Annotated in this window: 49 protein-coding genes and 2 pseudogenes (2 of these 51 running past the window's edge); 24 read left to right on the top strand and 27 right to left on the bottom strand. The window is 64.1% G+C overall.

Annotated elements, in window-relative coordinates; translation table 11 throughout:
* Window positions 1–785, bottom strand: partial view of a formate dehydrogenase subunit alpha gene (gene fdhF, locus B0G57_RS10585; RefSeq protein ID WP_018442594.1) — the beginning only. 2,197 nt of this gene lie to the left of the window's left edge; the window shows 785 of its 2,982 coding nt (coding positions 1–785); it begins with the start codon at window positions 783–785; the stop codon falls past the left edge of the window.
* Window positions 786–951: 166 nt separating this feature from the next.
* Between fdhF and B0G57_RS10580 the strand changes: the two genes are divergently transcribed.
* The 3 genes and pseudogenes from B0G57_RS10580 to B0G57_RS10570 form a co-directional block, all read left to right on the top strand.
* Window positions 952–1,476 carry a hypothetical protein gene (locus tag B0G57_RS10580; RefSeq protein WP_223258777.1) on the top strand — a complete coding sequence of 175 codons (525 nt, stop codon included), beginning with the start codon at window positions 952–954 and terminating at the stop codon, window positions 1,474–1,476.
* Between the two features lie 111 nt (window positions 1,477–1,587).
* A complete protein-coding gene (locus B0G57_RS10575; RefSeq protein ID WP_018442592.1) occupies window positions 1,588–2,448 on the top strand; it encodes an MBL fold metallo-hydrolase in 861 nt (286 codons plus the stop codon).
* A 198-nt stretch (window positions 2,449–2,646) separates the two neighbouring features.
* Window positions 2,647–3,400 (top strand): annotated as a pseudogene (locus B0G57_RS10570) (heavy metal sensor histidine kinase); the annotation flags it as partial.
* An 18-nt stretch (window positions 3,401–3,418) separates the two neighbouring features.
* Here the strand turns inward: B0G57_RS10570 and B0G57_RS10565 are convergent.
* The 3 genes and pseudogenes from B0G57_RS10565 to B0G57_RS10555 form a co-directional block, all read right to left on the bottom strand.
* Window positions 3,419–3,913, bottom strand: a complete 495-nt coding sequence (locus B0G57_RS10565; protein WP_035469210.1) for a Dps family protein — start codon at window positions 3,911–3,913, stop codon at window positions 3,419–3,421.
* 113 nt (window positions 3,914–4,026) lie between these two features.
* Window positions 4,027–4,383 (bottom strand): annotated as a pseudogene (locus tag B0G57_RS31335) (RND transporter); the annotation flags it as partial.
* A gap of 199 nt (window positions 4,384–4,582) precedes the next feature.
* Window positions 4,583–5,287 (bottom strand): FadR/GntR family transcriptional regulator, encoded by a 705-nt coding sequence (locus B0G57_RS10555; protein ID WP_018442589.1) that lies wholly within the window; start codon window positions 5,285–5,287, stop codon window positions 4,583–4,585.
* 250 nt (window positions 5,288–5,537) lie between these two features.
* Here B0G57_RS10555 and B0G57_RS10550 point away from each other — a divergent pair, with 250 nt between their 5' ends.
* From B0G57_RS10550 to B0G57_RS10540, 3 genes are all read left to right on the top strand, one after another.
* A complete protein-coding gene (locus B0G57_RS10550) occupies window positions 5,538–6,866 on the top strand; it encodes a C4-dicarboxylate transporter DctA (protein ID WP_018442588.1) in 1,329 nt (442 codons plus the stop codon).
* A 66-nt stretch (window positions 6,867–6,932) separates the two neighbouring features.
* Window positions 6,933–7,946 (top strand): allantoicase, encoded by a 1,014-nt coding sequence (gene alc, locus B0G57_RS10545; RefSeq protein ID WP_018442587.1) that lies wholly within the window; start codon window positions 6,933–6,935, stop codon window positions 7,944–7,946.
* The gene (locus B0G57_RS10540; protein WP_018442586.1) at window positions 7,943–8,440 is read left to right on the top strand and encodes an ureidoglycolate lyase; all 498 of its coding nucleotides are present in this window, start codon (window positions 7,943–7,945) and stop codon (window positions 8,438–8,440) included. The genes alc and B0G57_RS10540 overlap by 4 nt, the downstream gene beginning before the upstream one ends.
* Before the next feature lie 93 nt (window positions 8,441–8,533).
* Here the strand turns inward: B0G57_RS10540 and B0G57_RS31330 are convergent, their stop codons facing one another.
* Together B0G57_RS31330 and B0G57_RS10535 are read right to left on the bottom strand one after the other, a co-directional pair.
* On the bottom strand, window positions 8,534–8,671 hold the full coding sequence (locus B0G57_RS31330) for a hypothetical protein (RefSeq protein WP_181321783.1): 138 nt from the start codon (window positions 8,669–8,671) through the stop codon (window positions 8,534–8,536).
* A 92-nt stretch (window positions 8,672–8,763) separates the two neighbouring features.
* Window positions 8,764–10,008 (bottom strand): multidrug effflux MFS transporter, encoded by a 1,245-nt coding sequence (locus tag B0G57_RS10535; RefSeq protein WP_018442584.1) that lies wholly within the window; start codon window positions 10,006–10,008, stop codon window positions 8,764–8,766.
* A gap of 173 nt (window positions 10,009–10,181) precedes the next feature.
* Between B0G57_RS10535 and B0G57_RS10530 the strand changes: the two genes are divergently transcribed.
* Entirely contained in the window at window positions 10,182–11,096 is a 915-nt protein-coding gene (locus tag B0G57_RS10530) for a LysR substrate-binding domain-containing protein (RefSeq protein ID WP_018442583.1), read from the top strand.
* On the opposite strand, the gene B0G57_RS10525 is transcribed toward B0G57_RS10530, so the two are convergent.
* From B0G57_RS10525 to B0G57_RS10485, 9 genes are all read right to left on the bottom strand, one after another.
* The gene (locus tag B0G57_RS10525; RefSeq protein WP_018442582.1) at window positions 11,089–11,823 is read right to left on the bottom strand and encodes an amino acid ABC transporter permease; all 735 of its coding nucleotides are present in this window, start codon (window positions 11,821–11,823) and stop codon (window positions 11,089–11,091) included. The two genes, B0G57_RS10530 and B0G57_RS10525, sit on opposite strands and share 8 nt — an antisense overlap.
* Window positions 11,820–12,554, bottom strand: a complete 735-nt coding sequence (locus B0G57_RS10520; protein WP_026230025.1) for an amino acid ABC transporter permease — start codon at window positions 12,552–12,554, stop codon at window positions 11,820–11,822. Before B0G57_RS10520 ends, B0G57_RS10525 begins: the two co-directional genes overlap by 4 nt.
* Window positions 12,555–12,624: 70 nt before the next feature.
* A complete protein-coding gene (locus B0G57_RS10515) occupies window positions 12,625–13,446 on the bottom strand; it encodes an ABC transporter substrate-binding protein (protein ID WP_223258693.1) in 822 nt (273 codons plus the stop codon).
* 214 nt (window positions 13,447–13,660) lie between these two features.
* Entirely contained in the window at window positions 13,661–14,185 is a 525-nt protein-coding gene (locus B0G57_RS10510; RefSeq protein ID WP_018442579.1) for a c-type cytochrome, read from the bottom strand.
* Window positions 14,178–15,509: a sulfite dehydrogenase gene (soxC, locus tag B0G57_RS10505; RefSeq protein WP_018442578.1), complete on the bottom strand. Its 1,332-nt coding sequence runs from the start codon at window positions 15,507–15,509 to the stop codon at window positions 14,178–14,180. Before soxC ends, B0G57_RS10510 begins: the two co-directional genes overlap by 8 nt.
* A 35-nt stretch (window positions 15,510–15,544) precedes the next feature.
* Window positions 15,545–16,465: an ABC transporter permease gene (locus tag B0G57_RS10500; RefSeq protein ID WP_018442577.1), complete on the bottom strand. Its 921-nt coding sequence runs from the start codon at window positions 16,463–16,465 to the stop codon at window positions 15,545–15,547.
* Window positions 16,462–17,301, bottom strand: coding sequence for an ABC transporter ATP-binding protein (locus B0G57_RS10495; RefSeq protein WP_018442576.1), 840 nt, complete (start codon window positions 17,299–17,301; stop codon window positions 16,462–16,464). Before B0G57_RS10495 ends, B0G57_RS10500 begins: the two co-directional genes overlap by 4 nt.
* 5 nt (window positions 17,302–17,306) lie before the next feature.
* A complete protein-coding gene (locus B0G57_RS10490; RefSeq protein WP_018442575.1) occupies window positions 17,307–18,368 on the bottom strand; it encodes an ABC transporter substrate-binding protein in 1,062 nt (353 codons plus the stop codon).
* Between the two features lie 34 nt (window positions 18,369–18,402).
* Window positions 18,403–19,257 carry a TauD/TfdA dioxygenase family protein gene (locus tag B0G57_RS10485; protein ID WP_035469204.1) on the bottom strand — a complete coding sequence of 285 codons (855 nt, stop codon included), beginning with the start codon at window positions 19,255–19,257 and terminating at the stop codon, window positions 18,403–18,405.
* Window positions 19,258–19,547: 290 nt separating this feature from the next.
* Between B0G57_RS10485 and B0G57_RS10480 the strand changes: the two genes are divergently transcribed.
* Together B0G57_RS10480 and B0G57_RS10475 are read left to right on the top strand one after the other, a co-directional pair.
* Window positions 19,548–20,387 (top strand): DMT family transporter, encoded by an 840-nt coding sequence (locus B0G57_RS10480; RefSeq protein ID WP_018442573.1) that lies wholly within the window; start codon window positions 19,548–19,550, stop codon window positions 20,385–20,387.
* A 185-nt stretch (window positions 20,388–20,572) separates the two neighbouring features.
* The gene (locus tag B0G57_RS10475; protein WP_018442572.1) at window positions 20,573–22,159 is read left to right on the top strand and encodes a methyl-accepting chemotaxis protein; all 1,587 of its coding nucleotides are present in this window, start codon (window positions 20,573–20,575) and stop codon (window positions 22,157–22,159) included.
* Window positions 22,160–22,207: 48 nt separating this feature from the next.
* Here the strand turns inward: B0G57_RS10475 and B0G57_RS10470 are convergent, their stop codons facing one another.
* From B0G57_RS10470 to phnF, 12 genes are all read right to left on the bottom strand, one after another.
* The gene (locus B0G57_RS10470; RefSeq protein ID WP_018442571.1) at window positions 22,208–23,668 is read right to left on the bottom strand and encodes an efflux transporter outer membrane subunit; all 1,461 of its coding nucleotides are present in this window, start codon (window positions 23,666–23,668) and stop codon (window positions 22,208–22,210) included.
* 27 nt (window positions 23,669–23,695) lie between these two features.
* On the bottom strand, window positions 23,696–25,198 hold the full coding sequence (locus B0G57_RS10465; RefSeq protein WP_223258692.1) for a DHA2 family efflux MFS transporter permease subunit: 1,503 nt from the start codon (window positions 25,196–25,198) through the stop codon (window positions 23,696–23,698).
* Window positions 25,199–25,321: 123 nt separating this feature from the next.
* A complete protein-coding gene (locus B0G57_RS10460; protein WP_083925736.1) occupies window positions 25,322–26,425 on the bottom strand; it encodes an HlyD family secretion protein in 1,104 nt (367 codons plus the stop codon).
* Window positions 26,426–26,493: 68 nt separating this feature from the next.
* Window positions 26,494–26,919, bottom strand: a complete 426-nt coding sequence (locus tag B0G57_RS10455; protein WP_026230021.1) for a MarR family winged helix-turn-helix transcriptional regulator — start codon at window positions 26,917–26,919, stop codon at window positions 26,494–26,496.
* 125 nt (window positions 26,920–27,044) lie between these two features.
* Window positions 27,045–28,097, bottom strand: coding sequence for an NADP(H)-dependent aldo-keto reductase (locus tag B0G57_RS10450; RefSeq protein WP_018442567.1), 1,053 nt, complete (start codon window positions 28,095–28,097; stop codon window positions 27,045–27,047).
* Window positions 28,098–28,191: 94 nt separating this feature from the next.
* A complete protein-coding gene (locus B0G57_RS10445; RefSeq protein ID WP_018442566.1) occupies window positions 28,192–28,848 on the bottom strand; it encodes an LbetaH domain-containing protein in 657 nt (218 codons plus the stop codon).
* A 44-nt stretch (window positions 28,849–28,892) separates the two neighbouring features.
* Entirely contained in the window at window positions 28,893–29,693 is an 801-nt protein-coding gene (gene phnE, locus B0G57_RS10440) for a phosphonate ABC transporter, permease protein PhnE (protein ID WP_051090091.1), read from the bottom strand.
* A 2-nt stretch (window positions 29,694–29,695) separates the two neighbouring features.
* Window positions 29,696–30,550: a phosphonate ABC transporter ATP-binding protein gene (gene phnC / locus B0G57_RS10435; protein WP_018442564.1), complete on the bottom strand. Its 855-nt coding sequence runs from the start codon at window positions 30,548–30,550 to the stop codon at window positions 29,696–29,698.
* Entirely contained in the window at window positions 30,547–31,446 is a 900-nt protein-coding gene (locus B0G57_RS10430; RefSeq protein WP_018442563.1) for a phosphate/phosphite/phosphonate ABC transporter substrate-binding protein, read from the bottom strand. Before B0G57_RS10430 ends, phnC begins: the two co-directional genes overlap by 4 nt.
* A gap of 217 nt (window positions 31,447–31,663) precedes the next feature.
* The gene (phnN, locus tag B0G57_RS10425; protein ID WP_018442562.1) at window positions 31,664–32,233 is read right to left on the bottom strand and encodes a phosphonate metabolism protein/1,5-bisphosphokinase (PRPP-forming) PhnN; all 570 of its coding nucleotides are present in this window, start codon (window positions 32,231–32,233) and stop codon (window positions 31,664–31,666) included.
* Window positions 32,230–32,994: a DUF1045 domain-containing protein gene (locus B0G57_RS10420; RefSeq protein WP_018442561.1), complete on the bottom strand. Its 765-nt coding sequence runs from the start codon at window positions 32,992–32,994 to the stop codon at window positions 32,230–32,232. The genes phnN and B0G57_RS10420 overlap by 4 nt, the downstream gene beginning before the upstream one ends.
* Window positions 32,987–33,748: a phosphonate metabolism transcriptional regulator PhnF gene (gene phnF, locus B0G57_RS10415; RefSeq protein WP_026230018.1), complete on the bottom strand. Its 762-nt coding sequence runs from the start codon at window positions 33,746–33,748 to the stop codon at window positions 32,987–32,989. Before phnF ends, B0G57_RS10420 begins: the two co-directional genes overlap by 8 nt.
* Before the next feature lie 321 nt (window positions 33,749–34,069).
* Here phnF and phnG point away from each other — a divergent pair, with 321 nt between their 5' ends.
* From phnG to B0G57_RS10340, 15 genes are all read left to right on the top strand, one after another.
* Entirely contained in the window at window positions 34,070–34,549 is a 480-nt protein-coding gene (phnG, locus tag B0G57_RS10410; protein WP_018442559.1) for a phosphonate C-P lyase system protein PhnG, read from the top strand.
* On the top strand, window positions 34,546–35,166 hold the full coding sequence (gene phnH / locus B0G57_RS10405) for a phosphonate C-P lyase system protein PhnH (RefSeq protein WP_018442558.1): 621 nt from the start codon (window positions 34,546–34,548) through the stop codon (window positions 35,164–35,166). Before phnG ends, phnH begins: the two co-directional genes overlap by 4 nt.
* The gene (locus B0G57_RS10400; protein WP_018442557.1) at window positions 35,166–36,335 is read left to right on the top strand and encodes a carbon-phosphorus lyase complex subunit PhnI; all 1,170 of its coding nucleotides are present in this window, start codon (window positions 35,166–35,168) and stop codon (window positions 36,333–36,335) included. Before phnH ends, B0G57_RS10400 begins: the two co-directional genes overlap by 1 nt.
* A gap of 113 nt (window positions 36,336–36,448) precedes the next feature.
* The gene (locus B0G57_RS10395) at window positions 36,449–37,318 is read left to right on the top strand and encodes an alpha-D-ribose 1-methylphosphonate 5-phosphate C-P-lyase PhnJ (RefSeq protein ID WP_233215974.1); all 870 of its coding nucleotides are present in this window, start codon (window positions 36,449–36,451) and stop codon (window positions 37,316–37,318) included.
* Window positions 37,315–38,085 (top strand): phosphonate C-P lyase system protein PhnK, encoded by a 771-nt coding sequence (gene phnK, locus B0G57_RS10390; RefSeq protein ID WP_018442555.1) that lies wholly within the window; start codon window positions 37,315–37,317, stop codon window positions 38,083–38,085. The genes B0G57_RS10395 and phnK overlap by 4 nt, the downstream gene beginning before the upstream one ends.
* A 40-nt stretch (window positions 38,086–38,125) precedes the next feature.
* Window positions 38,126–38,878 carry a phosphonate C-P lyase system protein PhnL gene (gene phnL, locus B0G57_RS10385; RefSeq protein WP_018442554.1) on the top strand — a complete coding sequence of 251 codons (753 nt, stop codon included), beginning with the start codon at window positions 38,126–38,128 and terminating at the stop codon, window positions 38,876–38,878.
* Window positions 38,879–38,958: 80 nt separating this feature from the next.
* Complete coding sequence (locus B0G57_RS10380; protein ID WP_018442553.1) at window positions 38,959–40,092, top strand: alpha-D-ribose 1-methylphosphonate 5-triphosphate diphosphatase; 1,134 nt, start codon at window positions 38,959–38,961, stop codon at window positions 40,090–40,092.
* Window positions 40,093–40,411: 319 nt separating this feature from the next.
* A complete protein-coding gene (locus B0G57_RS10375) occupies window positions 40,412–41,218 on the top strand; it encodes an enoyl-CoA hydratase/isomerase family protein (RefSeq protein ID WP_104489576.1) in 807 nt (268 codons plus the stop codon).
* A 157-nt stretch (window positions 41,219–41,375) separates the two neighbouring features.
* On the top strand, window positions 41,376–42,251 hold the full coding sequence (locus tag B0G57_RS10370) for an AraC family transcriptional regulator (RefSeq protein ID WP_018442551.1): 876 nt from the start codon (window positions 41,376–41,378) through the stop codon (window positions 42,249–42,251).
* 293 nt (window positions 42,252–42,544) lie between these two features.
* The gene (locus B0G57_RS10365; RefSeq protein WP_035469200.1) at window positions 42,545–45,559 is read left to right on the top strand and encodes a xanthine dehydrogenase family protein molybdopterin-binding subunit; all 3,015 of its coding nucleotides are present in this window, start codon (window positions 42,545–42,547) and stop codon (window positions 45,557–45,559) included.
* Window positions 45,556–46,377 carry an FAD binding domain-containing protein gene (locus B0G57_RS10360; protein WP_018442549.1) on the top strand — a complete coding sequence of 274 codons (822 nt, stop codon included), beginning with the start codon at window positions 45,556–45,558 and terminating at the stop codon, window positions 46,375–46,377. The genes B0G57_RS10365 and B0G57_RS10360 overlap by 4 nt, the downstream gene beginning before the upstream one ends.
* A gap of 62 nt (window positions 46,378–46,439) precedes the next feature.
* A complete protein-coding gene (locus B0G57_RS10355; RefSeq protein ID WP_026230016.1) occupies window positions 46,440–46,973 on the top strand; it encodes a (2Fe-2S)-binding protein in 534 nt (177 codons plus the stop codon).
* Window positions 46,966–48,531, top strand: a complete 1,566-nt coding sequence (locus B0G57_RS10350) for an AMP-binding protein (RefSeq protein ID WP_018442547.1) — start codon at window positions 46,966–46,968, stop codon at window positions 48,529–48,531. Before B0G57_RS10355 ends, B0G57_RS10350 begins: the two co-directional genes overlap by 8 nt.
* A gap of 89 nt (window positions 48,532–48,620) precedes the next feature.
* The gene (locus tag B0G57_RS10345) at window positions 48,621–49,976 is read left to right on the top strand and encodes an MFS transporter (RefSeq protein ID WP_020566420.1); all 1,356 of its coding nucleotides are present in this window, start codon (window positions 48,621–48,623) and stop codon (window positions 49,974–49,976) included.
* Between the two features lie 174 nt (window positions 49,977–50,150).
* Window positions 50,151–57,671, top strand: partial view of a DUF4347 domain-containing protein gene (locus tag B0G57_RS10340; RefSeq protein WP_035469124.1) — the 5' portion only. It continues 1,749 nt past the right edge of the window; 7,521 of the gene's 9,270 nt are visible here — the first part of the coding sequence; its start codon is at window positions 50,151–50,153; its stop codon lies beyond the right edge, outside the window.

Genomic DNA, 57,671 nt, shown 5'->3' with positions numbered 1-57,671 from the left:
ATCTCCGGCTGCCGCCAGTGCATGTCCATCTTCGAGAGCGCGGTGATGGGCGGGGCGCCGACGGTGTTTTCGAGCGTCTTCACGACCTCGATCAGCGGCCGTTTCAGCGATTGCGGCATCGATGTGAAGGGGCCCGCGTCCGGCTGCATCGTCTTTTCCATCAGCGCGTTGCAGGGGCAGACGGTCACGCAATGCCCGCAGCTCACACAGCTCGATTCGTCGATGGGCTTGCCGCCGTCCCAGAGCACGCGCGGATGCTCCGCCGAGAAGTCGATGCTGAGCGTTTCGTTGACTTCGACGTTCTGGCAGGCTTCGACGCAACGGCCGCAGAGAATGCATTGATCGGGGTCGTAGGTATAGAACTGGCTCGATTCGTCCTTTTCGTAGGGCTTGCGCTCGAACGGATAGCGCTGGATCGGCATGTTCATTTGCGCCATCGTGTTGTGCAACGTGCAGTCGCCCGTGTTGTTTTCGCAGACGGTGCAATAGAGTTCGTGCTTGGCCAGCAGCCTGTCCATGCCCTCGCGCTGGGCGGCCATGGCGGCTTCGCTCGCGCTCGAAATAACGAGTCCGTCGGCCGATTTCACCGCGCAGCCGCGTTCGAGCTGACCGTCCATCTCGACCCAGCAGACGTCGCAGGTCTGCAAAGCGCCGAGCGAACGGTGATAGCAGACGTGGGGCAGTGCGATTCCGTGTTCCGCGAGAAAGTCCACCAGCGGCTGGCCCGCTTTGCCGGTCAGCGTCTTACCGTCGAACGTCAGCGTGCATTCGTTTGCTTCGGCCATCGTCTTTCCTCCGAGCGTTTCATGAGCCGTTTTAACGGCGCATCTGGGAAGCAGGCAGCATGGGCCGTACCAGACACTGCGGAGCTCGAAGAGAAGAAAAGCGGGACGCGGAAACGATGAGGCACGTGCGGTGCTGCGCCCAACGTGCACGGTGAAGGAGGATGCGATGACCGACCGGCAGGGAAGTAACGAGACCCGTTCGCGCCCCGGCTCAACGCCGGATGCGTCCGGCGGCGCGCGGTTCTGGCGCCGCTCTTTGACTTCGGGCTCGGCGGCAGGCGCGCTTGCCGCCGCCGTCGCGGCCTGGCGAGCGCGCACCGACGGGACGACGGCGTGTGCCCCGATCAATGCGGTGACGCATTGCCTATGGCCCGAAGCCGCGCCCAGAGCGACGACATGGAGCGTGCGCCACACGGTGACGGGGTTGGCCATCCATCAAGCCGCGGCGGTATTCTGGGGCGTGCTTTTCGAAAAGCTCGTCCCGCGCATGCCCCGCCAACGGCCTGCTCGCACGGCCGGGGCGGCGGCCGCCACCGCGGCGACGGCCTATCTCGTCGACTATCACGTCGTGCCGAAACGACTGACGCCGGGCTTCGAGGCACATTTGTCGCCGCGCTCGATGGCCTGCGTCTACGCCGCGATTGCCACGGGCTTCGCCGTGGCCGCATTGGCGAGGAGGCCGGCGCGTTGAGCCCGCGGCGGCCGCGCTCGCGCATCGGGCACAACTGCCAGGCGCGATAGGTCAAAATACCGGACGCGTCGGGGTATATTGTGACGGTTCCCGATCCCGTCGGAGCCTGTCATGCAGCCGCTCGTGGAATCCTTCTTCGATCCCGTCACGTCGACGTTCACCTACGTCGTGCATGCGGGCGACGGGTCGCCATGCGCGATCGTGGATTCGGTGCTCGACTACAATCCATGCTCGGGGCGCACATCGACGGTCGCGGCCGACCGCGTGGTGGCGTTCGTGCGCGCGCACGGGCTCAGCGTGCAATGGCTGCTCGAAACGCATGCGCATGCCGATCACCTGTCGGCGGCGCAATACCTGAAGCGCGAGCTCGGCGGGAAGACCGCGATCGGCGAGCAGATCCGCGCCGTGCAGCATACGTTCAAGCGTGTCTTCAATCTCGGCGCCGATGTGCCGGCCGACGGCACGCAGTTCGATCATTTGTTCACATCGGACGAAACCTTTTCGATCGGCTCGCTGACGGCTGAGGCGCTGCACGTGCCCGGCCACACCCCGGCCGATATGGCATACAAGGTCGGCGATGCGGTCTTCGTCGGGGACACCCTTTTCATGCCCGATGTGGGGTCCGCGCGCTGCGATTTCCCCGGTGGCGATGCCCATTCGCTCTACCGTTCGGTGACGAAGCTGCTGTCGCTGCCGGCCGAAACGCGGCTTTTCATGTGCCACGACTATCCGCCGCCTACGCGAGAGGCCTGCTGTCAGACGACGGTCGCCGAAGAGCGGCACATGAATATTCATCTGCGCGAGGGCGTGGCGGAGAGCGACTTCGTCGAAATGCGCACGCGCCGCGATCGCACGCTCTCGATGCCGGCGCTGATCATTCCGTCGGTGCAGGTCAATATCCGCGCGGGCGAAATGCCGCCGCCGGAATCGAACGGCGTTCCCTATTTGAAAATCCCCGTCAACGGTTTCTAGTTGCCGGCCGCGTCGTGCGGCGGCCGCGCCCCGTCGCGAGCCCTGGCCGCGAATCCTTTCGGACTGCTGACGAGTACGCCGCGGCGACCTTGAAGCCGCGTTCAGCATAGAATCGTGGCTCCCGGAGGGAGTCATCATCGGACGAACGAGCAGCCGGCGTCGCGAGCACGAATATGCGGATATTGGTCATTGAAGACGACGGTCGAGAAGCTCGACACGCGCATCGATGTCGAAAACGTGCCGACCGAGCTGAGCGCGCTCACGCAGTCGCTCAACGCAATGCTCGATCGCCTCCATCGCGGCTTCGAACGCATTTCGCAATACACGGCCGATCTCGCGCACGATATGCGCACACCGCTCGGCAACCTGCGCGGGTCGGCCGAGGTGGCGCTCGCGCGAACGTACGGTCGAGGAATATCAGGCGGTGCTCGCCTCGAACCTCGAGGAGTGTGAGCGGCTATCGCGGATGATCGAAAGCGTGCTGTTTCTCGCGCGGGCGGAGCACCCGCAATTCGTCACGCAATTGCGCGAGCTCGATGCGGTGGAAGAGCTCACGCGTATTGCGCAGTATTTCGAAGGGGTGGCCGACGATGGGGGCATTCGGCTGAGCGTGAAGGGCGATCCTTCAGTCAAGCTGCAAGCCGACGTCGAGTTGATGAGGCGAGCCATCAACAATCTGCTCGCCAACGCACTCCACTATACGCCGCCGGGCAAGGAAATCGCCCTCGAGGCCGCGCGAGCGGAGGACGGTACACGGATCGTGGTGGCCAACGAAGGCGCCCCCATCGATCCCGCATTGCTCGAGCGCATCCTCGATCGGTTCTACCGAGCGAATCCGGCGTGCAAGAGCGATCCCGGTTCGGTCGGCTCGGCCGGACTCGGCTTCGCGATCGTGCGCACGATCATGGAGCTGCATGGGGGCACCGCGCGCGCCGAGAGCGATGCATCCTGACCTTTCCCGAGGGAACGGCTACCCGCTGATCGTTTCGGCGAGGAACCAGGCGCGCCGCTGCGCTTCGTCGATCCAGTTTTCGAGCAGGCTCGCCGTCGCGACGTCGTCGTGCTTGTCGCAGACCTCGTGCGCTTCCAGCATGAATGCGGCAAGGCGAAGATTGTCGTCGCGCAGCTCAGCAAGCATCGCGAGCGGTGCGACGGAGTCGGCGTCGTTGTCCGAGATGCGCTGCCTGCGCGCGATGTCGCCGATCGAGCGCAGCGTCGATCCGCCGATCTTGCGCACGCGCTCGGCGATGTCGTCGGTGATGGCGAAGAGCTGTTCGCCTTGCTCGTCGAGCAGCAGATGGTAGTCGCGGAAGTGGGGGCCGCGCATATGCCAATGGAAGTTCTTCGTCTTCAGATAGACCGCGAAGACATCGGCCAGCAGCGGATTGAGTTGCTCCGAGATTTCATCGATTGCCTGCTTGCCGAAAGGATTTTGCGCGTTTGCTGAGGTGGCGCGAGTGTTCATGACGACTCCTGTTTCCTGTTGTGTCTGATTGACGGTCAGGGCTTCGAACGGCACGGCGAAACGCTTGCGCACCAGTATAGAAGAGAGCGCAAGCGCATGCATTTTGGCCGACCTCAAGCCCCGGGCTTGCTTGTTCCAGTGCCCGCTTCGTCTGGAACATTTCCTCGGCGGGGCGTCGGCTTGGCGGATTTGTCCGCGCTTGTGGCGCCGGTATCCGCGCCGGCGAGGGCGGTGCGGTCCCAGCCGCCGCCGAGCGCTTTCACGAGCAGGGCCGCCGCGTCGACACGGCGGGCCTGGATCTGGTCTTCGGTACGCTCGTTCGTCAATGCGATGGTCTGCGCCGTGACGACATCGATGTAGCTCACGGCCCCCGCCCGATAGCGATTCATAGTCAGCTTCAGCGACAGTTGCGCCGACTGCGTGGCGATGTGCTGCGTCTGCTCTTCGCTTGCCTGGATGTCAACTGTTGAATGATCGCGAGCGTGGAAGTGCTGCCCGTCTTTTCGATGGTGAGCCCGCGCGCGATGCGCGATTGACCCGCAGTGTGCCGGCGGGGCACTGACCCCGCCGTTACGTCGACATTACAAGTTCGTTATCTGGATGAGCGCTTGAGCCTCGGGGGCTCGGGGCGCTCGAGGGGCTCGAGGGGCTCGAGGGGCTGTGGGACGTTTAGGGCCGAGGAGGGGTGGCAGGCACCGGGAAGTACACGCCCGCGCGCTGTGCCGCCGCGACGATATGCGTTTCGATCGCGCGCCCGGCGCGGTCCGGATCGCGGCTTCGCAATGCCTCGACGATCGCCGCATGCTCACGATGAGTCGATAAAACGAGTTCCCGTTGATAGAACGGCAGGCGCTGGCTTTCCTGCATGATGTCGGCGCTGTTGCGCAGGATCGTTTCGATCGCCGAGTTCCCGGCGAGCGCGACGATCCGCATATGGAAGTCGAAGTCCAGCCGGGCGGCGGTCTCGAATTCGCCGTCCGTGAGCGCGACGCGCAGTGCGTCGAGGTTCTCCTCCAATGGCGCGAGATCGTCTTCGCCGATCGCCACGACCGCGAGGCGCGCGACGAATCCCTCGAGCGCATAACGCATTTGGTAGGTATCGGGCAGCGAAACCTGATCGGCGAAGCGCCACCGTTGAGGATGAGCCGGCCGAGCGCGAGCGACATAGACGCCTTTGCCGGCGCGGATCGTCACGAGCCCGAGCGCCTCGAGCGTCGACAGCGCCTCGCGCAACGAGGCACGGCTGATCTGGAGCTCGTCGGAAAGCTGCCGCTGCGCCGGCAACAGACTGCCGACGGGGTAGACGCCTTGATGAATGCGCTCTTTAATCGTTGCGGCGGCGGCTTCGGTGACGGTTTGGGCGATGCTGCTCATGCGGTCCTCTGCGGTCAGACCGGTAGTTTAGTACCGTCTGGTCGAAATGGGGTGCCAGCGCGCCACCGGCACGGCCGCGCGATCGATTTTTCCGGTGGAATCGGAGCGTCGATAGGCGCGGGTTAACCCCCTCGCGGCTTTGCTTGACGCTGCCATATTGGGTTTCTAATATTCGCCTTAACGAGTGAGGTCTGACCAGTTAGACCAGTCCGGCCAGCCTCGTGAATTCCGCGTCGACAGGAGGCCTGCCGTGTTCAGATTTCTCAATTCGTTATTTGGGCGCGTCATCGTCGCCCTCGTCGCCGGTGTCGTGCTCGGCGCGTTGTTTCCGCATTTCGGCGAATCGCTGCGTCCGTTGGGCGACGGTTTCCTGAAGCTGATCAAGATGGTGGTCGGACCGATCGTTTTTTGCGTCGTGGTAAGCGGTATGGCGAGCACGGGCGATCTGAAGAAGGTGGGCCGCGTGGGCGTCAAGGCGATTGCCTATTTCGAGGTCATGACGACGATCGCGCTCGTGATTGGGGCGCTGCTGGCCTGGTTCGTGCAACCGGGCGCCGGCATGAACGCCGACTTGCGCAACGTCGACGCGGCTTCGCTCTCTACCTACACCGAGCACGCCAAGAGTCTGAAGGACGTCGGCGGCTTCTTGCTGAAGATCATTCCCGATACCGTCGGCGACGCGTTCGCACGCGGGGATATCCTGCAGGTGCTCGTCTTTTCCGTCCTCTTCGGTGCGGCGCTTTCTCTGCTCGGCGATAAAGCGGCCCGCGTCAGCGGCTTTATCGACGAGCTCGCGCAGACGTTCTTTCGCATCATGGGCTTCGTCATCAAGCTCGCCCCCCTCGGCGTGCTCGGTGCCATCGCGTTCACGACCGGCAAGTACGGGGTCACTTCGTTGAAGCAACTCGGCATGCTCGTCGTCGTCTTCTACGCGAGCTGCGTCGTATTCGTCTGTGTCGTGCTCGGGATCGTCATGCGCATCGCGGGCTTCAACATCTTCAAGCTGATCCGCTACTTCAAGGACGAACTCTCAATTGTCCTCGGGACCGCATCGTCGGATGCCGTGTTGCCGCAGGTCATGCGCAAGCTGGAGTGGCTCGGCGTCAAGGATTCGACGGTCGGGCTCGTCATTCCGACCGGCTATTCGTTCAATCTCGACGGCTTCTCCATCTATCTGACGCTTGCCGTCATCTTCATCGCCCAGGCGACCAATACGCCGCTGTCGATGCACGACCTCATCGTCGTCGTGCTCGTCTCGCTCGTCACCTCGAAGGGGGCGCATGGCATTCCGGGATCGGCCATCGTGATTCTCGCGGCCACGCTGTCGACGATTCCTGCCATTCCGGTGCTGGGCCTCGTGTTGATCCTTCCCGCCGATTGGTTCGTCGGCATCGCTCGCGCACTGACGAACCTGATCGGCAATTGCGTCGCGACGATCGTCGTCGCGTCCTGGGAGAACGACATCGATCGCGCCCGTGCCAAGCGTGTGCTCGACGGGGACGCCGATCTTCAGTTCGTGCCCGACACCGTGGCTCCGCTCGGCGCCGAAGCGCCGATCGCCGCGGCGCGTGCGGGCTGATTGCGGCCGCGGCAAGCGATTCTTTCATTCATTCCGTTAACCAGTACTCCGAACTAACCCGACATCATGGCAATTCCGATTCTCGACCCCACGGCCCCCGACTTCACCCGTCGCTATGTCAACCTGGCCGACCCCCGCTTCGGTGCGAAAGCGCTCGAAGCCAGCGACGAGTTCTTCGCACCTAAGGAGCGCATGCTCAACCCGGAGCCGGCCGTCTTCATCCCCGGCAAATACGACGACCACGGCAAGTGGATGGACGGTTGGGAGACGCGCCGCAAGCGCACGTGCGGCTTCGACTGGTGCGTCGTCGAGCTTGCACGGCCCTGCGTCATCAAGGGCTTCGACCTCGATACGAGTCATTTCACCGGCAATTTCCCGCCCGCCGCATCGGTCGAGGCCGCCTATGTCGAAAGCGGTGCGCCGAGCTCAGAAACGCAGTGGGTCGACGTTCTTCCGTCGGTCGCCTTGCAGGGCAATTCGCACCATTACCATGCCATCGACGATGCACGGACCTTCACGCACGTGCGCGTGAATCTGTATCCGGACGGTGGTCTCGCGCGGCTACGCGTGTACGGCGCACCGCAGGTCGACTGGAGCAGAGCCGGGCGCGATACGGTCGTGGACCTTGCCGCGATGGAGCATGGCGCCTACGTGGTGGCGGCGAACAATCAGCATTTCGGTCTGGCGACCAATCTGCTGATGCCGGAGCGCGGCGTCAATATGGGCGACGGCTGGGAAACGCGGCGCAGGCGCGAGCCCGGCAATGACTGGTGCATCGTGGCGCTCGCTCACGCGGGCGAGATCGGCAGGATCGAGGTGGACACGGCGCACTTCAAGGGCAACTATCCGGACCGCTGCTCGCTGCAGGCGGCCTATGTGGCGGGCGGTACCGACGAATCGTTGATCACGCAGTCGATGTTCTGGCCGGTGTTGCTGCCCGAGCAGAAGCTGCAGATGGACCACGTTCACACGTTCGTGGCCGAATTGGCGGCGCTTGGCGCCGTCACCCATGTCCGCTTCAACATCGTTCCCGACGGCGGCGTCTCGCGCCTGCGGTTGTTCGGGACTCCTCAACGATGAAAACGCTGCCCGTCGAGCCGCTCACGCGGCAATCATTTGAACCCTTCGGCGACGTGATCGAACTGAAAGGGGCTCGTCATTTCCCGATCAATCTCGGGACGACCGAGCGGTTCCACGACCTTGCGCGCATCGATGTGGGGGATGAGGGAGGGCGCCCGCTCGTCAGTCTGCTGCGCGGCGAGCCGCGGACTTCGCCCGTCGAGATCCGGATGATGGAGCGGCATCCGCTCGGCTCGCAAGCTTTCATTCCGCTCGCCGATACGCCGTTTCTGGTCGTCGTTGCGCCGGCGGGGCCGCTCGATCCCGCCAAGTTGCGCGCGTTCGTCACTCGCGGTTGGCAGGGTGTCAACTACGCGAAGGGCGTTTGGCATCATCCGCTCCTTGCACTGGAGCGGGTCAGCGATTTTATCGTCATCGACCGTGGCGGCGAAGGGCCGAATTGCGACGAAGCGTGGCTCGACGAAGTTCTGCACCTTTCATCGGCTGCAACGTGAATGCCGCTCACGGCGGGCGATGATGACGAAGATCGCCCGCCGCTGCTGGCGAATGTCGAGCGGCTGCTAGATCGCTTCAGCCGTTCGCGGAGCTCAACGGCAGCGCTTCACCCAATGGTGGTGAACGCGCTCCCGATGGCAAACGCGATGATGATGGTCGTAGGCGAATGCCTGTGAGACGGTGCCGAAAACGACGGTCAGTGCAGCGATTGCGAGGATGGTTTGCTTCATGGCGCTCTTCCAGGAATTCAAAAGTACAGAAGAGCGTGCATGCTAGCAAAGCGCGATTACGGTTCGCTTTCCCTCGGGGCTCTTTCTTCGTATCACTGGGTCGGGCAGGCAACCCGCTCAACCACTCGCGGCTTGCTCGCGAGCCTCAGAAACGCGGGGAACGCCGTACACCCGAGCACCGCCATGCAAACCTCGAATGCGCTCAGTGACGCGACCGTGCCGGGAAGCCAGGCGATGGCCGAGATCGCGAGCGACCCGGCTGTCAGGTGCATCGCTCCCATCAATCCCGATGCCGCGCCCGCGCTGGCGGGAAAGCTCGTGACGCCCCCCGCGAATGAGAGCGGGAGCAGGAAGCCGTTGGCGAGCGTAATGACCGATATGACGAGAATCATCGGCAGCGGCGTCGCCACCCCGTGGATAGCGAGCGCTGCCACGCAAGCGGCGCCGAGCGCGAGCAGAACGAAGCCGACGACAAGCAGCCGGTTCAGCGGATGATGCCGCGCGAAATGGCGGGAGACGAGGTTGCCCGCGATATACGTGACCGAAAGGCTGATGTAGCAATAGCTGATCGACTTCGTCGATAGTCCCATGCTTTCCAGGATCACGGGCGACGCCGCGAGATACGCAAGATAAGCAGCGTAGCCGACGCAAAGGTTCACGGCGTACGCCCAAAACCGCGGTTGCTCGAGCAGCATGGGATAAGTCGCGAATGTCGCAAGCACACTACTGCGCCGCTTCGTGGCCGGCGCTGTCTCGGGAATATAAAAAGCGAGGAGCAGCACTGCCGCCACACCGATGAGCGCCGTGAAGTAAAACGGAGCGCGCCACGAGATGTAGGTCGTGAGGTATCCGCCTACAAGCGGCGCGAGCGCTGGAGAGGCGCCGACGATCGGCATGATCGTCGTGAAGATGCGCGCCGCGGTTTTCGTATCGAAGAGGTCGCTGATGATCGCGCGCCCGATCACCATTCCCGCGCCGGCGCCCAACGCCTGGACGATACGCGCGAGTCCGAAGGCCGTGACGTTCGGCGCGAGCGCGCAGGCGATCGAGGCCGCCGTGTAAAGCGCCATGCCGCCGATCACGAGACGGCGACGTCCGTATGCATCGGAAAGCGGCCCATAAATCGCCTGCGCGATGGCGAGCCCGATGACGTAGACGCTGAAGGTGTGCTGCAACGCCGACATCGGCGCATCGAACGCGCGAGCGGCGAGCGCCATGCCGGGCAGATTGATGTCGGAAGCGAATAAGCCGCTCGCGCTGAGCAGAACGAGCGTGGTTAGCAAGATGCCGTGCGGGATGGCAAATCGCGGTCTGTCGATGACGTGGTCACTTTGCATGTTCGTTTCGTCCGTCTCGCGGACGACCTGAGAATGAGTTGACTGCAATCGCGCGGCACGCTGGTGCAGGGACTCGGGCTGCGACACGAAAGTCGGAAGACGTGAGATTAGTGGCTCGGTATAATGCTGTCCAAGACTTAATTTGTCGCATATCTGCTAAGACAGGTCTCAACATGGAGCTGCAGCAACTTCGCTATTTCATCGCCGTGGCCGAAACGGAGCACGTGGGGCGTGCCGCCGAGCGGCTGCATATCTCGCAGTCTCCGTTGAGCCGGCAGATTCGCCTGCTCGAAGCGCAACTCGGCCTGCAGTTGTTCGAGCGCGTCAAACAACGCGTGCGTCTGACTCCGGCGGGTCGTGAGTTTCTCGTCGAGGCGCGCGACCTGCTGGCGCAGGCGAGCCGAGTCGAGGAGCGCGCACGCGAGGTGGGGCGCGGCGACATGTGCTCGGTATCGATCGGCTATTGCGAAGGTGTCGTTCATAATGGGCGCTTGCCGGCCGCATTGCGGAGGTTTCGGACGGCCTATCCGCGCGCGCGGTTGAAGCTCGCCGCGATGCGTTCGGGCGAACAGGCCGAAGCGCTCGAGCGCTCGGTCATCGACATAGCGTTCGTCTACAACCCGTCGCATCGAAGCGAACTTCTCGCAAGCCGGCTGCTGACGAGCGAGCCGTTCGTGCTCGCCATGGCGGACGATCATCCGCTCGCGAGGAAAAAGGCCGTGACGGCGCGCGATCTCGATAGGGCGCCATGGATCGCGATACCGAAAGAGAACAATCCGGCCGCGCGCGAGCGGTTTCTCGCGGCATGCAAGTCGGCGGGTTTCACGCCCGATATCCAGTTCGAAGTCGCGCAGGTGGCCAACACGCTCGGTCTCGTCAGCGCCGGGCTCGGGTTCGCGGCGATGCAGGCGAGCATGCAGCGAATGAATCCGCCCGGCGTCGTCTTCAAGAAGCTCGACTGGCTACCGCTGACGGTTGATGTTCACGTGATGTGGCGGGCACGCGCGCAAAGCGCGGGCGTGCGGCATTTTCTGGACGCGCTCGAATGGCCCGTGAGCGCCAAAACGGAGGAGACCTTGGCTATCTAAGATTGGGCATGCTGCTCCTATCCAATTCTTTGTCGAGCACGGGCGCCCTTTGCGGCGAGCTCACGGCCCTCGTCAGACGCGTCACGACCCAGTCGAGCAACGTGCAAAGCGCGATGTAGATCAGCGCAACGAACGCAAAGACCTGAGCCGGGTAGACCATCAACCGACTATTTACCTGGTTGGCGAGGAACGACAGTTCCGGCACGCCGACGATGTAGGCGAGCGACGTGTCCTTGACGAGGGACACCCACTGATTGACGAACGAAGGCATCATGATTCGGACCGCCTGCGGCATGACGACGACGCGCAGCGTTTGCCATCGATTCAGGCCGAGCGCGAGACCAGCGTTCCATTGCCCGCTGCCCACGGCTGCGATGCCGGCCTCGACCGCATGCGCGAGATAAGCGCCTCCAATCAGCGCAAGCGACACGAGCACTGTGCCGAGCGCGGGTACCTCGACATGCAGCACCATTGGCAGCAGAAAGAAGGTCCAGAAGATCAGCATCAGCACGGGAATCGCGCGGAAGAATCCGACGATCGCGAGCAGCACGATGTGAGCGGCGCCACGTGTCATGGCAAGCCCCATGCCGCCCGCAACGCCGATTGCCGCGGAGAGCAATGCCGACGAAACGGCGAGCAAGAGCGTCAGCGCAGCGCCTCCTACAGGGCCGTGCGGAAACGCGCCGAAAAGCAGATAGGGCAAGTTGGACCAGAGTGCATCGATCATCGAGCGATTCCTCTTCGACCCGCTACGAGCGAGCCGCGTCGATAGACGATCAATACGGCCTCGATCACGGCGATGGTCACGATATAAAGAATGGTGGCCGAGCCGTACGCTTGGAACGTCTTGAAGGTGGCACTGTCGACTTCCCGCGAGGCGTAGGACAGTTCGGCGACGCCGATCGCCATCGTCAAGGACGAATTCTTCACCACGTTCATGTATTGGCCGACGAGCGCGGGCACGGCGATGCGAATCGCTTGCGGCAATACGACATGGCGAAAGGCTGCGACGCGCGCGAGCCCCAGCGCCGCGGCGGCTTCGCGCTGCGCCTTCGGAACGCCGGAGAGTCCCGCGCGCAGCTCTTCGCCGACGAACGTTGTCGTATAAAGCGTGAGTCCGACGAAGCCGGCCACGACCTCGAATGACGGCCACGCGATGGCAAGCGGCCCGACAGCTAAGCGATGAGGGGCATTGAGCCAGCTCGCAAGCCCGCTCGGCAACAGCATTGCCGCGCCGTAGTACCAGAACAGCAGTTGCACTATGAGCGGCGAATTGCGCACGAGCGTCACATAGGCCGATGCCGTTTGCCTCGCCACTGCTGAGTCTGTGCTGCGGACCAGCGCGAGCACGAACCCGAGGAACGTCGCCGCGACGATGACCGATGCGGCGAGCGCGAGTGTGACTGCATAACCGTGTGCAATCCAGCCGAGATAGGTCGGCGCAAGCCAAGCGCTCATCGGATCGCGCTGATCGCGCCGATGGCGCACGCGTGCCGCGGGGCCGACTTTCTTTTGCTAGCGTGCGTCATCAGCTCTTTTGCGGATCGCCGATCTTGAAAAGCCGCGGCAGCGGCGCCTTGCTCTTAGGCCCGAACCACTTATCGTAGATTTTGGCTGCGGTGCCGTTTGCTTCTAGCGAGACCAGCGTGTCGTTGACGAAGGAGAGCAGTTGAGGCTCGCCTTTCGGCACGCCGACGCCTTCGTAGTCGTTTGAAATCGTGAACGAAGGGATCTCGTAGCGGCCGCGGTCCGAGTCGGGCACGTTGGCAAGCAACGCAACGAGCTTCGGCCCATCTTGAGTGATCGCCTGGACGTTTCCGGCACGCAGGGCGGCGAACGCGAACGGCGTGTCGTCGTAGGCGACGATCGTCGCACCGGGGAACTTCGTTCGCACCTGCTGCTCGTTCGTCGTCCCCTTGTCGGCTCCGATGCGCAGCGAGTTCAGTTGCTGAGGTGACGCGAGCACGCCTTTCTTTGCGAGAAACTGCGTACCCGAAGCGAAATAGGGCGTGCTGAAATCGACTTCCTTTTTGCGCTCATCGGTGATCGTGAAGTTTGCGAGAACGAGATCGACCTTGCTCGACTTCAGGAAGGCGATCCGGTTGGCCGGGTTCGTCGGCTGTATCTCGAGCTTGACGCCGAGCTTGTCGGCGAGGGCGTGCGCATAGTCGACGTCGAGGCCGACGATCTGATTCGTTGCGGGGTCGACGAATCCGAACGGTGGATTGCTGTCGAACGTCGCCACGCGCAGGACGCCGGCGTGGCGGATGTCGTCGAGGCGGTCGGCGTGTGCGGTTCCCGTGAGGGTCAACAACAGGGCGGCGAAAGCGGCGCTCAGAGTTTTTTTCATTTTCATGGAGGTGTCAGCTAAGGCGAGTGGCAACTGCGTGATCGGTGCGGGCGACGACGGAAATGCGGCCCGCTCCATTCTTGTTGAATGAAAAAATGTAACCGCATGGTCGTGCTCGGCAAACCAAGAAAAGCGTCTGTACAAATTCCCTTTCTCGATATAGGGGAGGCCTGGATGTTGTCGGGGCGCATGGCGCCGCGGCAAGGAAAGTGAGTTACATGGCGCCCGGCCGCGGATCGGGCACGAACCCGCCTCGATTCGGCATGCGAACCTTGGGCAGCGACTTAGCATCTAGCCTGGCCTGCTCGGGGACGATCCCGTTCAGATGGAGTAGATAGGCGCTGAGCGCGTAGACCTCGTCGGCCGTGAGCGATTGCGGCGCGTTATAGGGCATCGCGCGACGGATATAGTCGAATAGCGTCGTCGCGTAAGGCCAATAGCTGCCGATGGTCTTCTGCGGCTTAACGTTCGTCAGCGAGCCGGCGCCGCCGACGAGCGGATCGCCGATTCCTCCTTCTCCGGTCTGACCGTGACAGGCCGCGCATTTCGCCGCGAAAACCTGCTTGCCCGCCGCGACGGTGCCCGATCCGGCGGGTAACCCGTGACCGTCGGGGGCGATGTCGATGTCCCACCGCTTCAGGGCCGATGCCGCGATGGGTGCGCCGAGCCCGTACTCCGCGCTAGCTGTCGGCACCTGACAGGCGAGCGCGCTGATGACCAATGCAAGCGCCTTACGCATTCCGCACCTCCCCATTTGCGTCGATGCGCCAGCGTTGGATGCCGTTGTAGTGATAGTAGCTGTTGAGCCCGCGAGCGGCGACGAGTGCCTCGCGCGTCGGCTGGACGTAGCCAGTTTCGTCGATGGTTCGACTTTGCAACGTCGCGGGTCCGCCGTCCCAACGCCAGTCCGCTTCAAAGCGCGTCAGCGCGCGATCGTGCACGGGACCGACGAGCCTGGCCGCAAGCCAGGTCGCACCGCCGTCAGCGGACACCTCGACGGCACGAATCCGGCCGCGCCCGGACCAGGCAAGGCCGCTCACGGCGTAGTAACCTCGTGTGGTGAGGCGATGCCCCGGAGACGGTCGCGTGATCACCGATTTCGCATCCATTTCGAACACGAACTGGCGAGCGCAGCCGTTCGGCAAGAGACTCGTGTATTTCGAGGTTTCCTCTCGCGTCATCTCGGGCGCGTCCATCAGCTTGAGGCGACGCAGCCATTTGACGTTCGTGTTGCCTTCGAATCCCGGCACGATGAGTCGCAGCGGATAGCCGTTTTCCGGCCTGAGCCGTTCGCCATTTTGCGCATAGACGACGAGCGCGCGCTCGGCGATCCGATCAAGCGGTAAGCTGCGCGTCATCGCCGCGCCGTCCGCACCTTCGGCGAGCACCCATTTCGCCGAGGCGTCGAGTCCCGTCTCGTCGAGCAGCGTCGAAAGGCGCACGCCGGTCCACTCGCAGCAAGAAAGCAGGCCGTGCGTGAACTGCACGGGAAGACCGCTCGGCCCCTTCCACTCGCTCGCCGTGTTTCCCGAGCATTCGAGGAAGTAGACATGCGACTCCGAGGGAAAGCGAAGCAGATCGTCGATCGTAAAGATGCGCGGCTCGCGGACGAGGCCGTGGACGACAAGCCGGTGCTGGTCGGGATCGATACGCGGAACGCCCGCATGATGGCGTTCGTAGACGAGTCCGTTAGGCGTGATACTGCCATGAAGATCGGCGAGCGGCGTTTGCGAGGAGCCGGAACCCGGCATCGCCGGGGGACGCGCCGCGCGTCGAATCACGTCCTGTTCGAACGGCCCCGGGAGGCCGTAGGGCGGCGACAAGAGCGGCGAACCGGGCTCGAGCGTCCAGGGATCCGGAGCGAGCGGCGCGTCGGGGGAGCGCGGCGCGATCGGTTCCGATGCGCCGGTAGCCCACGCGCCACATGCAGGCAGCAACGTGGCGGCCAATCCGCTGGCAACGCCGCCGGCCAGCTCGCGGATCATCCGCCGCCGGCGCGGCGACGCGGGAATCGATTCGGACTGCGAATCGATCGGTTCGGACAACGAAGGATCGTCTTTCATTGATGAGGTAGTAGACGCACCAGTGGGACGATGGCTCAGTGCTGAATGCCCCAGCGCCGCACTGTCAGCTGTTCGAAAACGTCGAACACGAGATGCTCGACGATGAGGCCGATGAGGATCACGGCGGCAAGACCGGCGAAGACGCGATCCGTATACAGTTCGTTGCGATTCTGGAAGATGTACCAGCCAAGGCCGCCGCTGCCGGAACTCGTGCCGAACACCAGTTCGGCGGCGATCAAGGTGCGCCACGCAAACGCCCAGCCGACGCGCAGCCCCGCGATGATGGCCGGCAATGCCGCCGGCACGAGGATCAGCACAACCTGGCGCAGGCCTCTGAGCCCGTAGTTACGTCCGGTCATTCGCAGCGTTGCCGGTACTGACTGGAAACCGGCATAGGTGTTGAGCGCGAGCGGCCATAGCACTGCATGCACGAGCACGAACAGCAGGCTACCGGTACCGAGCCCGAACCAGAGCAGGGCGAGCGGCAACAGCGCGATGGACGGCAGCGGATTGAACATCGCCGTCAACATCGTCAACAGGTCGCGGCCAATGCGCGTGGACGCCGCGAGCGAGGTCAGCGCGAAGGCGAGGGCGACGCCGAGCAAATAGCCGCGCAACAGCACCGACATCGAGGCAGCGGTCCTCATGAGCAGTTCGCCGCTGACAATGCCTTGCACGAATGCGAGCAGCGTGGCGCTGAACGTCGGCAGCAGCAGATCGTTCGCCACCACGTGCGCCGCAATTTCCCAAGCGGCGAGGAGCAGCAATGCAATCACGCTTTTTCGCAGCCAAGTCTGCGAAAAAACCCGCTCGGCCAACGGTAGCGGCGCATCGCCGTTCCCGCTTGCGACGGGCGCGAGCGGCACTTCATATTCGGCCCGCACCGGTGGCAGCGGCAACGTCTGCACGGACGCTCCGGCAGAGCTCGTCGACTGTAGCGAGGATTCGCGTGTCATGAGACCTTCGTTTCGTTTTCGAACAAGAGGCGATGAATGCGTGCGACGGCCTCCTGAAAGTCGTCGCGCCCGACGCTTTGCTGAGCGTACTGATGGCTGTTGAGCTCGGCGCGCACGCGCCCGGGGTGCGGCGAGAGCAGCAAAATCCGGTTGCCGACGATCAGCGCTTCCTCGATTGAATGCGTCACGAAGAGCAGCGTGAAATGCACCTCATCCGAGAGCCGTAGCAGTTCTTCCTGCATGCGGCGGCGCGTCAGCGCATCGAGCGCCGCGAACGGCTCGTCCATCAATAGCACGCGCGGCTGCATAGCGAGCGCCCGCGCGATTGCCACGCGTTGCTTCATGCCGCCCGAGAGCGTAAGCGGATAGGCTTTGGCGAAGTCGGCAAGGCCGACTTTCTCGAGGAAGTGTGCGGCGCGCTCTTTCGCTTCGGCGCGCGACAGCTTTTTCGCAACGCGCAGCGGAAACGCGACGTTCTCGAGCACCGTCTTCCAAGGCGGGAGCTGATCGAACTCCTGGAATACGACGACGCGATCGGGGCCTGGCCCGTGAATGGGCTGCGCGTCCAGCTCGATGCTGCCCGACGCGGGCGTCACGAAACCCGCGATCGCCTTCAGCAGCGTCGACTTGCCGCAGCCGGACGGCCCGAGCAGCACGAAGCGGTCGCGCTCGTAGACGTCGAAGCTGACTTGCTGAGTAGCGCGAACGACGCGTTCGCGAACCCGATATTCGAGCGTCAGGCCGGCGACGCGCAGCAGGCGCGCGCTTGCGAGCGACGATCGCGCGCCGTCGTGCCACGCGTGACGCCCCGTTAATGTCGAGGGATTCGCGGCCATGCTCCTCAACTCCCGTTGGCGATGGCCGGATCGTCGAAGAAGTAGTCCTTCCATGATTTGGGCTCGTTGCGGATCGCGCCGACGCGGTGCATGAACTGCGCGAGCGGGAACGTGTTCAGCGGCACGATCGTGAATTGCACTCGAGGGTCGCGGATGATCTTCAGAAGCAACGCCCGGTCCGTCTTCGAATGCGTTACGCGCAGATAGATGTCCGCCGCGTCGTCGGGATGAGCGGCGACGAACTTCGCCGCGTCGGAGAGCGCGGCGACGAATGCGCGATACGTCTTCGGGTTCGACTCGCGGAATTTTTCCGTCGCGTAAAGCACGGTGGCCGAGCTCGGGCCGCCGAGCACGTCATAGGAACTGAGCACGATATGCGCGGACGGATTGCCCGCGAGCTCCTGCTCCTGGAACGGCGGATTGCCGAAATGGCCCGTGATCTCGGTGCCGCCCGCGACGATGGCGGCCGTTGCGTCGGGGTGCGGAATCGCCTGCGTGAGCTTGTCGAGCCGGTCGTAAGCGCCGTCGCCCCAGCGCTTCGCCGCGGCCATCTGCAGAATTCGCGACTGGACGGAAACCGACACCGCGGGCACCGCGATGCGGTCCTTGTCGGTGAAGTCGGCGATGGAGCGTACGCGCGGCTGATTGCTCACCAGGTAGTAGGGCAGATTGCCGAGCGACGCGACGCCTTTCACATTCTGTCTACCGTGCGTGCGATCCCATACTGTCAGGAGCGGCCCGACGCCGGCCGCCGCAATGTCGATCGCGCCGGATAGCAGCGCGTCATTGATGGCTGCGCCGCCGGAGAGCTGAGTCCATTCGACTTTGATGTCGAGCCCTTCTTTACGTCCTTCCTTTTCGATGAGCTGCTGATCGCGCACGACGTTGAGGAGCAGGTAGACCACGCCGTATTGGTCGGCGATGCGCAGCGTCCCTTCGGCGTGAGCACTGATCGGAGCGCCGCACGCGGCAAGGCCGAACGCGATGGCCGCGAAGAAGGTGGTGAAGCGGCCGGTGCGGCGCCGCAGTCCCAAGCGGGCGGCACGCGTGGCGCGGGAAAACGTCATGAAAGGAAGCTCCGGAAAGGCGGGCGATGCGCGCTTAGAACGGCACGTCGCCTTCGATGGTCGTGCGATAGAGTTTTCGCCGCAGGTGATCGGGCGTGCCGGCCGCCAGATGCATCAGCGAGCGGTTGTCCCAGAACACGAGATCGTGCGGTTGCCACCGGTGGCGATAAACCTGCTCGGCTCGCGTGCTGTGTGCGAAGAGTGCTTGCAGGAGGGCGTCGCTCTCGTCTTGCGGCAGGCCGACGATGCGAGTCGTGAAATGCTCGCTGACGAAGAGCGCGCGGCGTCCCGTCTCGGGATGGGTGCGGACGACCGGATGCACCACGGGCTTGACCTGCGCCAATTGATCTTCGGATAGCTTGGGCCGCCACGGGCTGAGGTGGCGCAGCGTCTCGTATTTGGCGAGATAGGTATGCTCGGCGAAGCGGCCTTCGACCGCCTGGCGCAGTGCCTCGGGCAGCGTTTCCCATGCGAGATGCATATTGGCGAAGAGCGTGTCGCCGCCTTCGGTGGGCAACTCTTGCGCGTGCAACATCGAGCCGAGACTCGGCCGCTCCTTGTAAGACAGATCCGAATGCCAATAGTGGCCCGCATCGCCGAGACCGATCGGTCTGCCGTTTTCGACGATGTTCGAGACGATGAGGATCTCCGGATGCCCCTCGAGGTGGAACTGATGCAGCACGTGCACTTGGAGCGGGCCGAAGCGACGGCTGAACGCGATCTGCTGTTCCGGCGTGATCCGTTGATTGCGAAAGACGAGGACGTGATGTTCGAGGTGTGCCCGGCGTAGGCGCGCGAAATCGTCCGCATCGAGGTCGCGGCTAAGGTCGAGGCCGATGACTTCGGCGCCAAGCGGCGCGTCGAATGGACGGATGTCGATACGGTGCATCAGCGCCGCGTCGTCAGCATGGGCGGTGGTCACGGCAGGTCCTTCGGGTGATTGGCTGCAGACGTTCGAGGGATAGAGCCGTTGACTATAGGTGGGCCGACAAGCACAAACAACGAAGCAAATCTGCAACGCTTAGCAGAGACGGTGATAAGAGCGCCAGGCTATGCGTTGAGCGGGCGGCGCTGCTTTTCGCATTCGGGAGAGTTTTTCTGCTTCGAGCGCGCAATTCATCTCGTTTGTCTCGGAGCAACAACATCGTTATTCTGGTCGGAGATCAGGAGAATCGATCGATGCCGACGAACGTCATGCTGTTGGTGCTTTTCGCCGCTTTTCTGCATGCGAGTTGGAACGCAGTGGTGAAGTCCAGCCCGGACAAACTGCTCGACATCGTGCTCGTTACCTGCGGGGCAGCCGTGCTTTGCGCAATCGCGCTCCCGTTTCTTCCGTTTCCGGCGCGGCGCAGTTGGCCCTACATCGCGGCATCGATAGCGATTCATATCGTCTATTTCGTCCTGATCGGCGCGGCGTATCGCAGTGGCGACATGGGCCACGCTTACCCGTTGATGCGCGGAACGCCTCCGCTCGTCATTGCGTTGCTGAGCGGCCCGATCATTGGCGAGCACCTCTCGGCCGGCGAGTGGAGCGGCATTTTGTTGATATGCGCTGGCGTGCTCGGACTATTGCTCGCGAATCCGGGAGGCCGCAGTACGATCGAGACGACTCGCCTCGCCCTTGCCAACGCGCTCGTGATCGCCGTCTATTCGCTTGTCGATGGGACGGGTGCACGACTGTCCGGGCATCCGGTTTCCTACACCATGTATATGTTCCTATTCACCGGACCATCGCTGCTCGCGTGGGCAATCGTCCGCCGCAAAGGCGACGTGCGAGCTTACATCGGCGCACGGTGGTACCTCGCATTGGCCGGTGGCGCTTGCACGCTGAGCGCTTATGTGCTCGTGCTGTGGGCGATGACGCGCGCGCCCATCGCAATGGTCGCCGCCTTGCGCGAGACGGCCATTCTCTTCGGCACGGCGATCTCGACTTTCCTGTTGAAAGAGCGGCCCGGATATGGCCGACCTATTGCTTCCGTCGTTATCTTGCTCGGTGTAATCGCACTCAAATTGACGTGACTGCGCGGTTTGCTTACAAGGGATTCAGGAAATCCTGATCCCGGCCGACCATCAAAAACTTCCCTTTTTTGCCGATATTGCGGGTGCACCTCGTTCGCTGTTCAGTGCCTCTTGTCCCGCGTGCCTATCCTCGCCAAAAGCGGGACGCCGTGTGTCCAGCCTTCTACTCCGATTTCGTTCCCAGCATGCGCATCTCCGCTCTCAAAGTCCGCACACGCCTATCGTTGGGCTTCGGCATCGTATTAACCGCGCTTTTCTTCATTACTGCGATCGGCTTGATGAGGCTTGGCACGATGGACGGCGAAATTACTAACGCCGTCGATTTCAATGCGCCTGAAGTGAATCTTATCGCCGATGCGCAGATATACCTCGATGAGGCGAGGAGCGCGGTGCAAGAATTGATCCTTGCGGGCGACGCCGCGGGTGCGGCCATCGAGAAGCAACGATTGGACGAGAGCCTCGCCAAGTATCAGGCGGCCGAAAAGAAGGTTTCGGAAAAGTTCAATGCGGACCCGGCCACCGACGAGAATGAGCGCGGGTTCGTGCGGCAGCTTGCCGATGCGGAAGCGGCAGGCCTCCCTCTCCTGCAAAAGGTTGCCGCACTAGGCCTCGCGCACGACCCGGCAGCCCTTGCGGCGCTGACGAACGAACTCTCGCCTGCCATGCGCCGCTGGACTTCTTTGCTCAGGCAATTCCGTGACTATGAAGTCAAAGCACTTTCGGACAGTGCGGTGGAGGCGCATCGCGCCTATCGCGCCGGCCGAAACATCGTGCTGAGTCTGTCGGCGCTTGCTGTGGCGCTGTCGATCGCCATGTCGGTCGTGATCGCCGGGAGCGTTTCTAAACAGCTCGGCGGTGAGCCCGATTATGCGGCGCGCGTCGTAGCGCAAATCGCGCAGGGCGATTTGTCGGTCGCTATCGCCTCTGATGGACGCAATGAACGCAGTTTGCTGCACTCGATGCAGCTGATGCGCGAGAAGCTCGAGGCCGCCGTGAGCCAGATCCGTCTGCGCACGGACAGCATTGCAACAGCATCGAATCAGATCGCGAGCGGGAACACCGATCTTTCGGCGAGAACGGAAGAGCAGGCCGCCTCACTCGAAGAAACGGCGTCGAGCATGGTGCAATTGACGGAGACGGTGAAGCAGAACGCCGACAATGCGCGCCAGGCGAACGGGCTCGCGGTTCGCGCCACCGACATGGCCGGCGCCGGCAATGAGTCGATGCAGGCAATGCTCGGAACCATCGAGCGGATAAGCGGCAGTTCCAGCAAGATTTCCGATATTACGGGCGTCATCGAAGGCATAGCGTTCCAGACGAATATTCTTGCGCTAAATGCGGCCGTGGAGGCCGCGCGAGCCGGCGAACAGGGCCGGGGCTTCGCCGTCGTGGCGGGTGAGGTGCGCAGTCTCGCGCAGCGCTCGGCCGCTGCAGCCAAGGAGATTAAGGAGCTGATCAATTCCTCGGTATCGACGATCGAGGAAGGCGCGAAGCAAGCCACCGAGGTCGGCGACGCGATCGGGCAGGTCAAGCAAGCCATTCAGCAGGTCGCGGATATCGTCGGCGAGATCGCCGCGGCGTCCGAGGAACAAAGCCGCGGCATCGAGCAAGTGAATTGTGCCGTCACTCAGATGGACGAAGTCACGCAGCAGAATGCGGCGTTGGTCGAGCAGGCCGCCGCGGCGGCGCAGTCGCTGTCGGAGCAGGCGGCAGGCTTGAGAGAGGCTGTCGCCGTGTTCAAGGTCGCCGATTCCGCTATCTCGCGGGTTTGAGTGCCGCGTAGGCGCCCGGCGTGATGCCGTAAGCGCGCTTGAAGATAGTCAGCGGACGAGGGGCGGCGTCTTGGTCAAAAGTGCTGCGCGGCTGATGTCGGCCTCAGGCGCTTGCGTGCTCCATCCGCCGCCGAGTGCGCGGTAAAGCGTGACGGCCGCGAGCGCATGGGCTCGTTTCGCCGCGTTCAGCGATTGGGCGTCGGCGAGATTGGCTTGTTGGGCGGTCAGCACGTCGAGGAAATTCGCCGCGCCGCCGCGGTAGAGGCGATCCGAAAGTTGCAGCGCGTGATCGGAGGCTTGCACGGCATCGGCCAAGCGTGCGGCCTCGGCATCGTCGCTGACCAGATCGTTGCGCGCATCTTCGATTTGCGTCAACGCTTCGAGCATCGTCTGGTGCAATGCCAGCTCGGATTCCCGCATGCGGCTTTCATTCGCGTCGATACCGGCCTGGATTCGGCCCGCGTCGAAGATCGGGCTCGCCGCGTTGAGCGCGGCGCTGAAAAGATTGTCCGTCAATGTTGGGAGACCCAGGTACGACGAAGCCAGCAGTCCGTCCGTCAGCCTCAGATTGAAGTGCGGATAACGCGCGGCATGCGCCTCCCCGACTTCAGCCGCGCGCTGTTCGATCGTCGCGTAAGCCTCGAGGACGTCGGGTCGGCGCAATAACGCCTGGGAGGGCAGCGTCCCGGGCAGTTGCATTGCGGGGACGGGAATCGGCGTCGGCCTCTCGAGCAGCGCGTCGACGCTTTCGGGAGGGCGTCCCGCCAGCACCGCAATCAAATGCAGTTGCTGCGCGACCCGTGCCTGCGCGCGCGGAATTTGCGCCCGGATGTCTTCGAGTTGACCGCGAGCACGCTCGACGTCGAGCCGCGTCGAGAGCCCATAACGAAGGCGCTCCTCGGTCAATGCGAGCTCGCGGCCTCGGCTGCTCTGCTGATCCGACAAGATTTTCAGCTCGTTTTGTTGCCAGCGCAGATCAATGTAGGCAGCGGCCGTATCGGCTGCGAGCGCGAGACGCAGTGCATCGAGCGCTTGCCGGCTGCCGCTCACGCGAGCTTGGGCAGCGAGCACGGCGAGGCGCTGGCCGCCAAACACATCGGGTTCCCACGTCAACGCGACACCGGCGCCGGCTTCTTTGACGTAGCCGAGCGGCGGCGGTGTGTTCTGTCTGACGTACGCTGCTTGCGCAGTCGCATCGAGCTCGGGCTTGCGCGCGGCATCGACTTGCCGCTCGAGCGCCTCAGCCTGCCGGACGCGCTCGCCGGCCGCCTGCAGATCGAGATTGCCATGCAGCGTCGAGGCTACGAGGTCGTGCATGACAGGATCGCCGAACTGCTGCCACCAGACGTCTGCATCAATGCTTTCAGTTGGCGCCGGCTCGCGCCACGCGTCGGGCGCGACGTTGGCGACCTTCCTGTCGAGATCGGCATGCTGAGCGGGCGGCACCGCGCAGCCGGCGATGCCGAGTGCGGCGAGGCAGGTAATCGTGGCGGCGAGGATCGACTTCATAGTTTCCGGACCTGACATGGGTATGACTCAGTGCGCATCGGGAGGGGGCGCGGTGTTGCCGAACGGCTTCGCGAAAGCGGCCGCGATGAGCGCGACGATGAAGCACAAGGCAAGCGCGAGAAACGTATCGGAGAACGTCAGCGTCAGCGCCTGGCGCATCAGCGTTTCGTGCAGCAGGGCAAGATCCGCCTTCGATGCGTCGATCGTCTGCCCCGTGGCGCCGAGCACGTCTGTCGCGCGTTGCATCAGTCCTTCGACGACGGGCCTGCCGATGCTTGCGTGCTCCGCAAGGCGTTCGTAGTGGAGGTTCAGCCGGTCATTGAGCATCGTGTTCGCGACGGCGATGCCGATGGCGCCACCGAGATTGCGCATCAGATTGAAAAGCCCGCTTGCGGAACGAAGCCGCGGTGGCGGCAGTGAGCCGAGCGCCATCGTCACGATCGGCGGAATGCAAAACTGCTGACCGATCCCGCGCAACGCTTGCGGCAGCAGTAGTTGCTGCCAGCCCCAGTCGCTCGTGAGCGGGACGTAGAGATAGCATCCCACGCCGAAGCAGACGAGTCCGAAGACGAGGAGCATGCGCATGTCGACGATGCGCGCAAGCAGCGAATAGGCGACGAGGCCGAGTACCTGGAAGCAGCCTACCGACAGCAGTGCCAATCCGATCTGCAGCGAATCGAAGCCGCGTACGCGTCCGAGAAAGACGGGCGTCAGAAAGACCGCGCAAAAAATGCCGGTGCCCGTGATAAACGAGAGGAGACTCCCGATGCCGAAATTGCGTAATGCGAGCGCGCGCAAATCGACGATCGGTTCCTTGGCCGTGAGCGCACGGACGATGAAAAGGAAACCGCAGATTGCGGCGATCCATACGCACGCCACGATGAGGTCGTCGCCGAGCCAGTTCTTTCGCGGCCCTTCTTCGAGCACATATTCGAGGCAGCCGAGAAAGCCCGACATCAATGCGATGCCCCAGTAGTCGCCTCGTTTCGCGAGCGTGAGGTCGGGGCGGTCGAAGTCGACGAAGCGCGGCACGAAGAGCGTGACCGCGATGCCGGGCGCAAGATTCAGGTAGAAGAGCCAGTGCCATGACCACTGCGACGTAATCCAGCCGCCGATCACCGGACCGATCGTCGGCGCGAGCGTGGCCAGCGCACCGATCGTCGTGGACGCGATCAGTCGCTGGCGTGGTGGAAACAGCACGAACGCGGTCGTGAACACCGTCGGAATCATCGCCGCGCCGAGTGCGCCTTGCAGCGCGCGGAATGCGATCATCGATTCGATGTTCCAGGCGAGTCCGCAGAGGATGCTCGTCACCGTGAAGCCGAACGAAGAAAAAGTGAAGACCCAACGTGTCGAAAAAACGCGCGTGAGCCATCCGGTCATCGGAATGACGATGATCTCGGCAATCAGGTAGGACGTCTGCACCCACGAGAGTTCGTCCTGGCTCGCGGACAATCCCCCGCCGATGTCGCGCAGCGATGAGGCGACGATCTGGATGTCGAGGGTCGCCATGAAAAAGCCGACACACATCAGCGCGAATGCCAGGACCTTCGTGCGCGCAGGCAAATCGGCGGGGTTCAGCGGGGCGGCGGTGGCCGGCGCCAGCGTGACGGTGCTCATGAGCAGGCTCTTCTCTAACGTAACTCGATCAGGCTACGAAGCAGCCTTCACGTGGGAGGCGCCGACATGGACTTCGACGTTCGCCGAGAGGCCCGGACGCAATGTTCCTTGCATCGGCGGCGGTACGGTAAGGCGGATGCGTACGGGCACGCGCTGAACGATCTTGGTGAAATTGCCGGTCGCGTTCTCGGCCGGCAATACGCTGAACGTCGCGCCCGTCGCCGGCGCGAGGCTTTCGACGACGCCGTGCAGCGTTCCGTTCGACGCATCGAGCGTCACGTCGGCCGCATCGCCAGCCCTCATCTTCTTGAGTTGATCCTCCTTGAAATTGGCATCGACCCAGAGCCCGCTCGCCGGCACTACGGTCAGTAGCGCCGTGCCGGCGCCGGCCAGCATGCCGACGCGGGCGGTGCGGTTGCCGATGTAACCGTCGACGGGCGAGCGGATCGTCGTGTATTCGACGTTGAGCGCGGCGACGCGCCGAGCCGCCTCCGACGTTTCGACGCGCGATCGTGCCGCCGCGATTTGAGCGTCGAGCACGTGCATTTCGCGTTGTGCGGCAACGAGCGCCGCTTCGCCGCTCGCAACGGCGGCGCGCGCTTTGCGCTCGTCGGCGTCGGCGCGCTCGGCCGCCTGGCCGGATACGGCTTCGTCCTTGACGAGTGCGCGGTAGCGCATCCGATCCTGCACGCTGCGCGTGAGCTCGGCTTGCGCGGCCTGCACATCGGCGGCGCGCTGATCGATCGTCGCAACTTGCAGCGATTTCTTCGCCTGCCACTGAACGAGCTCGGCGCGTGCGCTGTCGATGTCGGCATCGGCTTGCGCCAGGCGTGCTTCATAATCGCGCGCATCGAGCCGGATCAACACCTCGTTCTGGTGCACGTATTGGTTGTCCTGTACGAGGACTTCGGCAATAAAGCCGCTGACTCTCGGCGCCATCACCGTGACATCGCCGCCAACGTAGGCATCGTCCGTCGACTCGATCAGGCGGCCGACGAAGTACCAGCGCAGGGCCGCGCCGGCCAGCGCGATCAGGACCACGAGGATGGCAATGCGCATCCACGGAATGGGGCGCGTGCCAGGCCTCGCCAGGCCGGTGCCGCCGGCGGGAGCAGTGGAGGGAGATGTCGACGACATGGGCTTATATGTGCATATGCACTTTACGGGTTAAAAAAATCGCGCGGAACCGTCACTCGCAGGGTGACTCATGTCCCGGTCAGCGCGAACAGTTCGCTGCGCAGCGCCTTTGCTCGCGCCCGGCCGAACTTTGTCTCGAGCTCTTCCTGGGCGGCATGCCAGCCGCGCTTCGCGTGTTCGAGGGTGCGCTGCCCGACCTTCGTCAGACTGAATACATGCGTGCGCGCATCGTGCTCGGACGGCTCCGCCTGGATCAACCCGTCGCGCTGCAGCGGCTTCAGGGCGCGCAGCAGCGTCGTTCGCTCCATCATCATCGCCTCCGCGAGCTCGAGCATCGTTTGATGCGGACGCCGCGCCAGCTTTGCCAGAATCGAGAACTGCGCGGCCGTCACGCCCGCCTCGCTCAAGTGACGCTCGTACAGTTGAGTCACATAGCGCGCGGCCCGCCTGATCGCGAGCAAGTTGCATTCGTCGTAGGAAGTCGGACCTGTCATGATGCGAATCATACCTGTGCATATGCACGTAACAAATCGCGATTCTAGCGGAACTGTTGCTCGGACGCTTGCACAATCGGCAGATCGATGGACCGAGCGGCGCCCGGCCGCCCGGCGTTGCCCGATTACGGCGCGGGATTCGGCTGCGCTTCGTGCAGGGCGTCGATATCGGCCAGTGCCTCGGCTGGCAGCTTCACATCGATGCTTGCGATGTTTTCGCGCAATTGGTCGAGCGACGTCGCGCCGATCAGCGTGCTCGTCGTGAACGGCCGCGTGTTGACGAAGGCGAGTGCGAACTGCGCCGGCGAGAGGCCATATCGTTTCGCCAATGCAACATAAGCGCTCGTCGACTTGACCGCTTGCGGCTTGCTGTAACGCTGAAAACGCTCGAACAACGTGATTCGCGCGCCGGCCGGACGCGCGCCGCCTTCATATTTCCCCGACAGCCAGCCGAACGCGAGCGGCGAGTAGGCGAGCAGGCCGATTTTTTCCCGATGGCTGAATTCGGACAGCCCTGTCTCGAACGTGCGATTGAGGAGGCTGTAAGGATTCTGGATGCTGACGATGCGCGGCAGACCGACGCGCTCGGCCGCCCGCATGAATTGAGCCACGCCCCACGGTGTTTCGTTGGAGACGCCGATATGGCGAACCTTGCCCGCCTTCACGAACTCGGCCAACACCGAAAGCGTTTCCTCGATCGGCACGGTGTAAGCGTCGTCGATCCACGGATAGGTGGAGCGCCCGAACGTCATCGTGCTGCGATCCGGCCAATGCAATTGATAGAGGTCGATGTAGTCCGTCCGCAGACGCTCGAGGCTGCCGTGCAGCGCCTCCGTGAGGTTCTTGCGGTCGAACTGATTCGTGGCGCCACGGATATGCCGGGGATTATGCGGCTGGCGCGCGGGCCCCGTGATCTTCGTGGCAAGCACGATCTTTCCGCGGGCGTCTCGATTGCGCGCGAGCCACGATCCAATGCAGCGCTCCGTTGACCCTTGGGTCTCGGGTCGCGGCGGGACCGGGTACATTTCGGCGGCATCGATGAGATTGACGCCACGATCGAGCGCATAGTCGATCTGCGCGTGCGCTTCGCGCTCGCTGTTCTGCTCGCCCCACGTCATCGTGCCCAGGCCGATCGCGCTCACGCGCACGTCCGAATCGCCGAGTCTGCGATATTCCATGCTTCGTCCACCGGTTGCAAAAATGGAACGCTATCACGAGGGGCGGCAACCTGCAGCGAACTGTGAATAGAGATGTACCGACAGCCCGCGGAACTCAAACGTCGTATTTCTCGGCGAACGCTTGCGCGCCGAGCGTGCGGAAATCGCTCAACGCGGCGTCGATGCGCTCGTGCGGCCAGTCCCACCAGGCGATGCGCTGAAGGCGTTCGGCCGTCTTCGCATCGACGCGCAATCGCAGCACGCGCGCCGGCACGCCGACGACGATCGCGAAGGGCGGGACGTCCTTCGTCACGACGGCGCCCGAGCCGACCGCCGCGCCGTGGCCGATCGTCACGCCCGGCATGACGATCGCGCCATGGCCGAGCCAGACATCGTGACCGATGGCGACGCGGTCTTGCGCGCGCCACTCGAAGATCTCTTCGTCGTCTGCGAGCGAGAGGCCGTATGAGTGCGAACGGTAAGTGAAATGGTGAAGCGTTGCGCGCCAGGTCGGATGATTGGGCGGATTGATGCGCGCGCAAGTCGCGATGTTGACGAACTTGCCGATACTCGCGTGAGCGATCTGATTGTCGCCCATCGCGTAGCTGTAATCGCCGAACGCGGAGTTGGCGATCTGACTGCGCGGGCCGAAGTAGGTATAGCGCCCGAAATCGCTGTTACGGACCACGGCCGTCGGATGGATGTCGGGCGTTTCCGACAACACGCGGCCGAGCGTCCAGGGATCGACGCCGCCGAGCTTATCGATGTGCATGGAGCAATTTTTGTCGACGCGCAAGCAAAAGCGGTGTCCCGCCCTCAGGCCACGAGGCTGCGCAGATAGGCCGAGATCCGCTCGGCGCAGGTGACGAGCACGAAGGTGACGATCAGCAAGAACGCGACCGTCTGGTATTGGAAGAGATTCATCGCGGTCAGCAGCATAAAGCCGATCCCGCCGGCGCCGACGAAGCCAAGTACGAGCGACGAGCGCAGGTTCTCGTCGAAGCGGTAGAGCGCGATGCCCAATAGAGACGGCAACACGCCGGGGACGACGGCATGCGTGAATACTTGCAGACGCCCGGCGCCGGTCAGCGTCAACGCTTCGACCGGGCCCATGTCCATGTCCTCGATCACTTCGGCGAAAAGACGGCCGAGCATGCCGACCGAGTGGACCGCGAGCGCCAAGGCGCCCGGAAACGGCCCGAGTCCAACCGCGGTGACGAAAAGCAGCGCCCATACGAGATCGGGAACGGACCGCGTAATGCCAATAACGGCGCGTGCTCCGTAATAGAACGGTTTTCCAGGCGTCACGTTTCTTGCGGCGAGGATCGACAGCGGAAAGGCAAGCAAGACGCCGATCACGGTTCCAAAAATCGCCAGATCGATCGTTTCCAGGACAGGCATCAACGTCGGTCCGAACTGGTCGAACGCGGGCGGCAGGGAGCGGGAGATGATGTCGGCCATCCCGCGCGCCCCGGTAATCAGATCCTGTGGGCGGGCCTGCACGACAATCCATGCTTGCACGAAGAGCGCGACGGCGACGATCATCGCACCGAACGAGACGACGTTGCGGGCCAACGACGGGCCGCCCGCTATCCGGCCTTTGTAAGGAGTGCTCATCGTCACGCATCCGCCACGTACAGATCGGCGATGTCGCGAGCCGATACGGTCGACGCGGGGCGATCGAATACCGTGCGCCCGCGGCGCAAGCCGAGAAGACGATCCGCATAGCGCGTCGCCAGCTCGGGCTGATGAAGCACGCAGACGACGGCAAGGCCGTCCTCGGTCGCGAGCCGGCGCAATAGACGCATCACCTCGTCGGCGGCCTCCGGGTCGAGACTGGCAACGGGCTCGTCGGCGAGCAGCACCTGAGGAATTTGCGCGAGCGCGCGCGCCACGGCCACGCGCTGCGCTTGTCCGCCGGAGAGTGTTCCCGCGCGCTGATCCGCCAGGTCAACCAGGCCGACTTCCGCGAGGTAGCCGAGCGCCGGTTCGATTTCGTCGCGCGGCACGCGGCCCAGCACCGTGGCGAGCGCGCGATGGCGGCCGAGCGCCCCACAGCAAACATTGGCGAGCACGCTGCGACGGCGCACCAGATTGGCGTGCTGCGAAATCAGGGCGAGCGGCATCCGTGCCTCGCGCAGGGCCTTGCCCGATAGTGACGCCAGGTCACGGCCCGCCACCTCGACGGTGCCGGTAGTCGGCCGATTCAACCCGACCACGCATTTCATGAACGTTGACTTGCCGCTGCCGTTGCTGCCGAGCACGACGACCATTTCGCCGGCCTCGACCGACAGGTTCATGTCCTGAAGGGCGGTGTGGCCGTTCTCGTACCGCATCGTCAGATTACACACGGCAAGCTTCACGCCGGACGCGAGCGCGGCGCCGCGCGCCGCCTCGCGAGCCGCGGCGTGAGACTGCCGGGCTCCCGCCGACTCGAGCGCCGCGGCGCCCGATGTTCCGAAGATCGTGTTCACAGTTTTGCCAGGTCGACGTGCAAGGTCTTGACCAGATCGCGAATCTGGTTGTAGGCGGCATCCGATTGCGCCGTGGTCTTCAGCGCCGGGTTTTCATTCGCCGCGAGGAACTTCTGATCGGCCTCGGGCAGCTCGTGGAGGTCGAGCGAGCTCAGGACCTTCGCCAGACGCGCTTTGAACTCGGCCGGCAGATTGCCGCGCACGGCGAGCGGGTCGAGCGGAATCGGCTCCGATTGCCAGAGCGTGACATAGGCGTTCGGATCGAACTCGTTATGCAGCTTCGCGCTCGCGATTTCCTCGCTGTTCAGCTCGCCCGCCTGCACCTTATGGTTGCGCAGCGCTTCGAACGACGCCGTATGGCTGCCCGCGTAGATCGCCTTCACGCCATTGTCCGGATCGATGCCGCTCTTGCTCAGGCCGTAAGCCGGAAAGAGGTGACCGGACGTCGAGCTCGGGTCCGAGTAGGCGAACGACTGGCCCTTGACGTCGGCGATCGCCTTGACGCCCGATCCGGGCCACGTCACGATGGACGCGGTATAGCTAGCCGGTTTGCCGTCCTCGCCCGCGAACGTCGCGACGGCTTCCGCATGAGCGACTTGATGAGCGAGCACGTAGCCGAGCGGCCCGAATTCGCCGATCTCGAGCTTGTCGTTGCGCATCGCTTCGATTTCGGCGTTGTAGTTGGTGGCGACATAAAGCTCGACCTTGCAGCCGATCTTCTTGCCGATCATCTCCGCCAAATCCTTGTAGACCGGCAGCAATCGCTGCGACGATTCGTACGGCTCGACCCCGAAACGGACCACGCCGTCGTTCGGGCAGGTTCCTTCGGCATGGGCCGCCCCGGCGGCGAAGCCCGCGACGAGCGCGGCGGCAGCGAAAATCCTGGATACCTTCATATGTTCCCTTTCCCCGAGTGGTTGCGCATCGATGGGACGCGGACCGTGCGCGAATGCGCCGTGCCACGTTCAGGGCATTGTCGGACGCGTAGATGATGAATTTATGAACGTGGCGCACGCAGCGCCGAAAGCGCGCCGCAGGGCCGGATGTGCGGACGTCTAGATGTATCGATGTCCGGATAGAAGGCAGAGAGGTGAAGCGTTGAGTGTCCCGCCGTCATTCGGCGGCGAGCACCTCCAGCAGTGCGCGACCGGCTTCTTCGATCTCGCCCGAGTTGTCGATCGTGGCGAGCGCGACCTGCGCAGGAACGGCGAGCGGCACGCGGCGAGCGAGCCGCGCGTGGACTTCGTCGAGCGTCTCGCGTCCGCGCGAAGCGAGGCGGGCGGCGAGGACTTCGGGGCGGGCATCGATATGCACCGCGGCGAGCGTGGGATATCGCGCGACCGCCTGCTGCAGGTATTCGCGCGAGCCGTTGACGACGACCGTAAAGCCGCGGTCCATCCATTCCTCGATCTCTATGCCGATCCCATAGCGCAGCCCGTGGCTCGACCATTGCAGCACGAACAGCCCCAGCTCGGCGCGGATACCGAACTCTTCGTGGCTCAGGTAGATATGGTTTTCGCCGCCGGCGCCGGCTTCGCGCGTGATATACCGGTGCGCAAAAATCACGCGTGAGCCGCTCAGGCGATCGCGTGCGTAGCCGAGCAGCGTATCTTTGCCGGCGCCCGACGGTCCCATGACATAGACGAGCCGTCCTTTCGGCGGCACCTGTGGCGGTAAGTTCATAGCGAGTCTCCGAACGGCAGTCTGGCGGCGAGTGTAAAGGGTTCGCCGGGCCGGGGCTCGATGAAGAGCGCCGCGCCGTCGACGGGCAGCGGGCCGAGTTCAGGCAATCGCGCGCGCCACCAGTCGATCAGAATCTGGCGATGCTCCAAATCGATGGAATCGCTGAGCGTCATATGAAAGCGAAACTCGTCGAACACGTACGGGTAACCCCAACGATCGAGCAGCTCGCGCTGCCGCGCGGTCAGATTCGAATCGAGCCTGCGTCGGCGTTCCGCTTCGCTCGGCATCTCGCGCAACGGGGCGAACTCGCGAACGGCATCGGCCGCGAGCGCGCCGATCGCCGTGGCGCCGTCGGCCGTCGCCGATCGAATCGCAACGAACCGTTCGAGGGCAGCCGCTTCGATGGTGAGATCGAACTGGCGCTGGCGTCGAGCCCATGCGAGCGCCCGCGCCAGAATGTCATCGAAGCGCACACCGGCAGCGGCGCGCGCCGGCGCGACCAAGGTGCCGTGCCATCCGTAGCGCCGCGGCGAGTGCGATAGTGCCGGGACATCCAACCCACGCGCCGCGAGTGCCGGGATCAGCGGCGGCGCGAGCGTATCCGCCGATTCGGGATCGCGCGAGAGCCAGCGGCACCCGGCGCTCCACCACGGCGATCCGCGCGCGGGCGCGTAATAGATCGCGAACCGGCTCTCGGCCAGCCACTCGATCGGTTCGTTGTACTGACCGTCCCGTTGCACGAGTCGTCGCGGCTCAGACATCTTGTTCCACATAAAGCTGGACCCGATCCGCGGCGAAATGCGTGATGCCGTACTTGATCGGTACGCCGTCCGCGTCCACATCGACGTTCTCGACCCAGAGCACGGGCTGCTGACGGTTGATATTGAGTCGGCGCGCGACTTCGGCATCGGGCAGCATGCTGCCGATGCGGCTCCAGCGCCGCGAGTAGTCGACGATGCCATACTCGGCGAGCGCGACCGAGAATCCGCCGTCCGCTCGTTCCAGCGCCTCCGGGAAGCCGGCGAAGCGTGCAGCGGGATACCACGCGTGCGCGTAGGTGAGCGGTACGCCATCCGCCGCGTGAAGCGACTCGATCCGATAGACGAGCGTGCCGGTGCGCAGGCCCAGCGCCTTCGCGACTTTCGGTTCGGCCTTCACGGACGCCGCCGACAATACGATGCCGCGCGCCGAGTGCCCCTGCTCGCGCAAGTTTTCGGTAAACCGCGTGCGGCGCCCGATCGTATAGTCGATCGCCCCCGGTTGAACGAATGTGCCTCTGCCTTGTTCCACACTGACGAGGCCCTGCGCGGCGAGTCCGAGCATGGCGCGGCGCACCGTGTGCCGGTTCACGCCGAAACGCTTCGCCAATTCGCTCTCGCTCGGCAGGCGTCCGTTCTCGCCGAACCCGCTCGCGGCGATCTCCGCGGCGAGCACTTGTTCGATCTGTCGCCATACCGCCACGCCCGCCCCGCGCTCGACGGCACTCGCGGGAATCGGCGATGTGCTGATTTCCATGGCCCGGCCGCCATTACCGCGTTTCATCATCATGTCATTCCGATCGGTCAAATTCGTCGTTTAGCGACCATTGTATGGGCCCCCACGTGATCGGGGCGTGAAAGGTGAAAGCAAATCGTTGCGGAAACACAATGCCGCACGCTGCCGACGACGATATGCTAGCATGTCGAGCATCGATCTAATCGTCTAGACGACTAGATGAAATTGCTGAAGCGGCAACAACGAGAGTCGAGGCGACGCGGCACAAAGGCGGGCAGGGGCCGGTCCGAGCTCGTATCTGCGTACCACAGTGCATTCGCGACAGATCCAGGAACCGCATACATGAACGATTCATCCCCCGATATCGAGCTCGAGCGGCGGCGCTGGCTGGCGCAGCTCGCGCGGGCGCCGCGTGCGACGCTCGAGTGCGCGCTCGAGGCCGTCTGCGACGGCATGCCGTTGCCGGCCTTCGACTGGCTGCGCGCGCCGCAGACCGGGCTTGCGATGGTGCGCGGGCGCATCGGCGGCACCGGCGATCCCTTCAACGTCGGCGAGACGACGGTGACGCGTGCCGTGCTTCGTCTGAAGTCGCGCGACGGCGTCGGCCTCGTCGGCGTGGCTTATCAATTGGGGCGCGACAAGCGGCGCGCTGAACTCGCGGCGCTCGCCGACGCGATGCTGCAGTCGCCGCGCTGGCGCGACGCAGTGCGCGAACGATTGTTGGCGCCGCTCGCGCGAACGCTCGATGAAGCGCGGCGCGAGCGCACCGAGAGCACTGCCTCGACGCGCGTGGATTTCTATACGATGGTCCGAGGCGAATGATGATCGACAACGACAAGCTTTCTTCGCTCGATGCGCTCGTGCGCGGCTTTGACGATCCGGTTCACGATGCCCAAGCCTGCTTTCGCGTGCTGCTCGATGCACTGGCGCGGCCCGGTACGGCGTACTCGATCGACGTGGCGCTCGGCGACGACGCGCAACGGCGATGGCCCGCGGCGGCGTTCGCGGCCCTCCTGACGCTCGTGGACTTCTCCACGCCCGTCTGGCTTCAGCGGCGCGACGAATCGCTCGCGCAGGCGATCCGCTTTCATACAGGTGCGCCGCTCGCCGATGCGCCGGAAGCCGCCGCCTTCGCGTACATCGCCGATGCGGCGAGCCTGCCCGCGCCTGACGCGTTTTCGCTCGGCACGCCCGAGGAGCCGCAGGGCTCGGCCACGTTGCTGATCCGAGTCGACGCGCTCGAAGGAGGGCGGCCGCTGACGCTGTCGGGCCCGGGTATTCGATCGAGCGTTCGCGCCGCGCCGCTCGGCATCGCCGATACGTTCTGGCATGCGCGGGCAGCGCTTGCCACGCAGGCGCCGTGCGGCGTCGATTGTTACCTCGTTTGCGGGCGATCCGTGATCGGCATACCGCGGACGACTCGAGTGGAGCTCAACTGATGTACGTCGCAGTCAAAGGAGGCGAGCGCGCGATCGAGGCATCGTGGCGCTTGCTCGAAGCAGCAAGGCGCGGCGATCGCGCACACCCAGAGCTGACGATCGCACAGATCCGCCAGCAGATGCGCCTCGCTGTCGCACGCGTGATGACCGAAGGCTCGGTCTACGACGAAGATCTCGCGGCGTTGGCCATCAAGCAGGCGGCGGGGGATCTCGTCGAAGCCATCTTCTTGCTGCGCGCCTACCGCACGACGCTGCCGCGCTTCGGCTACACACGCCCGATCGATACCGAGCGGATGGAAGTGCAGCGGCGTATTTCCGCCACGTTCAAGGACGTTCCAGGCGGACAATTGCTGGGGCCGACCTACGACTACACGCAGCGGCTGCTCGACTTTTCGCTGCTCGCCGAGGAGGAATCCGATCGGGATCATGAAGGCGTCGGCGCCGAACACTCGGTGCCGCCTTCCACCGGACTTAACGCCGGGTCCGCGCAATCCGGTCCCGAGGCCGCTGAACCGACGCCGACACCGCGTGTCGTGACGCTGCTCGACGCCGAGGGTCTGATCGAACAGGAGCGTCCCTCGGAGAACTCGGCGGAGCCCGTCGACCTGGCGCTCGAGCCTCTTTTGATGCCGGCGGAGCGCGCCGTGCGGCTGCAGAATCTCGCGCGCGCCGACGAGGGCTTCCTTCTTTCGACGGCGTACTCGACGCAGCGCGGCTATGCGCGCAACCATCCGTTCGCGGGTGAAATCCGGTTTGGCAAGGTGGCCGTCGAGATGGAGATCCCCGAACTCGGTTTTGCCGTCGAACTCGGCGAGATCGAGGTCACCGAATGCCAGATGATCAACCAGTTCGCGGGCAGCAAGAAGACGCCGCCAAGCTTCACGCAGGGATACGGCCTGGCGTTCGGCCATTCGGAGCGAAAGGCGATGGCCATGTCGCTCATCGATCGGGCACTGCGCGCGCAAGAGCTTGGTGAAGCGGTGACCGCGCCGGCGCAAGACCCCGAGTTCATGCTTTATCACAGCGACAACGTGGAGGCTTCGGGGTTCGTGCAGCACCTGAAGCTGCCGCATTACGTCGATTTCCAATCGGAGCTCGAATTGATCCGACGCCTGCGTGCCGCCCACCCGGCGGCGCGCGCGGCCGAGCCAGAGGAGGACGCGGCATGAATGCGCGGCATAGGCAGCAATCGCCCGTATCGAGAGAACAGAACGAATCGACTTCGACGGGCGCGGTCGTCGAGGGCTACAACTTCGCTTATCTCGACGAGCAGACGAAGCGCATGATTCGCCGCGCGTTACTGAAGGCTGTCGCGATACCCGGGCACCAGATACCGTTCGGTTCACGAGAGATGCCGCTGCCGTACGGTTGGGGCACGGGGGGCATTCAGGTGACGGCCGCGATCATCGGCCGCGACGATACGCTGAAAGTCATCGATCAGGGGTCGGACGACACGACCAACGCCGTCAACATCCGGCGCTTCTTCGCGCGAACGGCCGGCGTGCGGACGACGACGCGCACGGTCGAAGCGTCCATCGTGCAGACGCGTCACCGGATTCCGGAGACGCCGCTGACGGAGAAACAAATCCTCGTCTATCAGGTGCCGATGCCGGAGCCGCTTTATCGCCTCGAGCCGAGGCTGGCGGAAAGCCGCAAGCTGCATGCGTTGTCCGAGTATGGGCTCATGAACGTGAAGCTCTACGAGGATATCGTCCAGCACGGAAGCATTGCGACAACCTACGACTATCCCGTCATCGTCAACGGCCGCTATTTGACCGCGCCTTCGCCGATTCCGAAGTTCGACAATCCGAAGATGCATATGAACCCCGCGCTGCAGCTATTCGGTGCCGGGCGCGAACGGCGCCTCTATGCGATTCCTCCTTATACGAGCGTGCGCAGTCTCGACTTCGAAGACTATCCGTTCCAAGTGCAGCGGTGGGCACAAGCCTGCGCGATATGCGGCTCGCGCGAAAGCTTTCTGGATGAAATGATCGTCGACGACAAGGGCGCGCGGATGTTCGTCTGCTCGGACAGCGACTATTGCCGACAGCAACTCGAAAAGCGCGAGGCCGGCGAGGCGCATGCGCAGCAGGCGCAAGAGCCCGATTGGAGGAACGCGCTTGCAAGTGAGACCGATGGAGGGCGACCATGACACCGTTGCTGACTGCGCGCGGCTTGACGACGCGCTATGGCGAGCGGATCGGCTGTGAGGACGTGAGCTTCGATCTGTATCCGGGCGAAGTGCTTTGCGTCGTCGGCGAATCGGGTTCGGGTAAGTCGACGTTGCTCAACACCGTCGCGCTGCGTGTCCGCGCCGCTTCAGGTAGCCTGCAATACACGACGTCGAACGGCGAAGCGCTCGACCTGCTGACGTTGTCGGAGCCGCGCCGGCGCCTCTTGATCCGCACCGAATGGGGCTTCGTCGAGCAGAACCCGCGCGACGGATTGCGGATGGCCGTATCGGCCGGCGCGAATATCGGCGAGCCGCTGATGGCGGTCGGCGCGCGCCATTTCGGTAAGATCCGCGCGACGACGACGAACTGGATGCGCCGTGTCGAGCTCGATGCCGAGCGCATGGACGAACTGCCCGGCTCGTTTTCGGGGGGCATGCAGCAGCGGCTTCAGATCGCGCGCAACCTCGTCACCGGTCCGCGGCTCGTGCTGATGGACGAGCCGACCGCGGGCCTCGATGTGTCCGTGCAGGCGCGCCTGCTCGATTTGCTGCGCACGCTTACCGCGCAGTTGCATCTCGCTTGCGTGATCGTCACGCATGACATCGGCGTCGCGCGCCTGCTCGCGCATCGCCTGATGGTGATGCAAGGCGGACGCGTTGTCGAGGCTGGCCTGACGGATCAGGTGCTCGACGATCCGCAGCACCCCTATACGCAATTGCTCGTGTCGTCCGTGTTGCCGGCCTGAGCGCCATGCCGACCGCACTGTGAAACAACAGGAGTTCTCAATGAACGGCGAACCGATCGATCCGAACTTTATCGACGACGAAAGACTGATGCTGCGCGCACGCGGCATTGCGAAGACGTTCGTGCTTCATACGCAGGGCGGCCAGGCTATTCCCGCCCTGCATGGCGTCGACCTCGACGTCTCGCGCGGGGAATGCGTGGCGCTCGTCGGTCCCTCGGGCGCGGGCAAGAGCACGCTGCTGCGCTGCCTCTATGGGAACTATCTGGCGAGTGCTGGATCGATCGAGCTGCGCGATGTCGCGAGCGATCGCGGGTCCGTTACGCTAACGGGCGCCAATCCGCACGACGTCATGCGCGTGCGGCGCGACGTGATCGGCTACGTGAGTCAGTTTCTGCGCGTGATTCCGCGCGTGACGACGCTCGATCTCGTTTCGGAGCCGCTCGTCGCGCGCGGGGTCGAAGCCGATGCAGCGCGGCGTCGCGCGGGCGATTGGCTCGCGCGCCTCAACATACCGGAGCGGCTCTGGCATTTGGCGCCGGCGACGTTCTCGGGAGGCGAGCAGCAGCGCGTGAACATCGCGCGTGGGCTGATTGCCGAGCAGCCGGTATTGTTGCTCGACGAACCGACCGCATCGCTCGACGAGGCCAATCGCAACGTCGTCGCCTCGGTCATCATCGAGGCGCGCGAGCGGGGAGCGGCGATCGTCGGCATTTTTCACGATGAGCCGACGCGCGAGCGGGTGGCCACACGCCGGCTGGAGCTCGAGCCCGTGGCGATGGCCGCGGCCGTATGAGGGAGCTATTGGGCATCAACGAGCGTCCAGCGAAAACGAGTGCAGGCTGATTCTTGTCAGAGCGGATACGGAGCAACGGGATGTTGATCAAAAATGCGCGCATCGTCACGCGCAACGAAGAATTCATCGGTGTCGTGAGCGTGGAAAAAGGGCTCATCGCCGACGTCGCGCCCGGCACCACGAGCGCGCCCGAGGCCGAGGACTGGCACGGCGACTATCTGCTGCCCGGATTCGTCGAGCTGCATACCGACAATCTCGAGAAGCATTTGGCGCCCCGCCCGGGCGTGATGTGGAACGTCGAGGCGGCGTTCGTGATTCACGATGCGCAGGTGGCCGCAGCCGGCATCACGACGGTCTTCGACTCACTCGCGATCGGCTCTCGCGCCGACGCAGGTTTGCGCGGCAGCGAAATTCATCGCCACGCGGTATCCGCCATCGATCGCCTGGCCGAGCATGGTTTGCTGCGGGCCGATCACTATCTGCACTTGCGCTGTGAAGTGGGCACCGAGGATGTCGTCGATCTCTTCGACGAGTTCGCCGATCATCGGCTGCTGCAGTTCGCCTCGGTGATGGATCACACGCCCGGCCAGCGTCAGTGGCAAGACGCCGCGAAGTGGCGACAGTACCAGGAGCGCAACGGCAAGTGGAGCGACGAGAAGATGGAGGCTGCGCTGATCGAACTGAGCGAGCTCCAGGCGCGCTATGCCGAAGCGCATCGTCACTGCATCGTCGATCGCTGCAAGTCGCTCGGGATAGCGGTGGCGAGCCACGACGATACGCTCGTCGAGCATGTCGAAGAAGCGGTGCGCGACGGTATTGCGATCTCCGAGTTTCCGACGACCCTGGCCGCCGCGCAGGCCGCTCGCCATCATGGCCTCGCCACGGTGATGGGCGCGCCCAATGTCGTGCGAGGCGGGTCGCACTCGGGCAACGTATCGGCGCTCGAACTGGCGAAAGAGGGCTTGCTCGATATCCTCTCTTCCGATTACGTGCCCTCGAGTCTGATGATGGCCGCTTTTCAGCTCGTGCGCGATGCGGGGTGGTCGTTGTCGCGGGCGATTGCGACTGTTTCTTCGGCGCCGGCGAAGGCGGTGGGGCTCGAAGACAGAGGAGCGATCGAAAAGGGCTTGCGCGCCGACATGGTGCGCGTGGGTCTAAGCGGTGCTTTGCCCGTGCCGCGTGCGACTTATGTCCTTGGTACGCGAGTGGCGTGAGACTCGCGCAGCGCGAGCGTCCGATTGTTCGCACGATACGAGCAGTCCTTTCTTTGGGAACGGCTTTGATGTTCTCCCTCTCCCGCTTCGTCTTCGTCAACCGTGAGTCCGTCACGGATCGTCGTCCGAGATTCGAACCCAACGCAGCCATCAGGGCATGAGTCGAAGCGCGATCCGCCGACAAAAATCGGACTCTAAGGTAACTGTCTGGAACAACGGGTAAGCGGCGAGTTTCCCGTTGGCCGATACTGGCCCCGACACCAAGCGCTGCGCAAGCGCCGGATAGGGAAAACCCCAGTTACTCGGTCCAGGAGGATCCATGACCCAACTCGTCCACCCCGCCCAATCGCTGCTTTCGGAATTCGACGGCTTTTACGTCGAGTTCAGCGAAGCCGATTCACGCGCCGATATCGTCCTCGATCGACCCCCGTTCAACGTGGTCTCGATGAAGCAGCGCGATCAACTGCGCATCGTCTTAGAAGCCCTCGACGACGATGCACGCGTTCGCGTGATCGTCCTGCGCGGGGCCGGTGAGCACTTCTCGAGCGGCGGCGATATCAAGGGCTTCCTCGAGGCATCGCCCGAGCGCGTATCGAAGCTCGCCTGGAATGTCGCGGCGCCCGCGCGTTGCAGCAAGCCGGTCATCGCGGCGAACCGAGGCTACTGTTTCGGCGTCGGTTTCGAGTTATCGCTTGCCTGCGATTTCCGAATCGCCACCGATACCACGCTGTATGCGCTGCCGGAACAAAAGCTCGGACAAATCCCGGGCTCGGGCGGCTCGGCGCGCTTGCAGAAGATGGTCGGCATCGGCCGCACGAAAGACATCGTCATGCGCTCGCGCCGGATCCCTGGCGTGCAGGCCTACGACTGGGGCATCGCGACGGAGTTCGTCGGCGATGCGGAACTCGAAAGCGCGACGGACGCCATGGTGCGCGAGCTGCTTGCCTTCTCGCCGCTTGCGCAGCGCACCGCGAAAAAGCTCCTGAACGATACCGAGGACGCCCCGCTCTCGATTGCGATCGAACTCGAAGGACACTGCTACAGCCGTCTGCGCAGCTCACACGATTTCCGCGAGGGGGTCGAGGCATTCCATCAGAAGCGCAAGCCCCTCTTCAAGGGCGAGTGACCGACGTGGAATCAGGCGGCACGGGAGGAGAGCCGGTAAACTACGATGACATAAGCGGACGCGCGAACGACGCACGGTTTCGAGGAAGACGAGCGTTGCGAGCGAGCGCGCCCGCGGCCGCTCACCTGGCGGCACCGGTCAGCGATGAGGCCAGCGAGTGTCGAGTGCCATCAAAATCTATCAAGGCAGGTTCGGACGCGTAGCGTTGCTCGATATGGATGCGCCGCTCGTTCAGCATGCGCATCACCATTGTCATCTGCTGATCAAGGCGGCCGGCCCCGACACGTTTTTCTCGGTTCACGACGCGCTTCAGCCGTTGACCGACGATACGGCCGTGCTCGTCAACCCCTGGGAGCCGCACGCCTATCGCCACTATGAAAACCCCGAGCAGCCGCATACCGTCATCCTCGCGATGTACATCGAGACGGACTGGCTGACGGAGATCCGACACCCGCTCGGCGGCAGCGGCCATCCGCAGTTCTTCCCGCAGCCTTGCGTGCGCATGTCTGCGCAGGCGCGCAAGCTCGCCGAAGAGCTCTCGCTCGAAATGTGGTGGTCCGACAGCATTGCATCGGAGCGCCTGGAAGGCTTGCTGTTCGAGTTGATGATCTCGGTCATCGATCCGGCGAAGAACTGGCGCGAAATGTCGCGGCAGATGGAGCTCGCCAATCGTCGGCCCAGCGATCCACGCATCCGCAAGGCGATCGCCTGGCTGCGCGAAAACACGGGTGCTGACCCGGACATGAACCGGCTCGCCGAGCATTGCGGGTTGTCGCGCGCTCATTTCTTCGCGCTGTTCCATCGCTGCACCGGCGTCACGCCGAACGTCTATCTCAACGTCTTGCGCATGGAGTCGGCCATTCGCGACCTGTCCGAGGGCACGAGCTCACTGACGGACATTTCGTATGACATCGGCTTTTCGGCTCCCGCGCACTTCACGCGATTCTTCCGACAGCATCTCGGCATCACCCCAAGCGAGTACCGCAGGGTCGTCGAGCTTTACGATTCGGAACGCGGCCAAGTGCAAATCTAGGCTTGTGCGCAGCGTCCACTTTGCCGAGGCTTGCGCCTCCCCGCATGCCTTGCGCCTCGCTTCATGCGGCGCCGCACCGCAAAGCATCAGACTCTAGGGTAATTCGCGCGACGGTCGGGTAAAGCGATTCGGCTTGTCTGCCTCTATCTTGACTATCAATAAGCGCCTCGGCGAATCGATGCGGCTGTCCGCAACGCGTCGCAGCGGATCCCGAGGCACGAACAGGGTAAAGACAGGAGACATGCGTGAGCGAAACCGATATCGGATTGACGGCCGAGCGTCGCGCCGAATCGATACGGACTGCTGACGAATCGGGTGCGAACGCCGAGGCGCGTCCGCATGTGGGCGGGCCGATGGAGCGAGTGGAAGACGCTCCCATCCTCACCGGCCGGGGCCGCTATGGCGATGACCTCGGCGTCAAGCCGGGCACGCTGTACGCCGCCGTGCTGCGATCGCCGCACGCCCATGCCGAGATCAAGCGCCTCGATGCGCGCGCCGCACTCGCCCGCCGTGGCGTACGGGCCGTGCTGACGAGCGACGACGTCAAAGCATGGTCTCAGCCTTTCGTCGTCGGTGTGAAAGCACCCATGGAACAATGGGCGCTCGCGATCGATCGCGTCCGCTACTGCGGCGAGCCGGTCGCGGTCGTAATCGCCGAGTCGCGCGCGTTGGCCGAAGACGGGCTCGACGCCATCGAAATCGAATACGCTCCGCTGCCGCCCGTTACGTCAATCGAGGCGGCGATCGCGGACGATGCCCCCGTGCTCCACGCGAAGGTCGGCTCGAACGTCGTTAGCGATCGGCATTTCCGCTACGGCGATGCTGAACGCGCGTTCGAGCAAGCCGCGCATCGCGTTTCCATCGAAGCGCATTATCCGCGCAACACCTGCACGCCGATCGAATGCGCCGTCGTGATCGCCGAACACCTGTCCGGCGACGAGGGATACGAGGTCACGTCGAATTTCATGGGGCCATTTTCGCTCCATGCGGTCATGTCGATGGCGCTCAAGGTCCCCGCCAATCGGTTGCGTCACAAGGCACCGCGCGATTCGGGCGGCAGCTTCGGCGTGAAGCAGGCGGTCTTTCCCTATGTCGTGCTCATGTGCCTCGCCTCGCGCAAGGCGGGCGCGCCCGTCAAGTGGGTCGAGGATCGTCTCGAGCATTTGAGCGCGGCGACGTCGGCGACGGCGCGCTGGACGAGGCTCACCGCGGCCGTCGAAGGTGACGGGCGCATCACCGCGCTCGAGTACGATCAAATCGAGGATTGCGGCGGCTATGTTCGGGCGCCGGAGCCGGCCACGTTCTATCGCATGCATGGGTGCCTCACCGGCGCTTACGCGATTCCGAATCTGTCGGTGCGCAATCGAGTCGCGCTGACGACCAAGACGCCGACGGGACTCGTGCGCGGATTCGGCGGCCCGCAAGTCTATTTCGCGCTCGAACGGCTGATCCAGCGCATCGCGGTGGAACTTCGTCTCGATGTGCTCGACGTCTATCGCCGCAATTTCATCGCGGCGGACGCGTTTCCCTATCGAGCCGTCGCGGGCGCGCTGATCGATTCGGGAAACTATCAGCAGGCCCTCGAGCGCGCGCTCGCCGATGGCGGATACGACGAGCTCGTCCGCCGCCGCGACGCCGCACGCAGCGAGGGGCGGTTATACGGCATCGGATTTTCGGCGATCGTCGAGCCGTCGGTCTCGAACATGGGCTACATCTCCACCGTTCTGCCCGTCGAAGCACGTCGCAAAGCGGGGCCCAAGAGCGGGGCGATCGCGAGCGCGACGGTGAACGTCGATCTGCTCGGCGGCGTGACGGTGACGATCGCCTCGACCCCTGCGGGGCAAGGCCACATGACCGTTTGCGCACAGGTCGTCGCCGACGTGCTGGGCCTCGATCCTTCCACGATCGTCGTCAACGTCGAGTTCGACACGATCAAGGATGCCTGGTCCGTCGCGTCGGGAAACTATTCGAGCCGCTTCGCGGGAGCGGTTGCCGGTACCGTGCATCTCGCCGCCGTGCGCGTAAAAGAGAAGCTCACGAGGATCGTCGCGGCGCAGTTCGGCTGCGCCGAAGGCGACATCCGCTTCCAAAACGGGCGCGTGTTTTCGGCGGCGAATCCAGCCAACGCGCTGCCGTTCGCGCGCATCGCGAGCAATGCGCCGCACTGGGCACCCGCGCTCTTGCCCGAAGGCGAGGAGCCGGGCCTGCGCGAGACGGTGTTCTGGACGCCTCCGAACCTGGAGGCGCCCGACGACGAAGATCGGGTCAACACGTCGGCCTGCTATGGATTCGCGTTCGATATGTGCGGTGTCGAAGTCGATCGAGCGACCGGCCGCGTGCGCATCGACCGCTATGTGACGACGCACGATGCGGGCAAGCTGCTCAATCCCGCGCTTGCCGACGGCCAGATTCGCGGGGCGTTCGCGCAAGGGCTGGGCGCATCGCTGATGGAAGAGTTTCGCTACGGCGCCGACGGCAGCTTTCAATCGGGGACGCTCGCCGATTACCTCATCCCAACGACCTGCGAGGTGCCCGACCCGATCATCGTTCACCTCGAGACGCCTTCGCCGTTTACGCCGCTCGGCGCGAAAGGGCTCGGCGAGGGCAACAACATGAGCACGCCGCCGTGCATCGCGAATGCCGTCGCCGACGCGCTGGGGGTAAAAGACATCCGCTTGCCGCTCACGCCCGCGAAGGTGATGGCGTTGATCGGCATCGACGATCCCGAGCCTTCGCGGCCCGAATATCGCGAGGCGGCCAAGCCGAAGAAGCCGGTGGGCGCGGGCAAAGCGTTGACGGCGCAGGGCACCGTCGAGCTGCGCGCGAGTCCCGAGGCTGTCTTTGCGGTATTGATGGACCCGTCGGCGCTCGCGAAGGTGATCCCCGGCTGCCATGCACTGGAAGAGACCGCACCCAATCGCTATCGGGCCGACGTGACGGTGGGCGTCGGAATGATCAAGGCTCGCTTCGAGGCGCGCATCGGCCTCTCCGATATCGAAGCCCCGCGCAGGTTGCGCCTGACGGGAGAAGGCATCTCGCCGCTCGGCACGGCGCGCGGAGAAGGGCTCGTCGAGCTGACGCCGACCGAGCTCGGCACGTCGCTCTTTTACGACTACGAGGCGCAAGTATCCGGAAAGGTGGCGGCCGTGGGCAGCCGGATGCTCGAGGGTGCCGCCGGCGTCGTCCTGCGGCAACTGTTCGAGTCGTTGGGACGGCAAGCCGAGGGTCCGCCTGTCGATGACGATCGGGCAAGAAGCCGCAGCTCGTGGCTCGAGAGATTTCTTGCGATGTTCAGGCGGCGATCGTGAAGCCGGCGCAGTTCAGCTACGTTCGTGCCGTCGATACGCGGCATGCGCTCGAGGCGCTCGCGCGGACAGGAGCCGACGCGCGCGTGTTAGCAGGCGGGCAGTCGCTGATGGCGATCCTCAACATGAGGCTCGCGGAGCCTCGCTGGCTCATCGATATCTCGCGTACCGCGGAGCTCGACGTCATCGAAGTCGATAGGAAGGCCGGGCTTCTCATCGTCAAATCGGCGGTGACGCAGGGAAGCGTCGAGTGGCGCCCAACGCTTGGGGAAGAAGTGCCCCTGCTCAAGGCGGTATTCCCGTACATCTCGCACTTCCAGATCAGGAATCGCGGCACGGTCTGCGGATCCGTCGCCCATGCGGACCCGAGCGCCGAGCTGCCGCTCGCGCTCGTCACGCTCGGCGGCGACGTCGTGCTGCGATCGGCGAAACGCACGCGCGCCGTGCCCGCAGCGGACTTTCTTCAAGGCATGTTGATGACGGCGCGCGAGCCCGACGAGCTCGTCGAAGCGGTTCGGTTTCCGTTGAAAAGGTCCGGCGAACGATTCGCGTTCACCGAGTTTTCGGCAAGGCACGGCGATTTTGCGCTCGTGGCCTGCGCGGCCATGGTGACCGACGACGCGATCCGCATCGGCGTAGGCGGTGTGGCGGACCGGCCTATCGTCGAATCCCTGCCGAAGCTTGACGGCGACGACTTGCGCGGCGCGTTGAACGATTTCGCCTGGAAGCTCGGCGCCCGAGACGATGCGCACGTGAGTGCATCGTACCGGCGACATCTCGTCAGGCAGCTCGCCTGGAAAGCCATCGAGGAGGCAAAGTGAGGAGTCCTAATGGACATGAGGGCGGTGATCCGTCGCGCGGCGATTCGCCGGGCGGCGCTCCGCTGCGCGGCGCGCATGCCCAAGGAGAGAAGCGTGCCGTTACCGTGGAGCTGAACGGCCGCACGCGGCAAGGCGAATGCGAGCCGCGCGAACTGCTGTCCGATTTCATTCGCCATGCGCTCGGCGCAACGGGAACGCATGTCGGCTGCGAGCACGGCGTCTGCGGCGCCTGCACGGTTCGGATCGACGGCGTGGCGGCGCGCTCGTGCCTGATGCTCGCCGTTCAGGCCGACGGGCGTCGAATCGATACGGTCGAAGGATTGGCCGCCAACGAGATGCTCGGCGATCTTCAAGAGGCCTTCCGGCGACATCACGCATTGCAGTGCGGGTTTTGCACGGCCGGCATTCTGATGTCGTGCGCCGATTACCTCGAACGCGTTCCCGACCCGACGGAGTCGCAAGTGAGGGAAATGTTGTCGGGGCATCTGTGCCGCTGCACGGGCTATACGCCGATCGTGGCGGCGGTGCTCCACGTCGCCGCCGCGCGGCGCCGCCAACGCGAGGCCGGCGAAGGAATGGAGGTGACGCATGCTTGATCTGGGCCGCACTTTTTTGCAAGCGGTGGAACGCAGCCCGAACGCATTGGCGATCGTGGATGGTCCCGTCGAAATGACCTATCAGCGGTGGTATCGGGAGATCGGCAAGGCGGTGTCGGGCTTGCGGCGATTGGGGCTCGAGCGCGGCGACCGACTCGTCGTCGTGCTGCAGAACCGCTGGGAGATGGCGACGCTCCATTGGGCCTGTCAGTTCGCCGGCATCGTCATCGTGCCCGTGAACTGGCGCAGCAAGGCCGAAGAACTCGATCACAACGTGACCGACGCGGGCGCCAAGGCTGTCGTCTACGAGCCCGTGTCCGCCGAGGCGGTCGCGGGAAGCCACGCGGCGCAATCGAAGACGCGCATTGGGCTCGATGGCGTCGAGGGTGCGTCGATCGGCTTCGAGGAGTGGCTCGGCTTGCCTGGTGGCGAGGCACAGGCGAATGCCACGCCCGCGGCCGGGCCCGACGATTACTCAGTGATGCTCTACACATCGGGCACGACGGGGCTCGGCAAGGGAGTACCGCGCAGGCAGCGGCACGAGCGCGCCGCCGCGCTCGCTCATGTGGCGCAGAACCTCTATCGGCACGGCGAGCGCACGCTCGGCGTGATGCCGCTCTATCACACGATGGGCGTGCGCTCGCTGCTCGCGATGGCGCTCGTCGACGGGTTGTTCGTCTGCGTGCGGCGCTGGAACGCGGCGCTCGCGCTCGAGTCGATCGCCAAGTACGAGCTTACCTGCCTCTATCTGGTACCCACGCTTTACCACGACCTGCTTGCGGCCGCCGAGTTTCGCGATACCGATGTCCGCTCGGTCACGAAGCTCGGCTTCGCCGGCGCGCCGATGAACGATGGGCTGCTTAAGCGCTGCTCGGAAGCATTCAAGCCGCAACTCTTCGTCAATCATTACGGTTCGTCCGAGGTGTACACCGTCAGCATCGAGCAGGACGCGGCCGGGAGGCCGGGCAGCGCGGGACGCGCGGGCCTCAATACGCGCCTGCGCGTCGTGAAGCTCGATTCGGTTTGCCCCGACGATGTCGCCGCTCGCGGCGAGGAAGGTCAGATCATCGCAGAGCTGGCCGGCGACGAAGCGTTCGAAGGCTATTGGAACCGACCCGACGCCAACGCGAAGTCGCTGCGCGACGGCTGGTATTTCACGGGCGACACGGGCTACCTCGACGAGCACGGCGACCTCTATGTGACGGGCCGGGTCGACGACATGATCATCAGCGGCGGCGAGAACATCTCGCCCGTCGACATCGAGTCGATTCTCTCGCTTCATCCCGCTGTCGACGAAGTAGCGGTGGTCGGCCTGAAGGATGAGCGCTGGGGGCAGAAGGTCGTCGCATTTATCAAGCGATCGCGTTACGTGGATGCCGCGGCGCTCGACGAATATTGCCGAGCGTCCGATCTCGTCAACTTCAAGCGGCCGCGCGAGTATGTATTCGTCGATGCGATTCCGAAATCGCCGGTCGGGAAGATTCTGCGCCGCAAGCTCTCGGCCGGAGAGTACGAGCTCGAAGCGGGTTCGAGTGCGAGAGCAAGTCTCGGCGGCTGACAAGTCGAAGTCGTCGAGAGCTGGCGGCGTCCTGAGCGGGCGCATTCATCGAACAATGAGCCGATACCGGCATGAGGATGGAGACTGGAATGGATGACGTATTGCGGGAAGCGACCGCGCTCAGGCAAGTGGGCAACAAACAGGTGCTCGCCGCCGTGATCGCCTCATGCCTCGGATGGGCGCTCGATCTCTTCGACCTGTTCGTGATCTTGTTCGTCGCGCCCATCGTGGGGCGCCTGTTCTTCCCGTCGACGAACGCGATGCTCTCGCTCGCGGCCGTCTACGCATCGTTCGCGGTTACGCTGCTCATGCGGCCGCTCGGCTCGGCGATCTTCGGCTCGGTCGCCGACCGCTACGGGCGCAAGCGCGCGATGATCGTCGCCGTGGTGGGCGTCGGGCTCGCCACGGCCTCGTTCGGTCTCTTGCCCACGGTGCCCCAGGTGGGCGTCGCCGCGCCGATCATGTTCCTGATCCTCCGGCTCGTGCAAGGAATCTTCGTGGGAGGCGTCGTCGCCTCGACGCATACGATCGGAACGGAGACCGTCGAGTTCAAGTACCGCGGTGCCGTATCGGGGCTCGTCGGCGGCGGCGGGGCGGGGATCGGCGCGTTGTTGGCCTCGATCGTCTACCTGGCCACGTCCGCCGCCTTCCCGGGCTCGGCGTTCGAAGTATGGGGCTGGCGCTGCATGTTCTTTGCGGGCATCGTGAGCTCGGCGCTCGGAGTGTTCGTCTTTAAGAGTCTCGAAGAGTCGCCCGTCTGGGCTGCGGTGGCCGAGCAAAAGCGCCGAGCGGCAGCCGCGAGGAAGGCGGCCGGCGAACGCGCTCGTTCGCCGCTCTCACTGCTGTTCTCGAAGAAGTATCGCTCGGTGCTCCTCGTGAACCTGCTGCTCACGATCGGTGGCGGCAGCGGCTACTATCTGACTTCCGGGTATTTGCCGACCTTTCTCAAAGTCGTCAATCACACACCGAACGGCGCCGCCGGGCTGATCCTGATGATCTCGAGCTTGGCCGTGCTGGTCGCGTCGGTTGCTGCCGGCCATTTGAGCACGCTGATCGGGCGCAAGCGTGCATTTATCTGGCTCGGTATCGCGAGACTCGTTTGCTTTCCATTGCTTTATGTCGCATTGGCGCGCGCCGACAGCATCGCATCCGTCGGGTTTTACGCGGCACTGCTGAGCGCGCTCGGCAGCGCAGGCTATGCGCCCGTCCTCATTTTTCTCAACGAGCGATTTCCGACGTCGATTCGCGCTTCGGGTACGGGCTTGTCATGGAACATCGGTTTTGCGATCGGCGGGATCATGCCGACGGTCGTTTCGATGCTCGCGCATACGCCTCGCGAACTGCCGAGCGTGCTTGCCGGCGCGCTGGTCTTGGTCAGCATCGTGTTTCTCGTTGGGGCCTTCGTTGTCCCTGAAACGCTCGGACGGCTTCCGGAGGATGCTTGAATTTCAATTTCCTTTCAAAGTGCTGTGAAAGTGATGAATTTGAAACAAGGGCGAAGGGGTTGCAAATTCCACGGTATGGGATGGATTGTTAAATTTCGCAAAAACTCAGTAAGACATATTGTGAGATTTAAATAAAACCCCTACATTGCCTTCCCAAAACGCGGGGGAAGTGCGATGAGACTAGTTCTTGAGCCGCGCCATCTTTTCGATGGCAGCGTGGCGGCGGTCGCGGCAAAAACAACACATGCGGCCGTGGAGCAGCGGCACCATCAGGATGGTGCCCATGCACACGCGGCGGGTTCGCATCATCACGACAACAACCACGAGGCGAAGCAACACGGCTCGGCCGACGCGTTGCACAGGAACGCCGAGGCACCCGCCGTTGCAGCGAACCCGCAGGCGACGGAAATTCTCTTCGTCGATCCGCGCGTCGCCAATTGGCAATCGCTGACTGCGAGCGTAGGCAAGAACGTTCAGGTCGTCGTGATCGATCCGAATCGCGACGGCATCAGCCAGGTGACGGCGGCGTTGCAAGGCCGCTCCAATCTGTCGGCGATCCAATTTCTGACCTACGGCTCCGCAGGCCAGATCGAACTCGGTAACTCGCCGATTACGGCCGACACACTGGCGGCCGCCAAGCAGCAAGTCGCGTCGTGGAGCGATCATCTGTCCGCCAACGCCGATATCGAGTTTTGGGGCTGCGACGTCGGACAGGGCGCGAGCGGGCAGCAGTTCGTCGACACCGTCCATGCGCTGACGGGCGCGCAGGTCGGCGCGTCGACCGATGCGACGGGCGCGGCTTCTCTCGGCGGCGACTGGACGCTCGAGCGCACCACGGGTGTGCTCGCGGTCGACTCGCCGTTCAGCGCGGCGGCGATGGCCGCTTATCAAGGCGTGCTCGACACCCCCGTGCCGAGCGTTTCTTTCGTCTCGGGCACGGTGCCGGGCGACGTACTCGTCGGCGGCACATTCACCGAGACCGTGCAGTTTCAGAACACGGCTTCCAACGCTGCCGGCTACGGCCCGTTCATCGATCTCTTCGTGCCGAGCGACTCGGCGGAAAACGTCTCGCTGACGAGCGCCACCTATCTCGGCGCGGCCGTCACCGTCGACAAGGTGACGCTCTCGTCGAACATCGCGGGCCACGTCGGCACGCTCGGCGCGCTGCATCCGCTCGCGCTCGACAGCAGCGGCAATCCGCTTTTCATCGCCGCGCCGAGCGGGTATCAGGCGGGCGATACGATGTACGTCCTGCAATTGCCGTTCGGCAGCTACACGCCGGGCGAGCCCGCTGCCCAGATCCAGCTCACGTTCTCGGTGGCGAACACGACCGAGCTGTCGAGCATGCACGGTGGGCAGGCGCTGAACATTTCGGCGATCGGCGGCTTCCAGTACGGCGCCGACCCGCTCAACAATCCGACTACCGATCCCTCGATTCGCGGCACGGCCGGCACAGCGAGCGTGACGAGCGCGGGTGACGGCCTGGAGACGGCATCGACGCAAGTCTCGCTGATCGACGTATCGGCCACGACGGATCTGCACGAGGGCGAAACGGCGACGGGGCCAGATTTTCCGTTCGACTACGTGATCACGCTGCAACCGGCACCGGTTACGCAGTCCGATCCGATGCACAACGTGACGTTCACGTTCAACCTGCCCGATCAGGTGCAGTACACGAACGGCACGATTACGTTCACCGAGCCCAACGGCGTGACCGGTACGGCGACGTTTCACCCGAAGGCGGGGAGCGTGAACGGCGCGGGCGGCACGGTCACGGTGACGTTCTCGTCGCTTTCGACCGATGCTTCGAATACGCCGACGGTCATCAAGATTCCCGTCTTCGTGCCGCAATTCGATGCGTCGGGGGCGTCGATACTCGGCGCAGCGGGGCAGCCGCGCACGATCGATTCGACGGTGATTTACAGCTACACGGGATCGTGGACGGCGCCCACCGGCTCGCTCGATCACTCGGCCGGCGCGCAGACGATTTCGGGCGACAGCTCGACGAACACCGAATCGAGCTCTTTTGTCGCCAAGTCGCTCGCGATCCAAGTGACGGACGATGCGCCGAACGGCAACATCGTGCCGGGCGAGATCGTCAACTACTCGATCGACTTCCAGGTATCGGACTATTACGCGCTGAACCAGCTCAATATCGCCGATCTGATCGGCGACGGCGTCACGCTGCTCGCGCCGGCGGACGCAGGCTACGCGACTCCGCAGCTTTCGCTGACGACGGGCGGCTCGACGCGGACCATCTCGTTCGGCGATGTGACTAACAACGTCGCAACGACGATCAACAGCCAGACGGTCGCCGCAAGCGGCTCGAACGCGAACTGGAACTATACGCGTGACGATGCGGGCTCTACATCGAATCCCGGTGCGACGACGGTGACGTTCGACGTGGGCGAGCTCATCGAGGCCAATCTCGGCGGCGCGGCGTTCGCGGGTGTGCTGCAAGGCGGGTCGGTCAACAGCAGCGGCGGGCCGACGCAAGGTGTCATCACGTTCAAGGCCAAGGTGCTCGACAAGTACACGAACGTGAACAGCCAGGACAGCCTGCGCGAGAAGGATCAGATCACCGATACGGTGACGACCACGGGCACGAGCGCCTCGGTCGTGACCGTGAACGACAGCACGCAGACGATCACGGGAACGAACGGAACGGTCACCGACGGCTCCTCGGTGACGAACACGGTCGCGCCGGGCCAGCTCGTGCTGCAGGTCGTGGCGGTGAACGGGCAGACCACGGATCTCACCGACATCAAGCCAGGCGATACGGTCACCTACGGCATGACGTACACGCTGACGACGGGTGACTACGGCAATCTCGATCTCACCGCCTACTTGCCCTTGCCCGTGTTCTCGACGACGGACCCGCTTTCGAACGGCGGCACTGTCTCGAGCTATTCGATGGACAGCGCCGACGCGTTCCCGACCGCGGGCACGTACAAGCTCATCAATCCGCTCTCGGGTGAAGCGACGCCGACGGTCTCGGCGGACGGCACGGCCAACAGCCTTTCATTCAACTTCGGCAATCGCGACGACCCGAACAACACCGCCGGTCAGCAGGTAGTCGTCTACTTCAGCGTCGTGGCGTCGAACAAGCCGTTCGCGAACGGCCTGCAATTGACGACGCAGGGCGGAAGCTCCTACACGAACGCAGAGGGCCAGACAGTCGCGGCGGCCGCGATCAAGCAAGTGCCGCTGCAAGAGCCCGAGCTGGTCACGAAGACGGGCGTCGTCTCGATCGTCGGTGACGGCGGCGGCTCGAAGGGCACTTACTCCGCCGATACGTCGAATTCGACGACCGTCACGTGGCCGTCGCAAACGACCACGACGCCGAGCGGCGCGGGCGCCCCGTTCGCCGCAGCGGGAACGCCGGCCGGCACCGATCCGTTCACGGGCAGCGGCAACCCGTTGGCCGCCGACAATCTGAACGCGACCGGCGGCGACGGCGGCGACCTGACGAGAATCGTCTCGACCGTGCAGAACCAGGGCGGAGCGGCGGCCTATGACGTGACGATCGAAGGAACGTTGCCGACGGGCTTTACGACGAGCGACGTTCAGAACTTTGCTATCTACAATTCGTCGGGCCAGCAGATTGAAACGGGCGTGACGGCGGCGCAATACTTCGCCGCCGGGGGCGTGAAGCTCGGCTCGTCGGTCGCCGCGAGCAACAGCATCTATGTCGTCTATGATCTGAAGCTGCCGACTTCGCAAGAAACGGGCGATACGCTGACGTTCGCCTCGAACGTCGTCAACTGGGCGAGCGTGGCGGGCGGTGTCGCGACGGGCAACGGCTTTGTATCGGGCTCCGGGACGTCGGCGCAGGTCGTCGGCGAAAACGCGGCCGCGCTCAGTGACAATGCCACCGTCAAGCTTTCCGCGCCGACCGTCACGAAGGTTGTCACGGGAGCGAGCGACTCGACCGATATTGCGCTGACCGCGAGCAACAACGTCGCGCTCGGCGAGACCGTCACCTATACGATCACCGTCACGCTGCCGCAGGGCACGACTGCGAACGGTTCAAATGATGTGACGGTGACCGACTCGCTGCCGGCCGGTATGACTTTCAACGGCATCGAGCAGCAGACTTTCGGCACCGGCGTCAGCTCGGTGGGAGGCACCGGCGTTACGTCGGTCGTCTCGGGGAATACCATCACGTTCACCCTCGGCAGCGGCGCACTGACGAACAGCAACGTCGATGCCAACGGCACCATCACGATCGTCTATACGGCCACGCTAACGTCCACGGACACGCCGGCCGACGGAACGGCTCGCACGAACAGCGCGGTCATCAACTACGATTCGGTGACGTCTCCCGCTTCGACGGCAACGATTCACGAAGTGGATCCGAACGTCACCGAGGCGATCACGGTCAAGGACACGAACACCGGTACGACGATCGCCAACAACGGCACCGTCTACAGCAACGAAGAATTGACTTATACCGTTACGCTGAAGAACAACGGTGATGCGCCGGCGCAGGACATCGCGGACCTCATCGACCTCCCGTCGGGGCTCAACTACGTGTCCGGCTCGCTGACCTACGGGAGCGGCGGCACCGGTCCATCGACTTCGGATACGTCGGGCCTTTCGGTCGGCCTCACCACGCTTGGCGCGGGCCAGACGGCCACTTTCACATTCCGGGCGACCGTCGCACCGAACCAGACAGCGGGCTCGACGATCACGGTCGACACACCGAACGACGGTACGTCGGGCACCTACTACTCGCAGCCCGGCACGGCGCAAGGGCATAAGTACACCGACAGCGCGAGCACGGCCGTGAAGATTGGCCAGATCGTGCCCGTGCTGTCGATCACCGGTGAGTCCAACAACACCGATACGGTCCACACGCCGAATCAGACCAATACGCAAACCTCGATCGTGGCGACGGTCGGCGAAATCGTCACGCTGCACGCGTACGTCCAGGTTCCCGAAGGCGCGAACCCGACGACGCTGAACTTCACGCTGCCGCCAGGACTCGAGTACTTGAACGATGGCAGCGCCCGCATCGCGTTCGTGAGTCCGAACGGCGACCTCGTATCGAGCGACACGACCGATCTGTCGAGCGTCGCGCAGTTGCAGGATGGCAATTCGAGTGGTGCCAACTACGTCAATCCTGCTACGGGGACGACGACGGCCGGCGACGTCGCCACTTACAAGCCCACTAGTCCATTGTCGTCGAACGTGGTGACGACAGCAGGCGGCAACGTCAGCATCAACCTCAGCACGTTGTCGAACAACGACGGCTCCGCGTTGGGCAACTACGTCATCGTCGAGTTCAATGCGGTGGTGGCGAATATCGCGTCGAACGTGCAAGGCGCGGCCGCGATGGCTGCCTCGCTGACGGTGGGCGGCGTGACGTCGAACAACGTCAATGTTGCGGTCGACGAGCCCAACGTGACGGTCACGAAGACGGCGACCGCCGTGGACAATGCGACCGGCACGGTCACCTATCAGGTGACGGTCAAGAACACAGGCGGATCGACTGCGTACGACGTCGTGGTCGACGATCCAGCCGCGCTGAACGAAAGCAATGTGACGTTCGTGAGTTCGACGGGCACGGGCGTTGGCGGCGCGGCTCAAGGCGGCACGACGGCGAGCGATCTGAACTACGCAATCGGACAATTGGCCGCGGGCGGCAGCGAAGTCATCACTTATACGGTGCAAGTGGCACCGGGGCAGACGGTGCAGAACGATACGGCTTCCGTTGTCTGGCAAAGCCTCGCCGGGCAGCAGACGTTCAACGGATCGACGGGCGGTGCCGTCGGCTCAACCACGGGTGCCCGCGATTTTGATTCCAGCGTCGGTGCGCCCGATTCGTATCGCGTCGCCGCGACGACTCAGATCGCCACGGCCTCGGGCCGCCTCTGGCAGGACGTCGGCAACGATCCGACCACGTACGCCACGTCGGGCGGCTCGGCCGATACGCCGCTTGCCGGCGTGACAGTCACGGCGAAGATCACCGAAGGGGACGGCACTGTCATCACCGAAACGACGACGACGGCAGCCGACGGCACCTATACCTTCGGCGCCCTGCCGCAGGGCACGGTCGTCATCTCGCTGCCGGGCGCCGGCGGCGGCGGCCTGCCCGCCGACGAGACGCTCGCCTACAACGACGGCAACGCCGTCACGGGCAGTCCCGCCTCGACCTCGTTCACAGCGAACGGGGATGCGCACGCGAACGTCGATTTCTCTTACCAGGCGCCCGATACGCCGCCTGCCATCACCCAGTGGGGGGGCAATGCCGATTCCTACGTCGAAGGGAGCGCGCCCGTGCGTCTGTCAGGGCCGGGCTCGCACATCAGCGATACGCAGCTCGACGCGCTCGGCGACTACAGCAACACCACGCTCACGCTGCAGCGCTATAGCGGAAGCACGCCCGCGCCGAGCGCGAGCGACGTGTTCACGGCGATGGGACCGCTTGTGTTCGGCGCGGGCGGCGTGGTCAGCTACAACGGCACGAATGTCGGCACGTACACTGAATCGGGTGGCCAACTGTCCGTCACGTTCGGTGCCGGCGCAACCGCAACGACCGTCGAAGAGGTGCTCGACAACATCGCCTACTCGAGCACCGATACCAGCACCGTCAGCACGGGCATCCGCATCGGTGCGACGCTCGACGATCACAACGTCGCCGGCGCTCAGGGTACGGGCGGCAACATGGTCAGTGCGCCGGTCTTCGTCACCCTCAATGAAATACCGGGTCTGGGCGCGTCGGCGGTGACGTTCACCGAGCCGAACGATTCTTCGGCGGCAGCGGTGGCCATCGCCGTCGATCCGACCGTCGCCGTGACGAGCGCCGATACGTTCTCGGGCGCGACGGTGCAGATCAGCGGAAACTATCGGCCGGGCGAAGACGTGCTCGTCGTGACGGGCTCGCTGCCATCCGGCGTGAGCGCGAGCTTCGACTCCGCCACCGGCACGATGACGCTGACGGGCACCAACCTCGATGCGGCGACGGTGCAGGCCGCGTTGCGCGCGGTCAGCTACTACGACAGCAGCGATACGCCGGGCACGACCCCGCGCGACGTGACGATCTCGGTCATGGACAACGTCACGCATGCGACGACGACGGCCGCCGTTTCGACGATCGACGTGGTGGCGGCGAACGATTCGCCGATCCTGAACGGCAATCCGGTGACGGCGACTTCGATCGAGGACAACGGCGTGCCGACGGGCGCGGTCGGCATGCTCGTCTCACAGCTGACCGGCAACGGCAACGTGACGGATACCGACGGCGCGAACGCGCACGACGGCCAGACGACGGGGCCGACCGGCGTTGCGATCACCGCGGCGGATACGAGCGAAGGCACCTGGTGGTACTCCACCGACAACGGCGCACATTGGACCGAGTTCGCGGGGCAGGGCCTCACCGCGATCTCGTCGAGCAATGCACTGCATCTCGTGGCCGATGCGAATACGCGGATCTACTTCGAGCCGGCCAAGCAGGACTGGAACGGTACGGTGAACAATGCGCTGACCTTCCGCGCGTGGGATCAGTTCGACGGCGTCGCGAACGGCACGGTCTCGGCGCTGCCGACGACCGGCACGTTCGGGCAGGGCACGAACACGCCGGCATCCGCTTATTCGGCTGCGCAGGAGTCGATTCCGCTTCAGGTCGTGGCCGTCAACGATGCACCGATTGGATCGGGCAGCGCGGACCTGCCGACGATCGCGGAAGACACC

The organism is Trinickia symbiotica (assembly GCF_002934455.1).
Lineage (GTDB): Bacteria > Pseudomonadota > Gammaproteobacteria > Burkholderiales > Burkholderiaceae > Trinickia > Trinickia symbiotica.
This window is presented reverse-complemented; position numbering and strand designations above follow the sequence as displayed.

Excerpts from the sequence above, each read along its gene's own strand:
- B0G57_RS10500 (WP_018442577.1), bottom strand. The coding sequence starts at position 16,465 with ATGACACGCGAATCCTCGCTACAGTCGACGAGCTCTGCCGGAGCGTCC.
- B0G57_RS10455 (WP_026230021.1), bottom strand. The coding sequence starts at position 26,919 with ATGACAGGTCCGACTTCCTACGACGAATGCAACTTGCTCGCGATCAGG.
- phnF (WP_026230018.1), bottom strand. The coding sequence starts at position 33,748 with ATGGAAATCAGCACATCGCCGATTCCCGCGAGTGCCGTCGAGCGCGGG.
- B0G57_RS10480 (WP_018442573.1), top strand. The coding sequence starts at position 19,548 with ATGCCGACGAACGTCATGCTGTTGGTGCTTTTCGCCGCTTTTCTGCAT.
- B0G57_RS10540 (WP_018442586.1), top strand. The coding sequence starts at position 7,943 with ATGAAAACGCTGCCCGTCGAGCCGCTCACGCGGCAATCATTTGAACCC.
- B0G57_RS31330 (WP_181321783.1), bottom strand. The coding sequence starts at position 8,671 with ATGAAGCAAACCATCCTCGCAATCGCTGCACTGACCGTCGTTTTCGGC.
- B0G57_RS10515 (WP_223258693.1), bottom strand. The coding sequence starts at position 13,446 with ATGAAAAAAACTCTGAGCGCCGCTTTCGCCGCCCTGTTGTTGACCCTC.
- B0G57_RS10490 (WP_018442575.1), bottom strand. The coding sequence starts at position 18,368 with ATGACGTTTTCCCGCGCCACGCGTGCCGCCCGCTTGGGACTGCGGCGC.
- phnN (WP_018442562.1), bottom strand. The coding sequence starts at position 32,233 with ATGAACTTACCGCCACAGGTGCCGCCGAAAGGACGGCTCGTCTATGTC.
- B0G57_RS10520 (WP_026230025.1), bottom strand. The coding sequence starts at position 12,554 with ATGAGCGCTTGGCTTGCGCCGACCTATCTCGGCTGGATTGCACACGGT.
- B0G57_RS10445 (WP_018442566.1), bottom strand. The coding sequence starts at position 28,848 with ATGCACATCGATAAGCTCGGCGGCGTCGATCCCTGGACGCTCGGCCGC.
- B0G57_RS10485 (WP_035469204.1), bottom strand. The coding sequence starts at position 19,257 with ATGCACCGTATCGACATCCGTCCATTCGACGCGCCGCTTGGCGCCGAA.
- B0G57_RS10400 (WP_018442557.1), top strand. The coding sequence starts at position 35,166 with ATGTACGTCGCAGTCAAAGGAGGCGAGCGCGCGATCGAGGCATCGTGG.
- B0G57_RS10555 (WP_018442589.1), bottom strand. The coding sequence starts at position 5,287 with ATGAGCAGCATCGCCCAAACCGTCACCGAAGCCGCCGCCGCAACGATT.
- B0G57_RS10420 (WP_018442561.1), bottom strand. The coding sequence starts at position 32,994 with ATGTCTGAGCCGCGACGACTCGTGCAACGGGACGGTCAGTACAACGAA.
- B0G57_RS10460 (WP_083925736.1), bottom strand. The coding sequence starts at position 26,425 with ATGTCGTCGACATCTCCCTCCACTGCTCCCGCCGGCGGCACCGGCCTG.
- B0G57_RS10565 (WP_035469210.1), bottom strand. The coding sequence starts at position 3,913 with ATGAACACTCGCGCCACCTCAGCAAACGCGCAAAATCCTTTCGGCAAG.
- B0G57_RS10535 (WP_018442584.1), bottom strand. The coding sequence starts at position 10,008 with ATGCAAAGTGACCACGTCATCGACAGACCGCGATTTGCCATCCCGCAC.
- B0G57_RS10345 (WP_020566420.1), top strand. The coding sequence starts at position 48,621 with ATGGATGACGTATTGCGGGAAGCGACCGCGCTCAGGCAAGTGGGCAAC.
- B0G57_RS10395 (WP_233215974.1), top strand. The coding sequence starts at position 36,449 with ATGATTCGCCGCGCGTTACTGAAGGCTGTCGCGATACCCGGGCACCAG.
- B0G57_RS10530 (WP_018442583.1), top strand. The coding sequence starts at position 10,182 with ATGGAGCTGCAGCAACTTCGCTATTTCATCGCCGTGGCCGAAACGGAG.
- B0G57_RS10380 (WP_018442553.1), top strand. The coding sequence starts at position 38,959 with ATGTTGATCAAAAATGCGCGCATCGTCACGCGCAACGAAGAATTCATC.
- phnE (WP_051090091.1), bottom strand. The coding sequence starts at position 29,693 with ATGAGCACTCCTTACAAAGGCCGGATAGCGGGCGGCCCGTCGTTGGCC.
- B0G57_RS10450 (WP_018442567.1), bottom strand. The coding sequence starts at position 28,097 with ATGGAATATCGCAGACTCGGCGATTCGGACGTGCGCGTGAGCGCGATC.
- alc (WP_018442587.1), top strand. The coding sequence starts at position 6,933 with ATGGCAATTCCGATTCTCGACCCCACGGCCCCCGACTTCACCCGTCGC.
- B0G57_RS10580 (WP_223258777.1), top strand. The coding sequence starts at position 952 with ATGACCGACCGGCAGGGAAGTAACGAGACCCGTTCGCGCCCCGGCTCA.
- B0G57_RS10430 (WP_018442563.1), bottom strand. The coding sequence starts at position 31,446 with ATGAAGGTATCCAGGATTTTCGCTGCCGCCGCGCTCGTCGCGGGCTTC.
- phnK (WP_018442555.1), top strand. The coding sequence starts at position 37,315 with ATGACACCGTTGCTGACTGCGCGCGGCTTGACGACGCGCTATGGCGAG.
- B0G57_RS10495 (WP_018442576.1), bottom strand. The coding sequence starts at position 17,301 with ATGGCCGCGAATCCCTCGACATTAACGGGGCGTCACGCGTGGCACGAC.
- B0G57_RS10465 (WP_223258692.1), bottom strand. The coding sequence starts at position 25,198 with ATGTGTGTCGGCTTTTTCATGGCGACCCTCGACATCCAGATCGTCGCC.
- soxC (WP_018442578.1), bottom strand. The coding sequence starts at position 15,509 with ATGAAAGACGATCCTTCGTTGTCCGAACCGATCGATTCGCAGTCCGAA.
- B0G57_RS10375 (WP_104489576.1), top strand. The coding sequence starts at position 40,412 with ATGACCCAACTCGTCCACCCCGCCCAATCGCTGCTTTCGGAATTCGAC.
- B0G57_RS10470 (WP_018442571.1), bottom strand. The coding sequence starts at position 23,668 with ATGAAGTCGATCCTCGCCGCCACGATTACCTGCCTCGCCGCACTCGGC.
- B0G57_RS10510 (WP_018442579.1), bottom strand. The coding sequence starts at position 14,185 with ATGCGTAAGGCGCTTGCATTGGTCATCAGCGCGCTCGCCTGTCAGGTG.
- phnH (WP_018442558.1), top strand. The coding sequence starts at position 34,546 with ATGATGATCGACAACGACAAGCTTTCTTCGCTCGATGCGCTCGTGCGC.
- B0G57_RS10575 (WP_018442592.1), top strand. The coding sequence starts at position 1,588 with ATGCAGCCGCTCGTGGAATCCTTCTTCGATCCCGTCACGTCGACGTTC.
- B0G57_RS10350 (WP_018442547.1), top strand. The coding sequence starts at position 46,966 with ATGCTTGATCTGGGCCGCACTTTTTTGCAAGCGGTGGAACGCAGCCCG.
- phnG (WP_018442559.1), top strand. The coding sequence starts at position 34,070 with ATGAACGATTCATCCCCCGATATCGAGCTCGAGCGGCGGCGCTGGCTG.
- phnL (WP_018442554.1), top strand. The coding sequence starts at position 38,126 with ATGAACGGCGAACCGATCGATCCGAACTTTATCGACGACGAAAGACTG.
- B0G57_RS10475 (WP_018442572.1), top strand. The coding sequence starts at position 20,573 with ATGCGCATCTCCGCTCTCAAAGTCCGCACACGCCTATCGTTGGGCTTC.
- B0G57_RS10525 (WP_018442582.1), bottom strand. The coding sequence starts at position 11,823 with ATGATCGATGCACTCTGGTCCAACTTGCCCTATCTGCTTTTCGGCGCG.